Genomic DNA, 56497 nt, shown 5'->3' with positions numbered 1-56497 from the left:
CCGTTCCGGCGCGGGCCGTGATGGCTTCCACCACGATCCGGTCCATGTCACCCCGCAGCGTGCCCTGGATGTCGCGCAGCGCCAGCCCGTACTCCAGGTTCCGGAACAAACCACCGGACAGGCGCGCGCTGCCCGAGATCTGCGGTGCCTGCACGGTGCCGCCCGCACGCGCGTCGATGTTCACCGTGCCGGCCACGCGGTTCGCGCCGCCCAACAGGAAGGGTCCGGCCAGCACGGCGACATCCGTCGTCCCCCGCAGCGTGGCGGAAAGCGGTCCCTGGAAGTCGCTTGGGACACGTGCGTCCAGGTTGAGCGAGAGGGCGCGGCCCAGGCGGAACTCCGCGCGCGTCTCCACCTGCTCCCCCCGCATCCGGGCGGTGGCCGTCAGCGTGCCCTCGGGCAGGGTCCGGGCCCACGGCGCCCCGGCGCGCAGCCCGGTGCCCCGCAGTTCCCCGTCGATCCCGGGCTTCGAGACGGGCCCGGACAGCCGCACCTCGCCGGAGAGCGTGCCGGAGAGCGGCGGGTCCGGCGCGAAGAGGTTGGCGACCGAGAGGGGCAGCGCCGAGAGCGTGGCGCGCAGGTCGGCATTATCCGGCCCCCATCGCCCGGCCACCCGCAGCGCCCCGCCAGGCCGCCCCTGCAAGGCGAGGCCGGGCGTCGAGAACCCTCCATCCGCTCCGATCACGATCGTCGCGGGGGCGGAGAGCCGGATTCCCAGCGCCTGCCGCTGCACGTCGAGTGCCGAGAGCTCGATGCGCTTGTCCGGCTGGTCCAGCGCAAGCCGGGCGCGGAGGGTCGCGCGGCCGTCCAGGGCGCGCACATCGCCCCGCACATCCAGCGCCGCGTCCGTCCCGCTCGCCTGGACGGTGCCGTTCACCACCTGCCCACTGGCGCGCAGGTTGTTGGCCCGCAACTCGGCCTCGATCCCCTGGCGCTGCGCCCCTTCGGGGCCCTGCGGCGCCAGCTTGGCCGAGAGCCGCACCCCGCCGCCGAGCGGCATGCCCGCGACGGGGGTGAGGGGAGCGAGGTCGGCCGCTTCCAGCAGCAGCTCGGCCGTGCCGAGCATCCGGGCCGTGTCGAAATCGCCGCGCCCTTCGAGCCGGGCGGGCCCAAGGGCTGCCCTCAGCGTTTCCACGCGCAGCCGCTGACCCTCCTGGGCGGCCCGCGCCTCGGCTGTCAGGTTCAGGCCTTGCAGCCGTGCCGAGAGGTTCAGCGCGCCAGCCGGCACGGTGGCGTTCGGCAGGTTCGCTTCCAGCCGCAGCCCCTCGAACCGCCTGCCATAGGCTTCCAGCGACGGAGATGTCGCGTTCAGCACCACGGCCGGCGTCGCTGCCGGCCCCGTCACCCGTGCCTGCGCCTCCAGCTGCCCGCGCACCGGGACGTTCGGCACGTCCTGCGCTGCCAGGGCTGCGTTCAGCGTCAGGTCCACCGTCTCGCCGAAGGCACCCTCGGCCCGCAGCGTCACCGCGCGCCCGTTCACTGCCAGCTCGTGCACCCGCTGCTGGTTAGCGCGCAGCGCAATAGTGGGTGCCGGCCCCAGCAGCCCCGGCGCGGGCTCCGGCAGGCGTGGATCGCGCAGCGTAGCGTCCAACCTCAGTTCCGGCGCGGCTGTCGTGCCCGTCACGCTGCCCCGTGCCTCGATCGCGCTCCAGCCCACCGTTGCCGGCACCAGCCCCGCTAGGGTGTTGGCGTCGTTCACCCGCGTCTCGAAGGAGACATCCAGGTTCGAGCCGACGACGCCCTGTGCCTCGACCGTGGCCGCCGCCGTCTCGACCCGCGCACGCTCGATCCGCGTTGCGCCGCCCTCGGCCGGCTGGGTCCGCAGGTCGAAGCGCAGCGCCGCCACGGGCGCCGGCAGGAAGCCGCCCAGCGCCGCATCGCCGGCCGCCTCAAGCCCCACGCCGCCGCTCGCGGGCAGGCTGAGGGTGCCGCGCCCCTGCACCCGCGCCGTCTCGCCCATGTCAGCGGAAAGGGTGAACCCTGCTCCCGTCGCGGGGCCGTCCAGTGCCACCTGCACCCGCGTCGCCTGCTCAGGCTTGCCGAGGAGCCCGGCCACCAGCCCGCCGCGTGGCTCGTCATAGCGCAGGTCGATCTTCACCCGGTCTCCGGGCGCCAGGGCCAGGTCCAGGTCCAGCGCGCCTGGCGCGTCCAGCCGCCGCCCCTTGGCGCCGAGAAAGACGCCGTCCGCCCCCAGCCGTCCGCCCGCCTCCAGCGATAGGGTGGCGGGGATGCCGGCCACCGCCGCGCCCAGTTCAACCTGCGGCAGCGCCAGCCGCTCCAGCGCCACCTGCACCGGCAACTGCGGGATCTGCGGCAGCAGCGGTCCGGGTTCGGAGGCCGGGGCAGGGGCGGCGTTCGGGTCCGGCACGGGCAGGCGGCTGAAGGTCACCTTCCCCGCGGAGAGGTTCGCCACGCGGAACTCGCGCGAGGTCAGCCGCAGCAGGTCCAGGTCCAGCGCGATGTCCTCGATGACAAGGTACGGCCCTTGGCTGTCGGAGAGCACCACGCGCCCGATGCGCGGCGCGGCGGGCAGGCCGCCATGCAGGTTCTCGATCTGCAGCCCCGGCACGAACCCCATGGCGAGCCGCGCGATCGCGTCCTGCCCGGGCTTCACGTTCAGCGCCAGCCACCCGGCCAGCAGCAGGACGATCGGCAGCACCAGCAGCACGCCGAGGACGGCGAGCAGGATCTTCCCGGCGCGGCGCATCAGAAGGCCTGCCCGATGCCGACGTAGAGGCCGAAGCCGGAATTCCCGGGAACCTTGGTCAGCGGCAGGGCGATATCCGCCCGGATCGGCCCGATCGCGGTGGCGTAGCGGACGCCAGCCCCGACGCCCACGGCCAGGTCACCAAAGCCCGAGAGCGGATCCTGGCCCACGCTGCCCGCATCGGCGAAGACGGCGATGCCGTAGGGCCCGGTGATGCGCTGGCGCAGCTCCACGCTTCCTTCAAGCAGGGAAAGCCCGCCCCGCGGCGTACGGTCCGGCCGGCGCGGGCCGATGATCTGGTAGTCGTAGCCGCGCACTGAACCGCCGCCCCCCGCGTAGAAGCGCAGGTGCGGCGGGATGGTCCCCGCCTCCGCCCCGGCCACCGTGCCGAAGCCTGCCCTGAGCGCAAGGATGCTGCCCTTGTCCCCGGTCAGGTCGAAATAGGCGCTGCCCGAACCCCGGATCCGCGTGAAGAGCTCGGTGGAGTCCCCGAAGGAGACAGTCGGCGAGACAAGGAGGTTCGCCCGGTACCCGCGCGAGGGGTCCAGCACATTGTCCGTACCGTCGAAGCGCGCGCCCAGGGGTAGGGAGAGAAGGGTGTAGTTCAGCGTCTGGTCCGTTTCCACCGTGCGCCCGATCTCGCCCGCGATGCCGGCGGAGAGGGTCAGGCGCGGATCGATCTTCCGCTCCAGGGAGAAGCCCGCCGTTACGGCGTCCCGGTCATAGGCCAGCAGGCGCTCCCGCAGGATCGTCACGTCCGTTACGGCCGTGGCGTTCAGCCCGGCGAACCAGGGCTGGCGCAGATTGGCGCCCAGCCGGTAGCCCCAGTCGCTCACGCCGCGCTGGGTGGGGCGGGAGAGCTCGGCCTCCACCCGCAGCCGCTCCGCCGCGCCGAAGAGGTTCCGGTGCTCCCAGTAGGCGCGCACCGTCGGGCCATAGCGGGTCTCGTAGGCGCCCGTGATGCCAACCGCCCGGAACGGCCGCTCGGCGACGAGGAACGTGACGGGCAGCCGCCCATCCGGATCCAGCCTCTCCCCCGTGCGCGCCCGCACCGTGCCGAAAACACCGAGCGCGAGCACGTCCCGCCGCACCCGGTCCAGCTCCCGCGGGTCGTAGGTCTCGCCGGCCAGCACGCCGGAGGCACGGCGCAGCAGCTCCGGGTCCACGTTCTCCGACCCCTCCACCACCGGCTGGGCGAAGCGGGCGCGGGGCCCGGGCTGGACGAAGTAGACGACCTCCATCGTGTGGGCGTCGTGGTCCACCGTGATCTGCCGGCGCGGCACGCCGGCAAAGGGGTGCCCGGCCTCTCGCAGCCGGGTCAGCACCGTCTCCTGGGTGGAGTTCACCGCCTCCGCCCGTGCCGGGTCGCCCGGACCCAGCCCCGCCACCTCCCCGGCGCCGGTGATGTCGGCATCGGCCACGTCCGGCCTCAGCGTGGCGCTGGAGATGGTGTACTGCGTCCCCGCATCGGCGGTGACGACCACCGGCACCGGATCCGTCCCGCGCGCGGCCAGGCGGACGGCCAGCCCCTCGGCGTCCGGCGGCTCCCCGGCCAGGGTGATCTTCGCCGTGCCGCCGTAATATCCCTCGGACCGCAGAGCGAGGCGCATGTTGCCCTGGTCCTGCAGCGCCCGCGCAACCAACCCCTCCGCACTCGTCGGCACGCTCTCGCGCAGGCGGCGCAGGACGGAGACGCCCTCCATCGCGGTGTTCAGGCGCGCATCCCCGGTCGGGGTGAAGGTCACCTCGTAGCTGCGGACCGGGCCGTCCGAGTCATCCGGCTCCGGGGATGCGGCCGGGCGCGGATCCTCGCTCGCCCGCTCCGAGGTCGGCTGGGCGAGGGCCGTGCCGATCAGCAGAAGGGAGAGCAGCGCGAAACCGGGGTGGAGGGAACGCAATGGAAGGGCTAACTCCTCAAGCCATGGACCAGAACCTTACCGAAACCCTCACGCGCTGGCGCCGCCACCTTCACGCGAACCCGGGTGTCACGGGGGATGAAGGGCCCACGGCGGATTTTGTCGCCCAACGTCTGCGTGAACTCGGCATCACGGAGATCGAGACGGGGATCGGAGGCCACGGTCTGGTGGCCACCATCCGGCGCGGCGGCGGCAACCGCAGCGTCGGGCTGCGCGCCGACATGGACGCCCTGCCCATCCAGGAGGCCAGCACGGAGCTGCCCTATCGCAGCACGAAGCCCGGCGTGATGCATGCCTGCGGTCATGACGGGCACACCACCGCCCTTCTCGGCGCCGCTGCGCTGCTGATGGGAGATGAGAGCTGGTCCGGCACCGTCCGCCTCGTCTTCCAGCCCGCGGAGGAGGGCGGCGGCGGTGCCCGGGCCATGATCGAGGACGGGCTGTTCCGCCGCTTTCCCATGGACCGCATCTTCGGCTGGCACAACTGGCCCGGCCTGCCCGTGGGCACGGTGGCCGTGCATGACGGCCCGGTGATGGCCGCCGGCCGCCGCTTCCAGATCGAGATCGAGGGACATGCCGGCCACGCCGCCCTGCCGCACCTGACCCATGATCCCATCGTCGCCGCTGGCCACGCGGTCGTCGCCTGCCAGTCCATCGTCTCCCGCAACCTGGACCCGCTCGACTCGGCCGTGGTGTCGCTGACCACGATCGAGGGCGGCGAGGCCTGGAACCAGATCGCGGCGAAGGTGACCATCCGCGGCTCCATGAGGTTCCTGCGCCCGGAGACGGGGCGGATGATCGAGGACGGGCTGCACCGCATCGCCCGCGGCCTCTCCGAGACGTTCCAGGTGAAGGCGCGGGCCGAGGTGCTGGGCGGCGTGAACCCGACCACCAACCACCCGGCGGAGCGCGACCTGGCCGCGGAGGCGGCCTCGGCCGTGGCCCCGGTGCGCCGCGACCTGCCTGCCGCCATGACGGGTGAGGACTTCTCCGAGTTCCTGGGGGTGGTGCCGGGCGCCTTCGTCTGGATCGGCAACGGCCCGACCGACGGCGGGCGGGAACTTCACCACCCGAACTACGACTTCGACGACCGCGTGCTGCCCGTGGCCAGCGGCTTCCTGGCGGAGGCGGCGAAGCGCGCGCTGCTGGCCGGGTAGGGCGGGCGCCGGCCATGGCGCTGCCGGTCACCGTCTCCGGCCGCAACCTCGCGCCCGGCTTCCAGGACACGCACCTCTTCGCCCCGCGCCGGGTGGCGCTGATGGCGGATCCTTCCATTCCCGCCTCCGCGATCCTGGCGCGGAACCTGGCGGCGGGCGGCTTCCGGGGCGCGTTGCACGCGGTGGGCGCCCCCTGGCCGGGGATGGATCACGCCCCCGACCTCGGCGCCCTGGCCGAGGCGCCGCAACTCGCGGCGCTCTCCCTCTCGCCCGCTGCCCTCGGGCCGGCCATGGACGCGCTGGCCGCGCGCGGCTGCTTCGCCGCCGTGGTGCCCGGCCCCGCCCCGGACCTCGCCTCCCACTGCGCCCGTACCGGAGTGCGGGCCATGGGCGAGCACTCCTTCGGAATTTGCGTCCCCTCCCACGGGCTGAACGCCTCCCTCTCGCACATCGTGCCCCGGCCAGGGCGGCTGGCGTTGCTCTGCCAATCCTCGGCGCTCGCGCGTGCGGTAATCGACTGGGCTGAAGGAGAGGCGGTGGGCTTCTCCCTCATCGCGGGGATCGGGACAAACGCGGATTACGGCTTCGCCGGCGGGCTGGACTGGCTGGCGCGGGATGCCGCCACAGGCGCCGTGCTGCTCGACCTGCGCCGCATCAAGAACCGGCGCATGTTCATTTCCGCCGCCCGCGCCACGGCCCGCACCCGCCCGGTGGTGGCCCAGCGCCCCGGCCATGCCGGGCGCGGCGTGGCGGATGCCGTGATGGGCGCCGCCCTGCGCCGCGCGGGGGTTCTGCGCGTGCAAGGGCTGGAGGACCTGCTCTCCGCCGCCGAAACGCTGGCCCGCGTGAAGCCCTCGCTGCGCCCTGGCGCGGACGGCGCGCGGGGGGACCGGATCGCGATCGTCGCCAATGGGCTCGGCCCCGGGCAGATGGCGGCGGATGCGGCGCTGCGCGGCGGGGCGCGCCTTGCCACCATCCCCGCCGAGGCGCGGGCCATGCTGGACCTCGCCCTGCCTGGTGGATGGGCCGGCGAGAACCCGCTGGCTCTGCCGCCGGGGCAGGGGCACCGGCTGGCCGAGGCCGCGTCGCTCCTTTCCGCCCTCGCGGCCATCGATTCCGTTGTTGCCATCCACGCGCCCGCGCCGGAGGAGGACCCGCAGATTGCCGCCGCCGCCCTCGCCGCCGCGGCCGCCGCCACAGGCAAAGGCGGCCGCGCCGCGCCGGTGCTGGCCGCCTGGCTGGGTCAGGCCAGCGCCGGGGCGCAGCGTCGTGCCCTTGCCGAGCGCGGCGTCGCCGTCTTCGCGACCCCGGAGGCGGCGGTGCAGGGGGCGCTTCACCTCGCGCAGGATCGCCGCAACCGCACGGCCGCCGCGGAACTGCCCCCCGCCGAGGTGCTGGAGGTCATGCCGGATCGCGCCCGCGTCGCCGCCCTTTTCGCCGCCGCCCGCACGGAGGGGCGGCTGCGGCTGGACGAGGCCGAGTCGCTCGCCGTGCTCTCCGCCTACGGCCTACCCGCCGTCCCGCACCGGGCCGCGCCGACGGTCGAGGCCGCGGCGGCGGCAGCCGCCGGGATGGGATGGCCCGTGGTGCTGAAGGTGCTGAGCGACGACCTGCCCGCGAAGACGGAGGTCGGCGCGGTTGCCCTGGATCTTCGCGACGCGGACGCCCTGCGCGCCGCCGCCGCCACGATGGAGGCCCGGTTGGCCGAGGCGCGCCCCGGCCTGCGCCCACGCGGTTGGTTGGTGCAGCAGCAGGCGGGGCCGGGGCGGGAACTGCGCCTGCGGCTGGGCGACGATCCGATGTTCGGCCCTTGGATCGGCTTCGGCCGAGGCGGAACGGCAGCCCCCATCGAAGCGGACGAGTCCCACGATCTGCCGCCGCTGAATCGTGCCCTGGCCCTGGCCATGATCGGCCGCACCCGCGTTTCCCGCCTGCTGGACGGGTGGCGGGACCACCTTCCGGTTTCGCGCGAAGGCCTGGCGGAGGCGCTGGTGGGGCTTTCCCAGTTGGCGGTGGACTTCCCGGAACTGGAAGCGGTCGTCATAAACCCGCTCCGCGCCTGGCCGGACGGAATGGCGGTGCTGGACGCGAACATCACCCTCCGCCCGGCGGGGGAGGCGGGTTTCCTGGCCATCCCGCCATACCCGGCGGCGCTGGCTCGGCCTTTCACGACCAAGGACGGGCGCGAAGTGCTCGTTCGCCCCATCCGCCCGGAGGACGCGGAGGGGGTGGCCGCCTTCGTGCGCCGGGTACCGGCCGAGGATGTGCGCTACCGCTTCTTCAACCCCCTACGGGAACTGCCGCCGGCCCAGCTCGTCCGCCTTACCCAGATCGACTACGACCGGGAGATGGCCTTCGCCGCGATCGCCGGCGACCTCATTGCCGGCACGGCACGGCTGGTGCTGGACGGGCAGGGGGGCGGCGAGTTCGCGCTTCTCATCGATGCCGGCTGGAAGCGCGGCGGCCTCGCGCGGCACATGATGGGGCGGCTGTCGGAGTGGGCCGCGAACCGCGGACTGCGCCGCATCCACGGCCAGGTGCTGGCGGAGAACGCGGGGATGCTGCGCTTCGTGCGGGCCATCGGCTTCGCCACGCGGCGAACCGAGGACCCGGAGATCATGGAAGCCTCGCTGGAGCTCTGAGGGAGCTCCGAAGGTCCCCGCTTAGTGCATCCGGGTCTCCGCAAGGAGGAGCCGCACGCGCCCGGCTGCCTCGGCACCCTTCCGCGCCTCCCGCCACGCGTTCTCCGCCACGCGCTGGTGGATCGTCACCGCCTCATCCGCGGCCGTGATCGTGCCGACGCCGAGCGCGGCCATGGGCGGACTGTCCGGCAGGAAGGGATTGGCGCAGAGATGCGCCCGCTCCCGCGCGCGGAGGACGATGAAGCCGCCGGTCGGCTCCGATTCCGTCAGCAGCCCGATCTGCAGGCCCATCGGCACGCTCTCCATCAGCGCGGCGACGTTCTCCACCTCCGCCCGCGCCGCCATCCGTGCGCGGTTCCGCCCGGCCTCCGAGAGCTGCAAGGCGGGAGCGACCCCGTCCAGCAGGAAGCTGCGCAGTGCGCGCTCTGTCACCATCGCGATGATGGATGGCCGCCGGGTCTGGTAGAGCCGCTTGCGCGCGGAGAGGAGGCCGAGCGCCTGCTCGGCGGCCGCGTGGAAGGCCACGCGCTCCGGCGCCGCTTCCGCCGCCTCGGCCATCGCTTCCGCGAGGGAGGCGTCGTAGGCGTCGCTCGTCACCAGGGTACAAAGGGCGCCGCCGAGCTGGAGGATCTGCTCGGCATCCTCCTCCACCTGGCGAAGCCGCTCCTGGAGCGCCAGCGGGCGTGAGAAGTACTCCACCCCGATCCCGAGGAGGGACAGGGGGGAGATCTTCAGCAGCTCCGCAAGCCGCCGGATCGTGTCCAGCTTGATGACCTCGCCCTTCTCGTAGCGGTAGAGCGCCGCCCGCGACACGCCGAGGCGTGCCGCGATCTCCTCCGCACGAAGTCCAGACTCCAGCCGATAGGCGCGCAACTGCTGCCCGATGTCGGCGAAGCGCATGGCTCGTCCCTCGATCACGGTAGCGGTCCCCCCCTGGCCAAGTCCGGTTGAGCGTATCTCATCATAATGGACTCATTTTTTAAAATGCGCTTTGCCTTGCGACAGCGCAACAACCATAGCGCACCCCCCAGCTTTTCCTATCCCAGCTTATGAGAGGCCATGATTTCAAGCGCTTTCACGAGAGCCGAGTGATCCTCCTGCCCGCCGCCAGCCGCCGAGACGGTGGAGAAAAGTTGCTGGGCCGAAGCCGTATGGGGAAGTGCGACTCCGAGTTCCCGCGCGGATTGCAACGCGAGGTTGAGGTCCTTTTGGTGCAGCGCGATGCGGAATCCCGGGTCGAAGGTCCGCTTGATCATGCGCTCGGCATGCACCTCCAGTATGCGGGAGGAGGCGAAGCCGCCCATCAGCGCTTCCCGCACCCGGGCAGGATCCGCGCCGGCCTTGCTGGCGAAGACCAGGGCCTCGGCCACCGCCTCGATGTTCAGCGCCACGATGATCTGGTTGGCCACCTTCGTGACCTGCCCGGCGCCGTTCTTCTCGCCCACCAGGGTGATGTTCTTTCCCATGGCCTGGAACAGGGGCAGTGCCTTGTCGAAGGCAGCCTTCGGCCCGCCCACCATGATCGTCAGCGCCGCGTTGCGGGCACCCACCTCGCCGCCTGAGACGGGGGCGTCCAGGTAGTCGCAGCCGCGCTCGTTCACCCGTGCGGCGAAGTCCACCGTCGCGGTCGGGCTGATCGAGGACATGTCGATCACCAGCGTCCCCGGCTTCAGCGCGGCGGCCACCCCGCCCTCGCCGAACAGCACGGCCTCCACGTCGGGCGTGTCCGGCACGATCATGATCACCACCTCGGCCGCCGCCGCCACCTCCGCGGGGGAGGGAAGGACGGTCGCGGCACCGCGAACCTCGTCCGTCAGGCTCGCCCGCTCGGGCACGAACACCTCGTGCCCGGCCTTCTGAAGGTTCAGCGCCATGGGGCGGCCCATGATGCCCAGGCCGATGAATCCGATTTTCATGCGCGTCGCTTCCTTTCTCTCGTTCCGTCTCAGCCGCGGTACGGGGCGAACCAGCCCAGCCCCTCCGCCGTGGTGCCGGCGGGCCGGTACTCGCACCCGATCCAGCCGCGGTAGCCCATCGCGTCGATCCGATCGAACACGAAGGGCCAGTTCACCTCGCCTGTTCCCGGCTCGTGCCGGCCGGGCGTATCGGCCACCTGGGCATGGGCGATCAGGGGCAGCAGCGCCTCGAAGCGCCGCGTCACGTCCCCCTCCGTCACCTGCGCGTGGTAGAGGTCGAACTGCAAACCCAGCCTCTCCGGCCCGACCGACTCAATGACGGCGGCTGCCTGGGCCGTGGTGTTCAGCATGTAGCCTGGGATGTCCCGGTGGTTGATCGGCTCGATCAGCGGCTTCACGCCCTGCGCCGCGCAGCGCTCGGCAGCCCAGGCGAGGTTGGTGGCGTAGGTTCCGACCAGCGTCTCCCGCGCCACCCCCGCCGGCGCCAGCCCGGCCATCACGTGCAGCCGGGGGCAGCCGATCTCGCCGGCCATGTCCAGCGCGCGGAGGATCGCGTCGCGAAACGCGCCCTCTCGCCCGGGCAGGGCCGCCAGGCCGCGCTCCCCCGCCCCGGGATCCCCCTGGGCGGCATTGAACAGCACCGCGGAGAGGCCCGCATCCCCCAGCCTCGCGCGGATCTCCGCCGCCGGGTGCCCCTCAGCGTGGAGGAACTCCACGGCCCCGAATCCCGCGGAGCGCGCGAGGGCGAAGCGCTCCAGGAACGGCGCCTCCGTGAACAGCAGCGAGATGTTGGCGGCGAAGCGGGGCATGGCAGCATTCCCTGTCGGCGCCACTCCTTGCCGGCGGCCCAATCGCCCCCACACTAACGCGATTCGGCCGGGCCCTGAACCCGCCCCGGCCGCTTCGGCGTCGCTGGCGCCCCGCCGGCGTTGGACCCGGAAGCCGCGGCGGGCGAGGATGCGCGCCGCCATACCCGGGAGTGTGCATGACCGACGACAAGCAGTTCCTGATCCGCCTGATCGGCGTCGTCGCGTTGGCGGCGCTGCTGGCGGGCTGCTTCCTCGTGCTGCGGCCCTTTCTCTCGGCCCTGCTCTGGGCGGCCATCCTCGCCTTCACCACCTGGCCGCTCTACCGGCTGCTGACGGACCGGGCAGGCCTCGGCCCCTCCTGGGCGGCGGCAGTGATGGTCGTGGTGATGATGCTGGTCATCGGCCTGCCTCTGGCCCTTGCCGCCCCGACGAACCGCGAGGAGATCGATGGCCTGCGGCACGCCGTGGAAAACTTCACCACGGATGGCCTGCCCGCCCTGGTGGACTGGATCGGCCGCCTGCCGATGGTCGGGCCCTTCCTGAAGGAGCGGCTGGATGCGGTGGACCTGGGCGTCGGCAACCTGCTCAGCGTCCTGCGGCCCTATCTCGGGAACGTCGCCCAGACGGCCTTCGGATTGGTCCTCTCCATCGTCTCCGGCGTGGCAGAGCTTCTGATCGCCATCCTCCTCTCCTTCTTCTTCTTCCGGGACGGCCCACGCATGGCCCAGGCGCTTGACCGCATGGCGGAGCGGGTGGCCGGCGGGCGGGGGCGGCGGCTGGTGGCACTGACGGGGGCGGTGACGCAGGGCGTGATCTACGGGTTGCTTGGCACCGCGGTGGTGCAGGGGGCGATGACGGCCTTCGGCCTCTGGCTCTCCGGCGTGCCGCAGCCGGCGCTCCTGGGGGTGCTGGCCGGGCTGATCTCCATCCTGCCGATCGGCGCGCCCGTGGTCTGGATTCCCGCCACCATCTGGCTGCTGGCCAGCGGCAGCACGGGCTGGGGCATCTTCATGGGCCTCTACGGCGCCTTCGGCATCTCCTCGGTGGACAACTTCATCCGGCCCTGGCTGATCTCCCGCGGGGCGGACCTGCCGCTGCTGCTGACGCTTCTCGGCGCGCTGGGCGGGGCGGTGGCCTTCGGGCTGCTCGGGCTCTTCCTTGGGCCGGTGCTGCTGGCCATCGTCTTCACCATCATCAAGGACTGGACCCAGGAGGGCGGCGGCCGCAGCGGGCCGATGGCCATGTGAGGCAGGATTGCGCCGGCGCGGGATTTGCTCGCCCAGTCCGGCGCAATCTTGGGACGGGGATGATGGCCTCCTCTGCGTTGCTCCGGGTGGACGGCCCGGCGGCTCTCCGCTAGGCGGAACGGCGTGCCCGCCTTCATCCTGTCACGCATCCTCCAGGCGATCCCGGTCATGCTGGCCGTGGCCCTCATCGCCTTCGCCCTCTTCGCCTTCGTCGGCGATCCCATCGCGACCATGCTCGGGCAGGAATTCACCCCGGCGCAGCGGGACGCGCTGGTGGCGGCGCTCGGCCTGGACCAGCCCGTGCCCGTGCAGTTCCTGCGCTTCGTCGGCCGGGCCCTGCAGGGCGAGTTCGGCCTCTCCTACCGTCTCTCCCGCCCGGTCTCGGACCTGATCCTGGAGCGGGCGCCGGCAACCCTCGAGCTCGCCCTCTGCGCCTCTGTCCTGGCCCTCGCGATCGGGATGCCCATGGGTGTCTACACCGGCCTCTACCCGCGCTCCCCGCTCAGCCGCTTCTTCCTCACTTTCAGTCTTGTCGGCGTCTCGCTGCCCACCTTCCTCATCGGCAGCCTGCTCATCCTCGTCTTCGCGGTCTGGCTGGGCTGGCTGCCCTCCTTCGGGCGGGGCGACACGGTGCAGCTGGGCTGGTGGAGCACGGGCTTCCTCACCGCCTCCGGCTGGAAGGCGCTGGTCCTGCCCTCCATCACCCTCGGCCTGTTCCAGCTGACCCTCATCATGCGCCTGGTGCGGTCGGAGATGCTGGAGGTGCTGAGGTCCGACTACATCAAGTTCGCCCGGGCCCGGGGCATCCAGCAGCGCGCCATCAACTTCGGCCATGCCCTGCGCAACACGCTGGTGCCGGTGATCACCATCGTCGGGCTCCAGCTCGGCTCCATCATCGCCTTCTCCATCGTGACGGAGACGGTGTTCCAGTGGCCGGGCATGGGCCTCCTCTTCATCCAGTCCGTCTCCTCGGCCGACATCCCGGTGATGGCGGCCTATCTCCTCCTCATCTCGGCGGTCTTCGTGACGATCAACCTGGTGGTGGACCTGCTCTACTACGCCGTGGACCCGCGGCTGCGCGCCGGGCGGGGGCACTGAGCCATGGCCGCGCTCTCCCGCTTCCTGGACAGCGATCTTTTCTGGTCGTTCCGCCGCACCCCCACCGCCGTGATCTCGGCGATCGTCGCTCTCGTCATCGTCGTGGCCGCGGCCTTCGCCCCATGGCTGGCCCCCTACAACCCCTTCGACCTCGCCAGCCTTGACCTCATGGACGCCTTCAACCCGCCGGCCTTCATGCCGGAAGGGTCGCTCGCCCACTTCTTCGGCACCGACGACCAGGGGCGGGACGTGCTCTCCGCCATCATGTACGGCGCCCGCGTCTCGCTTCTCGTCGGCGTCTCCGCCACGGCCTTCGCCCTGACGCTCGGCGTGCTGCTGGGCTTGCTGGCCGGCTACGCGGGCGGGGCGGTGGACGCCGTGCTGATGCGGATCGCCGACGTCCAGCTCACCTTCCCCAACATCCTCATCGCCCTGCTGGTGGACGGCGTGGCCCGCGCCGCCCTGCCGCGGGAGGTGCACGACGAGATCGCGGTGTACGTCGTCATCGTCGCGATCGGCATCTCGGACTGGCCGCGCTTCGCCCGCACCGTGCGCGGCTCCGCCCTGGTGGAGCGGAACAAGGAGTACGTGCTGGCGGCCCGCGTTATCGGCATCACCCCCGCGCGCATCATGCTCACCCATGTCCTGCCGAACGTGCTCGGCCCGCTGCTGGTCCTTGCCACGCTGAACCTCGGCCTCGCCATCGTGTCGGAGGCGACGCTCTCCTTCCTCGGCGTCGGCGTGCCGCCCACCCAGCCCAGCCTCGGCACCCTCATCCGCATCGGGAATGACTTCCTGTTCAGCGGAGAGTGGTGGATCACCGTCTTCCCCGGGCTGGCGCTGGTGGCGATGGTCCTGTCCGTGAATCTCCTGGGCGACTGGCTGCGCGACGCCCTGAACCCGAGGCTGCGATGACCGAGCCCCTCCTTCAGGTCCGGGACCTCGTCGTCGAGTTCCCCACGCGGCGCGGCACCCTGCGCGCGCTGGACAAGGTTTCCTTCGACATCGCGCCCGGCGAGGTGCTGGGTGTGGTGGGCGAGTCCGGCGCGGGGAAATCCATGACGGGTGCCGCCATCATCGGCCTGCTGGAGCCCCCTGGCCGCATCGCCGGTGGCTCCATTCACCTGCGCGGCCATCGGATCGACAACCTGCCGGCGCGGGAGATGCGGAAAATCCGCGGCAAGCGGATCGGCGCGATCTTCCAGGACCCGCTGACGACGCTGAACCCGCTCTACACCGTCGGCCGCCAGCTGACCGAGACGATGCAGACCCACCTCGACATCGACGCCGCCGAGGCCCGCCGCCGCGCGGTGGGCTGGCTGGAGGCGGTGGGTATCCCCGCCGCTGCCGAGCGGGTGGACGCCTATCCTCACCAGTTCTCCGGCGGCATGCGACAGCGCGTGGTGATCGCGCTCGCCCTCTGCGCCGAGCCGGAAATGGTCGTGGCGGACGAGCCCACGACGGCGTTGGACGTCTCCATCCAGGCCCAGGTCATCGCCCTGCTGAAGCGCCTTACACGGGAGAAGGGCACCTCCGTCATGCTCATCACCCACGACATGGGCGTGATCGCCGAGACGGCTGACCGCGTGGCGGTGATGTATGCCGGCCGCGTCGCGGAGATTGGCCCGGTCCGCTCCGTGGTGAAGGCCGCGGCGCACCCCTATTCGGCGGGCCTGATGGCCTCCATCCCGCCGCTCTCCCACAAGGTGGACGTGCTGCCCCAGATCGATGGCGCGATGCCGCGCCTGAACGCCATCCCCCAGGGCTGCGCCTATAACCCGCGCTGCCCGCATGTCTTCGACCGCTGCAAGGTGGAGCGCCCGGAACTGATCCCGGCCACTGAGACGCGGGCGGCCTGCTGGCTCTTCGACAGCCACGCGCCCCGGGAGCGGGCCCATGTCTGAGGCGTCCCCGATCTTCGAGGCGCGCGACCTCAGCCGCCACTTCGATGTTTCGAAGCCGGCCCTCCAGCGCCTCCTCGCGCGTGAGGGCAGGCGAACCCTGAAGGCCGTGGACGGCGTCTCCTTCGCCGTGCCGCGCGGCACCACGATGTCGCTGGTGGGCGAGAGCGGCTGCGGGAAGTCTACCGTCGCGCGGCTGGCCGTCGGCCTCTACGAGCCGAGCGACGGGCAGGCCCTTTTTGAGGGGCAGGACCTCGCGGCGGCGCGGAAATCCGTCTCCCAGCGCCGGCGCATGGGGATGATCTTCCAGGACCCCTATGCCAGCCTCAATCCGCGCTGGAGAGTGGCCGACATCATCGGGGAGCCGATCCGCGCCTTCGGCCTCGCCACCGGCGCGGCCCTGAAGGAGAAGGTGGGGTCGCTGCTGCGCCAGGTTGGCCTCTCCCCCGCCGATGGCGGCCGCTTCCCGCACGAGTTCTCCGGCGGCCAGCGGCAGCGCATCTCCATCGCCCGCGCGCTGTCCTCAAACCCCGAGTTCCTCGTCTGCGACGAGCCAACCTCGGCGCTCGACGTCTCCGTCCAGGCGCAGATCCTGAACCTGATGAAGCAGCTCCAGCGCGAGCTGGGCCTCACCTACCTCTTCATCTCCCACAACCTCGCGGTCGTGCGGCAGGTCAGCGACCGGGTAGGCGTGATGTATCTCGGCCGGATCGTGGAGGACGCGCCGGCGGAGACCCTCTTCACCGCGCCCCGCCACCCCTATACCCGCGCCCTGATGGAGGCGATCCCGGACCTGGACATGGCCGGGCGGGAGCGCCAGCCCGTGGGCGGCGAGGTGCCCAGCCCCATTTCCCCGCCTTCTGGCTGCACCTTCAACCCGCGCTGCCCCCTGGCCAATGACCGGTGCCGCGCGGAGCGCCCGGCCCTGATCGCAGCCCGCGGCACGCCGGAGACCCGCGTGGCCTGCCACGCCGTGGAGGAGGGGCGGGACGGGTTCGAGGCGCGGGCCGCCGCGTGAGGCCGGGGCATCGGCGCGCGGCCGAGAGCCGGACGCCCGGCCGTCAGGCCGTCGCCCGGGCCTGGCGCTCCAAGCGCCGCATCTCCTTGTAGTCGCCGATCACCACCCGCAGTGCCGCGACAAGCCCGTCCCGCTCCGTCGGCGCATCGCGCACCAGGGCCGGGTCGGGCGGTGCGACCCCGAGCGCCCGGGCCACGGCCGGCAGCAGCAGGGCGGAGGGTGCCGGCTCGACCGCGCTGCCGCCCCGGGTAGTGCGGAACCCCGCCACGAGCCGCTCCAGCGCCGGCAGTACCGCCTCGGGCCCGCCGGCGGCGGCGGCCGTTTCCGTCTCGTCCGGCACGGGGACGCCGAGCGCGAGGGCAAGGTTGGGCAGCAACAGGGGAAAGGCCTCAGCCCGCCCACCGCTCGTCTGGAGGGAGCGCCCGACATGCACGGCCATCCGACGCACCCGGTGGTCGAAGTCGCTCTCGTGCGCACGCAGGATCTGGTGAAGGAAGCTCGCCGTCGGCGAGTTGATCAGCTCCGGATCCTCCTCGAACAGCGCCCGGGTCAGGTCCGGGTTATCGCGCAACAGCGCGTGCAGCAGGGTCTGGTCGCAGGGCAGCGCCCCCCAATCGCTGGCCGCCCGCAGCTGGTCAGGGGTGATGGCGTCCAGCCGCTCCTGCCAGAGCCGCGCGATCCGCTGCGTGTCGGGATGCGCAAGGTTGGCGAAGAAGACCCCGTCATTGACGTCCCAGGGCTCCTCGCTGCCACCGGTGACGAGGATCATCGAGTGCTCCGCGTGGCCCGCCAGGTAGCCCGCGATGTCGAAGGACGGGTCGTGCACGAAGGCGTCTGCGTCCAGATGCAGGAACCAGCCCCGGTAGCCGAGATCGATCAGGTCGTTGAGGAAGAAGATGCGGTTGTAGCAGGCGTGCCAGGGATGGAAGCCGCGCAGCACCGCCTGCACGCTGGCGTAGCGGATGCCGTGCCGCAGGCAGAAGTCGCGGTTCGGCCGCGCGACGATGCGGAGCATGTCGAAGTACCGCTCAGGATCCGCCGACTGGATCATCACCATCGGCTCTTCCGGAATCTGCCTGAACATCGCGGGCCTCCCCGGGTGGGAGAATGCCTGCTCGTCCCGTCCTGGGCTACCCGCCAGCGTCCATCAGCGCACCACGAGCGACCTTGTTCAGCGCACCACGGGCACGACCGCCACGGCGCTGAAAGGCGAGCCCTCGACCAGCTTCGTGGACCAGGCCAGGTAGACGACGGCGTTCCGTCCCTCGTCGATGAAGCGGTGCACCCGGGTCTCCTTGAAGAAGAAGCTAGTGGAGCTCTCGTGGACCACCTCGCCCCGCTCCCCCCGCGCCGCGCCGGGCTGGATCTCAACCGGGCCGGTCGCGGCGCAGGAAAGGGCGAAGCGCGCCGGGTCCTCCGCCACCCCCACCATGCCGGAGATGCCGCCGGTGCGGGCCTGGCTGATGTAGCAGGCGACGTTCCGCACCTCCGGGTCCTCGAAGCGCTCCACCACAATCCTGTGGCTGCGCGTGAGGCCGAGATTCGTCAGCGCGGTGTTCACGTACCCGATCTGGGCCGTCTCGTCGGCGGCCGAGGCCGGGCCGGCGAGGGCAACGGACGCAAGCAGGGCGAGGGCGGTGCGGCGCATGGGTTTCTCTCCTGTCCCGGCCGCATAGCGCGCCGCCCCGCGCCGGGTTCCCCTTAGTCGCCGATCGCGACGCCTTCCCGCCGCGGGTCCGCACCGCCCTGCAGCCCCTCCGGGGTCACCCGGATCGCCTGCAGGCCGGATACCATCGGCCGCACCTCCACCCGGTGCCCCCGGGCCTGGAGATTGGGCGCCATCTCCGCCGCCGGCGTGCCCGCCTCCAGCTCCACCGCCGCGCCCACGGTCCCGACATGCGGCAGGGACACCGCCTCCTGCGCCGGAAGCCCCCAGTCCAGCATGCCCACGAGAGCCTGGGCGACGTAGCCGATGATGCGCGACCCGCCGGGGGAGCCGACCACGGCGAAGAGCCTGCCATCCCCGTCGAAGACCAGGCTGGGCGACATCGAGGAGCGCGGCCGCTTCCCGCCCTGCACCCGGTTGGCGATCGGCCTTCCCTCCAGGTCCGGGCGGAAGGAGAAGTCGGTCAGCTCGTTGTTCAGCACGAAGCCGCCCACCATCAGGCGCGCGCCGAAGGCGTCCTCCACCGTGGTGGTCATGGAGACCGCGTTCCCCGCGGCATCCACGATGGAGATATGGCTGGTGCCGTTCTCGACCGCTTCCGGCATGGGCGCCTGCCGAGTGGCCTCCCGCCAGCGCGGGTTGCCCGGGCGCGGCTCCGCGATGGCCCGGCCGGGGGTGACGAGCTGGGCGCGAAGGGTCAGATAGGCCGGGTCCAGCATCCCGCGCACGGGCGCCGGCACGAAATCCGTGTCGGCGAGGTACTGCGCCCTGTCCGCGAAGGCGAGGCGCCCGGCCTCCGCCAGCAGGTGCGCCGCCTCCGTGCCGCGGGGGTCCAGCCGCGGCACGTCGAAGTGTTCGAGCACGCCGAGGATCTGCCCCACGGTCACCCCGCCGGAGGAGGGCGGCGGAAAGCCGCAGACCCGGTAGCTGCGATAGGGCAGGCAGACGGGTTCCCTTTCCTTCGCAGCATAGGCGGCCAGGTCGTCCACCGTCATCAGCCCACCCTCGCCATGGCCGCGCACAGCGGTTGCGATCGAGGCGGCGATAGGCCCCCGGAGGAGCGCCGCCGCGCCCTGGCGGGCGATCTGGCGGAAGGTCTCGGCCAGCTCCGCGTTCCGCAACCGCTCCCCGGCGGCCAGCGGGCGGTTGCCGCCGTGCAGGAAGTAGTCGCGAGTCGAGGGATGCCGGGTCAGCCGCGGCGCGTCTTCCGCCACCGCCTCCGCCAGCCGGGCGGAGATGGGGAAGCCCTCATCCGCCAAGTCGATGGCCCGTTGCCAGAGCGACTCCCAGGGCAGCTTCCCGTGGCGGCGATGCGCCATCTCCAGCATCGCCACCGTGCCGGGCACGCCGACGCTGCGGCCCGAGAGCACGGCGTCGTAGAAGGGAAGGGGCGTTCCGTCCGGGCGCAGGAAGATGTCCGGACGGGCGGCGGCTGGGGCGGTCTCCCGCCCGTCGAAAGCTGAGGTGGTGCCGGTGGCAGCGTCCCAGTGCAGCATCAGTGCGCCGCCGCCGATCCCGCTGGATTGGGGCTCCACGAGGGTGAGGACGGCCTGTACGGCCACAGCGGCGTCCACGGCGCTCCCGCCGCGCCGCAGGGTCTCCAGCCCCGCCTCGGCCGCGAGCGGGTGGGCCGCGGCCACCATCTGCCGCTTGGGCGGGGCCTGCGCGAGGACCGGACCGGCGAGCACGACAAGGAAGGCGGCGATGATAGGGCGCATGGCCGACTCCGTAGCGAAGCGGGCTATCCTGCCCAGATGAACCCGCATGCCAAGGAGAATGCCCGCCGCGCCGCGGAGCGCCGGGGGCTGGACGCTGAGGCCCGCGCCGCCGGGGCTCTCGCGGCACGCGGCTGGACGGTGCTGGCCCGCCGCGCCCGCACGCCGGCCGGCGAGCTGGACCTCGTCGCGGAGCGCGAGGGCCTGCTGGCCTTCGTCGAGGTAAAGGCGCGGCCGAGCCTGGCGGAGGCGGCCGCCGCCCTCTCGATCAGGCAAAGGGTGCGGATCGTCGCGGCAGCGGAGGCATGGCTCGCCGCCAATCCGGGCCACGGCGCAGCCGGGATGCGCTTCGACGTGGTGCTGGTCGCGCCCGAGGGGCTGCGCCGCATCGCCGACGCCTTCCGCGCCGACGATTGAGTCAGCGGCTGTTTCAGGGCGCGGCGAGCACGCCGGCGCAGGCCGCGGGCAGCCGGGGCGGCGGGCCGGGCGGGCCACCGCGCGACGGATGGCGGGCCTCCGGCGTCAGCCACCAGGCTAGGCCGGCGTCGCACCCATCGCCGGGCGGCACCGGCGCCTGATCCCGGCATTCCGGGCTGCCGGCCGGGCAGCGCAGGCGGATGTGCAAATGGCTGTCATGGCCGCGCCAGGGCCGGACGAGCCGCAGCCAGGGCTCGCCCGCATGGGCGGCGCAGAGGCTGCGCTTGATCGCGTGGTTCACGAAGATCCGGTCCACCCCGGGCAGTTCCGCCGCCATGCGGATCAGCCGCGAATGCGCCTCGGTGAACAGGCGCGGATCGGCCATCGACTCATCGGGCAGGACGAGGGAGCGCTCCGGGATACTCTCCCGCGCTCTCGCGGGAACCAGCGGCTTCGGCGAGAGGTCCAGCCAGATGTCGGCATCCAGCCCGATCTGGTGGCTGGCATGGCCGAAGGGCAGCGGCCCGCCGCGCGGCTGGCCCATGTCGCCGATCCACAGGTCTGGCAGCCCGGCCGCGCGCGCCCGCCCGGCGAGCTGACGGAGAGCGGCGAGGAGGACGGGATGCCCCCAGTTCCGATTGCGGGAGAGCCGGACCACCTGCCACCCCGGCCCCTCCGGCGGCAGGGCCTCGGCCCCCGCGATGCAGCCAAGCGAGGTGCCGCCGATGCTGCGGGCGGGCCCGGGCAAGGATCCGTTCGCCGCGGCCCAGCGCGAGGCCGGCTGGGCCGCGGCCGGGGCGGCCGAAAGGAGGATGAGTGCGAGGGCGAGAAGGCGCGGTGGCATGCGCCATCCTGCGACGGCGACGGCGCCGCGGCCAGCCCGGCATCAGCCCTGGAAGCGGAAGGCCTCCGGCTGCGGCTCCTCGATCGGTGCCGCCGGGGCGGCGGGCGCTTGCGGCGCGGGCGCGCCGGCCTCTCGCGCCTTGGCCTCCACCTCGCGCAGCAGCCGGGTCATGGCCCCGACCACCGCGGGAAGCTGCGTCAGCGGTACGACGAGGATGCCGGTCCCGGCGGGCTGCCCCTTGCCGTCCTGCACGGCCATGGTGAGGCGGGCCACGCCGTAGCGCACCGTCGCTTCGGTCACGCCGTCGGCGAAGAGAGTCGGAAGTTCGGGCATCTCGGTCCTACTGCTCGCGGAAGGCACGGTGGAAGCTGTCGAGGAGAGGCTGGATCATGTAGCGCAGGAAGGATCGCTCGCCGACCTGGATCTGCGCCTCCACCGGCATGCCGGCGCGCAGCTCCACGTTCTCCAGCCGCGCGAGCTGGTCCTCGTCGATGGCGACGCGGGCGCGGTAGTACTCCTGGCCCGTCCGCTCCTCGATCGTCACGTCGCCCGCCACCATGGTGACGGAACCGTTGAGGAAGGGCACCAGGCGCTGCTTGAAGGCGGGCAGCCGGATCTCGGTCGTCAGCCCGGGATGCACCACGTCGATGTCGGTCGGGGCTACGCGCACCTCGGCGATCAGCTTGTCCCGCGCGGGCACCAGGTCCATCACCGGCTCGCCCGGGCGCACCACCGCGCCGTTGTTGAAGAAGCGGGCGTTCAGCACGGTGCCGTCCTCCGGCGCCAGGATCTCGCGCCGGGCGGAGACGTCCCGGGCCGCCCGCAGCTTCTCGTCCACGTCGTTGAGCTTGCCGCGCACGTCGCGCGCCTCGGTCGTCGTCTCCTGCATGCGCTGGTTCAGCGCCTGCCGGATCTGCGCCTCGGCCTCGGACACCTGGGCCGCCGCCCGATCCATCTGGGACCGGAGGTCGGCGATGGTGCCGTCCGCGGCGGCCAGCTGGCGCTGTAGGGCCAACAGGCGCGGGAAGCGCTCCAGGCCCTGTCGCACCAGGCCCTGCACGTCATTCTCCTCGCGCTGGAGAAGCTCGCGCTGCCGGCGCTGGCTGGCGATCTGCGCCTCGGCCGAGGCGCTGGCGGACTGGAACTGCAGGATCCGCTGCTCCAGCACCTGCAGCTGGCTGCGCAGGCTGGCCTGACGGGAGGCGAAGAGGATCCGCTGGCCCGCCATGGCCTCCCGCGCCCGCGGCTCGTCGGAGCCGACGAGTTCGGGCGGAAAGGCCACGTCGGAGGCGCCGGCAATCTCGGCGGCAACGCGGCTGTCCTGCGCCAGCAGGGCCCAGCGCTGCGCCAGAAGGGAGTCCTGCCCTGCCGTGGCCTGCACGTCGTCCAGCCGCAGCAGGGGCTGGCCGGCCTTCACCGTCTCGCCGTCGCGCACGAGGATCTCGCGGACGATGCCGCCCTCCAGGTGTGCGATGGTGCGGCGGTTGCCCTCCGCCTTGATCAGGCCGGGCGCGATCGCGGCCTCGCTGAGCGGCACGAGGACCGTGAAGGCGGTGAAGGCGCCGACGAAGGTGGCGAGCGCGGCGAAGCCGAGCAGCAGCGGCCCCCTGGTCCGCGGCCGGGGCATGTCCAGCACGAGGGGCGGGCGGGCCGCCGGGGCGGTGGAGATGCGGGCCGGCGGGAGGGCGCCGGGGGAGGTGGTCGCGATGCTCATGCGGCGACTCCGGGCTGTCCAGGGTTGGGGCCGGGTGCCCCGCCTTCAACCGGCGCCGCGACCTGCGCGGCGGGGGCGGGTTGGCCGGGTAGGCGCTCCGGGGCGTTCGGCTTGGGGGGAGCGACAGCGCGGGCGGAGAGGCGGGCCAGCACCTCGGCGCGGGGCCCGAAGAGCTCGGCCGCGCCGTCCCGCATCACCAGCACCTTGTCCACGCCGCGGATCAGGGAGGGGCGGTGGCTCACCAGTACCACCGTGGCGCCGATCGCCTTCAGCCCGGCCAGCCCTTCCAGCAGCCGCGCCTCCGCATCGCCGTCCAGACTGGAATCGGGCTCGTCCAGGATCACCAGCCGGGGGTCGCCGAACAGGGCGCGGGCGAGACCAACCATCTGCCGCTGCCCGCCGGAAAGCGCGCCCTCCACCACCTCCGTCTCGTAGCCCTGGGACAGGCGCAGGATCGCATCGTGGCAGCCCGCGAGCTTGGCGGCGCGGTACACGGCCTCCGGATCCGCATCCGGCAGCAGGCGGGCGATGTTGCGGAACACCGTGCCCTCGAACAGCTCGACGTCCTGCGGAAGGTAGCCGATGTGGCGACCCAGGTCCTCGCGCGGCCAGGTAGAAAGATCCGCGCCGTCCAGCCGCGCGGTGCCGTTCACCGGCGCCAGCGTACCCACCAGCAGCCGCAGCAGCGTGGTCTTGCCGGAGCCGGAGGGGCCGATGATGCCGAGGCTCTCGCCCGGCTCAAGGGCGAAGGTCACGCCCTTGATCACCGCCGTGTTCTGCCCGGGCGGGGCCCAGGTCAGACGCTCGGCGCTCAGCCGGCCGGTCGGGGCGGGCAGGGGCTCCGCCTCCGGCCGCAGCCGGGGCTGGGACAGGAAGGCGCGCAGGCGGCGATAGGACTGGCGCGCCTGCACCAGCCCCTTCCAGCCGCCGATCAGCTGCTCCACCGGCGCCAGCGCGCGGCCCATGATGATGGAGCCGGCGATGGCCGCACCGGAGGTCATCTGCTGGTGCAGGGTCAGGTAGGCGCCCACCCCCAGCACCGCGATCTGCACGGCCAGGCGGACGAACTTGGTGAGGCCGGAGAGGAAGGCCGAGCGGTCCGTGGCCTTCTGCTGCAGCGGCAGCGCCTCCGACACCCCGCCCTGCCAGAGCCGCAGCAGGGCCGGCAGCATGCCCATGGCGTCGGCCGCCTCCGCGTTGCGGGCGATGGCGTCCGCGCGCTTCTGGGAGGCCATGGCGGCCACGTTCGCCTTGCGCAGCGGGCCGGCGGTGGACAGCTCGGTGGCCAGCGCCAGGCCGAAGAGGATCACCGCGCCGGCGGTCGCGATGATGCAGAGGATGGGGTTCAGCAGGTAGATGACGAAGAGGTACACGGGCACCCACGGCACGTCGTAGACGGCCAGCGCCCCCGGCCCGGCGAGCCAGGCGCGGCAGGTGCCGAGGTCGCGCAGCACTTCCATCCGATAGGGCCGGTTGCGGAGCGTCGCCTCCAGCGCGCGCGCGAAGCCCTCCGGCGCCGTGCGGGCCTCCAGCCAGAGCGCCAGGCGCTGCATGGTCATGGACCGCACGCCCTCCAGCAGGGCCATGAGGCCGATGGCCGCCACCGCCACCACGGTAAGCCAGAGCAGCGTGTCCAGGCTGCGCGTGGCCAGCACCCGGTCGAAGACCTGCATCATATAGAGAGAGACGGTGAGCTGCAGCAGGTTCACGACGAGGCTGAACACCCCGACCGCCCCGAACTGGGCCCGGCAGGCTGAGAGAGCCCTGGTCAGTGCATCGGGCCGTGGCGGTTGAAGCATCCATTCCTCCTACCAGCGCCGGGCCCCTGCCGCGATGACAGGCGTGCGACGCCGAGGGTGGGTTAGCACGGGTTAGCGGGCCGAAAGTAAACTTTTCGTTTCAACTTTGCGTTGCAAATGTGTCACCGGTCCTCACCTTGGGAGAGGGGGCCGGCGACGCGAGAAAGGTCACTCGTTACGCCTCGATCCGTCCTCGGGTCGCGGCGTCCAGTATCAAGCCACAGGCGAGCGCCAGGAAGGAGAGCATCGTCAGCATGGCTGAGGCCACGAAGGTCGTCAGGGGCAGCATGAGGCCCGTCTCGAAATAGGTGGTCGCCACCGGGACGAACAGGGCGGCCGATACCAGGGCCAGCACCAAGGCCGCTAGCCCAAAGAACGGGAGGGGCCTCTCCCGCTGCACCAGGGCGAGGATGGTCCGCAGGATCCGGAACCCGTCCCTGTAGGTACGAAGCTTTGGGGCGGACCCGGCTGACCGCTCGCAAGAGGCCGTGCGAACCTCCCCGACGGGCAGGCAAAGCTTCAGCGTGTGAACTCCGTCTCGGATCCGGACCACGCGCCCCTTGCCCTGCCGCGCCTCCCACTGCGCCGGCCACGGCGACAGCCTCCGGCGTGTCGTCCGAGAAGTTGTTGTCCTAGACGTTGACCGTCGCGCCCGGCAGTGCCCCGCGGAGGCCGGCCACGACGCCCCCGATCGCCACCGCCACATTGCAGCAGGGGATCAGCACGGCCACCGCCCCATGCGCCCGCTCGCCCATGCCGGTTCCCTCCACACTCAGGCCTTGAATACGAAGCGACGGGAAAGGATGAAATTCCCCCCCATCCCCGCGAGCGAGCCCGCCGCCACGGCCAGGACGGGATGGGCCGCCGCCAGGGGCAGGTTGGCCACCATCAGGGCGTAGGTGCCGTAGTTCGCGGCGAAGCCCACGAGGTTCACGGCCAGGAACAGGGCCCATTGCCGCCCGAGCGCGCCCCGGCCGGCCGGCCGGCCCGCCTCCCGGAAGGTCCAGGCCCGGTTGAGCGCCCAGTTCCCCGTAGCTGCCGCCACGTAGGAGAGCGCCCGCCCGGCATAGAGGTCCAGGCCGGCGGCGAGCGACGCGTAGAGCACGGCCGTGTCCACCACGAAGCCGACCGTCCCCACGACGCCGAAGCGAAGGAATTGCGCGGCCAGGGCACGCCGCGGCGGCGGCAGGAACCGGTCCCAGAGGAGGGCAGGGGGCATCGGACGCCCCCTTAGCGGCTGGAAGTCCCGGCGTGAAGGCGGCTGCCCCACGCGGGGCTTGCGCCCGCCGCCCGGCTGCGCTTGCCTTCCCGCGATCCCCCTCTCCCCCAGCCCATCCCTCAACCATTCCGCAAGGACAGTCCGCCGCATGCCCACGGATCGTCGTCGCTTCCTCGCCGGCGCCATGGCCGGTTCCGGCCTCGTCACGGGGGGGCTGACCGCCGGAAGCCTCGCCACGGGCGGGTTCGCGCGGCCGGCCCTGGCCCAGGCCGCGGGCAGCCGCGTGCTGAAGTTCATCCCGCAGTCCGACGTGGCCGTGACGGACCCGATCATCACCACCGCCTACGTCTCGCGCCACCACGGTTATCTGCTGTGGGATACTCTCTACGGCTTCGACGAGGACTTCAGCCCGCAGCCCCAGATGGCCGCCGGTCACAAGGTTGAGGAGGACGGGAAGCGCGTCACCATCACGCTCCGCCCGGGGATGAAGTGGCACGATGGCGGCGCGGTGACGGCGAAGGACTGCGTCGCCTCCATCCGCCGCTGGGCCGCGCGCGATGCGCTGGGCCAGGTGCTGATGGCCCGCACGGACGCGCTGGAGGCGGCTGACGACCTGAACATCGTTTTCCGGCTGAAGCAGCCCTTCCCCATGCTCTTCTCCGCGCTGGGCAAGCCGAGCACGCCGGTCTGCTTCATGATGCCGGAGCGGATCGCGCAGACCGATCCTGCCCAGCCGATCAAGGAGCTGATCGGCAGCGGCCCGTTCCGCTGGAAGGCCGATGAGCGCGTGCCCGGCTCGCGCGTGGTGTATGAGCGCTTCGCCGACTACGTGCCGCGTGCGGACGGCAACGTGAGCTGGACCGCGGGGCCGAAGCGCGTGAACCTCGATCGCGTGGAGTGGCACGTCATCCCCGACGCCTCCACGGCCTCCAACGCGCTGACCAATGGTGAGATGGACTGGTGGGAGCAGCCCACCGCCGACCTGCAGCCCACGCTGCGCCGCAACCGCAACGTGGTGATGGAGATCCCCGATCCTACGGGCCTCTGTGCCGTGGCCCGGTTCAACTTCCTCCACCCGCCCTTCAACAACCCGGCCATCCGCCGCGCGCTCCTCGGCGGCGTCGTGCAGGGCGACTTCATGACGGCCGTCATCGGCACGGACCGCTCGCTCTGGAAGGACGGGAACGGCTATTTCCCGCCCGGCACGCCGCTGGCGAACGACGTGGGGATGGAGGCGCTGACCAGCCCGCGCGACTACGAGAAGGTGAAGCGGGACCTCGCCGCGGCCGGCTACAAGGGCGAGAAGGTCGTGCTGCTGGCGGCCTCGGACTTCCCCTCGCTCAACGCGCTGGCGCAGGTCGGCCACGACATGCTGACCAAGTGCGGGATGAACGTGGAGTTCGTCTCCACCGACTGGGGCAGCGTGGTGCAGCGCCGCGCCAGCAAGGAGGCCGCGGACAAGGGCGGCTGGAGCATGTTCTTCACCTTCTGGGCGGGGCTGGACATGATCAACCCCGGCGTCAGCCAATCCCTCCGCGGCAACGGCCAGTCCGCCTGGTTCGGCTGGCCCACCATGCCCCGGCTGGAGGAACTGCGGACCTCCTGGTTCGACGCGCCGGACCTCGATGGCCAGAAGAAGGTGGCCGAGGAGATCCAGAAGGTCGCTTTCGAGGAGGTGCCCTACCTGCCGCTGGGCCAGTACTTCCAGGCCACGGCCTACCGGCGGAACATCTCCTCCGTCCCGAAGGGCTTCCCAATGTTCTGGAGCGTGCAGAAGACCGCCTAAGGCGTCGCCGGGCTTGCCCCGGCGCCTCCCATCCTGCTCACATGGACGTCAGGACATGGAGCGGGATGGATGATCGGACGTCGCCACCTTCTGGGGGCCGCCGGCACGGCCGGCATCGCGCCCTTCGCGGGCAGCCGGCCCGCCCTGGCCCAGCCGGCCGGCGCCCGCGTGCTGAAGATGGTGCCCCAGGCCAACCTGACCAGCCTGGACCCGGTCTGGACCACCGCGAACATCACCCGCAACCACGGGTACATGGTCTACGACAACCTCTACGGCATGGATGCGGGCTTCCGGCCTCAGCCCCAGCTCGCCGAAGGCCATGTGGTGGAGGATGACGGCAAGCGGGTGGTCATCACCCTGCGCCAGGGACCGAAGTTCCACGACGGCGAGCCGGTGCGCGCCGCCGATTGCGTGGCCAGCCTGAACCGCTGGATGAAGCGGTCGCCCGTGGCGCAGAAGCTGGCGGAGTTCGTGGACGAGCTTTCCGCTCCGGACGACCGGCGGATCCAGTTCCGGCTGAACCGACCCTTTCCCTTCCTCTTCTCCGCGCTCGCCCAGGTCAGCAACAGCCCGGCCTTCGTCATGCCGGAGCGGGTGGCGAAGACGGATCCCTTCCAGCAGATCCGCGAGACGGTCGGAAGCGGCCCGTTCCGCTTCAAGCGGGACGAGTTCAATTCGGGCAGCCTCGTCGTCTACGAGCGCAACCCTGACTACAGCCCCACCCCCGCCGGGACGCCGAGCCTGACGGCAGGCCCGAAGATCGTCCATTTCGACCGGGTGGAGTGGCAGATCATCACCGATGCCTCCACCGCTGCCGCCGCGCTGCAGGCCGGGGAGATCGACTGGTTTGAGCAGCCACCTCCGGAAATCCAGCAGCTCCTCCGCCGTAACCGCGCCCTGTCCGTGGAGCCGGTGGACCCGCTCCCGCTCCTCGGCATCCTTCGGTTCAACCACCTCTTCGAGCCGTTTAAGGACAAGAGGATGCGCCAATCCATCCTGCCGGCGGTGGATCAGGCCGACTTCATGCAGGCCATCGTCGGCACGGATCCCGGGCTGTGGGAGCGCAGCGGCATCTTCACCCCCGGCACGCCGTTGGCGAGCGACGTAGGGATGGAGCCGCTCTACGGCCCCCGCAGCCTGGACCGGGCGAAGGCGCTGATGAAGGAGGCGGGCTACACGAACCAGCCGATGCGGCTGCTAGGGCCCACCGACATCCTCGCCCCCTCCGCCATGACGCAAGTGGGGGCCGATCTCGTCCGGCGCCTGGGCTACAACGCCGACATCGTGCTGACGGACTGGGGCACGACCGTGCAGCGCCGCACGAGCAAGGAGACCTTGGACAAGGGCGGGTGGAGCATGACCTTCACCTCTTTCTCCTCATTCGATTTCGTCGATCCCTCCGCTCATTTTCCGCTGCGCGGCAACGGGGCGAATGCATGGCCGGGCTGGCCCGACATCCCCGAGCTGGAGCGGCTGCGGAACGAGTGGTTCGTGGCGCCGAATCCGGAGGAGGCGAAGCGCATCGCCGGCCAGATGCAGCGCGTGGCCATGGAGGAGGTCCCCTATGTCCCCGTTGGTGCCTACAAATCCCTGACCGGCATCCGCCGCGACCTGCGGGACCGCGTGCCGGGCTTCGCGATCTTCTGGAACCTGAAGCGCGGCTGAGGAAGGGGGCTGGCACGGGGCGTGCAAGGTCCGCGCCCAGATACCCGGCCGGATGAGGCGGGTCTTTGTGGCGGGGCCGCCGCTTTTGGGGCAGGCTCCTCCACCAGGGATGCAACGGGCACGGCAAAGGCCGGCCACTTGGGGGCTTTTCGATGGATCGTCGTTCGTTCCTGAAGACCGGCAGCGGCCTAGCCGCCCTAACCCTGCCGGCCGGGCTCTCCGCCCCGGCGCTCTCGCAGGGGGCTGCCGCCCGCACGCTGCGCTTCGTACCCCAGGCCAACCTGGCGAACTTCGACCCGATCTGGGGCACGCAGTACGTCGTCCGCAACGCCGCCGCGATGGTCTGGGACACGCTTTACGGCCTGGACGACAAGCTCCAGCCGCAGCGCCAGATGGTGGAGAGCGAGCAAGTCTCGCCGGACGGGTTGACCTGGACCTTCCAGCTGCGTTCGGGCCTGAAGTTCCACGACGGCACGCCCGTGCTCTCGAAGGATGTCGTCGCCAGCCTCGCGCGCTGGTCCGCGCGCGACCCAATGGGCCAGATGATCAAGGCCCTTCAGAATGAGCTCGTGACGGTGGACGACAGCACCTTCCGCTGGTCGCTCAAGGCGCCCTACCCGAAGATGCTCTACGCCCTGGGGAAGGTGAACAGCCCCTGCTCCTTCATCATGCCGGAGCGAATCGCGAAGACCGATCCCTTCCAGCAGATCACGGAGTTCGTTGGCTCCGGCCCCTACCGCTTCGTCCGGAACGAGTGGGTGCCGGGCGCCAAGGCGGTGTTTGAGAAGTTCGCGGACTACCAGCCCCGGAGCGAGCCCGCCTCATGGACCGCCGGCGGCAAGCGCGTGATGGTGGACCGCGTGGAATGGGTGGTGATGCCGGACGCCGCCACCGCCGCCGCCGCGCTGCAGAATGGCGAGGTGGACTGGTGGGAGCAGCCCATCAGCGACCTGATGCCGCTGCTGAAGCGCAACCGGAACATCGCCTCCGACATCGGCGATCCCTTCGGCAACATCGGCACGCTGCGAATGAACCACCTGCTGCCGCCCTTCAACGACGTGCGCGCGCGCCGCGCCGTGCTGATGGCGGTGGACCAGGCCGACGTCATGCGCGCAGTGGCGGGCGACGACGACACGCTGTGGAGGCGCCTGCCGAGCTTCTTCACCCCGGGCACGCCGATCTACCCCGAGGAGGGCGGCGACATCATGAAGGGGCCGCGCAACATCGAGGCGGCGAAGAAGCTCCTCGCCGAGAGCGGCTACAAGGGCGAGCCCGTGGTGATGCTCGTCGCGCAGGACCAGCCGATCACCAAGGGGCAGGGCGACGTGACGAGCGAGCAGCTCCGTAAGATCGGCCTCAACATCGACTATGTCGCGACAGACTGGGGCACGGTCGGCAGCCGCCGCGCAGTGAAGAGCCCGACGAGCCAGGGCGGCTGGAACATCTTCTTCTCGTGGCATGCCGGCGTGGACTGCATCAATCCCGCCGCCTACACCGCGATACGCACCAACGGCGAGGGCGCCTGGTTCGGCTGGCCGAAGAGTGACACGGTGGAGGCCAAGCGCGACGCCTGGTTCGCCGCCGCGACCTTGGAGCAGGAGAAGGCAGCCATGGCAGAGCTGAACAAGGCCGCCTTCGACGACGTGGTCTTCTGCCCCACCGGTTTCTTCTCCTCCTACACCGCCTGGCGCCGCAACGTGTCCGGCGTGGTGAAGGGGCCGCTGCCCTTCTTCTGGGGCGTGAGCAAGAGCTAAGGGATACCGATGTTCGCTTATGCCCTCCGCCGGGTCGTCGCCACCATCCCGGTGATGGCGATCGTGGCGCTGTTCGTTTTCAGTCTGCTCTATATCTCGCCCGGCGATCCGGCGGCGGTGATCGCGGGCGACCAGGCCACGCCGGCGGATGTGGAGCGCATCCGCCAGAGCCTCGGCCTGGACCGGCCCTACCTCGTCCGCTTCGGCGACTGGGCCTGGCACATCATCCAGGGTGACCTTGGCGTGTCGATCTTCACCAACCTGCCGGTCAGCACAATGATCGCGCAGCGGATCGAGCCGACGCTCTCGCTCATGGTCATCACCCTCATCCTCGCGGTCAGCATCGCCGTGCCGATGGGCGTGGTTGCGGCCTGGAAGCAGGGCACCTGGATCGACCGCGCCGTGATGGGCTTCGCCGTGCTTGGCTTCTCGGTGCCAGTCTTCGTGGTGGGTTACCTGCTCGCTTATATCTTTGCGCTGGAACTGGATTGGCTGCCGGTGCAGGGCTACACGCCCTTCGCCCGCGGGGTCTGGCCCTGGTTCCAGAACCTCATCCTGCCCGCGATCGCGCTGGGCGGCGTCTATATCGCCCTCATCGCCCGCATCACCCGCGCGACGATGCTGGAGGTCCTGCAGCAGGACTACATCCGCACCGCGCGGGCCAAGGGCGTGGGCCAGAAAGGCATCCTCTTCCTGCACGCCCTCAAGAACGCGGCGGTGCCCATCGTCACAGTGGTCGGCATTGGCGTCGCGCTGCTGATCGGCGGCGCGGTGGTGACGGAGAGCGTCTTTGCCATTCCCGGCCTCGGCCGGCTGACGGTCGATGCGATCCTTCGCCGCGATTATCCGGTGATCCAGGGCGTGATCCTGCTCTTCTCCTTCGTCTACGTCCTGGTGAATCTGCTGATCGACCTTCTCTACACCCTCTTCGACCCGAGGATCCGGTATTGAGCACCACCATGCTTCAGCCGGCAGACGTCGCGGTTGCGGCGCCCCTGCCGGACATCATGCCACCCGTGAAGGCACGGCGCGGCTTCCTCGGCTTCCTGCGCCGCAACCCGACCATCGCGATCGGCGGCGGGCTGCTGGTGCTGATCATCGCCATGGCCATCTTAGCCCCGCTGCTCTGGACGGTGGATCCGACAGCCCTGGCGCCGGCCCGCCGCACGCGGGAGCCCTCGGCCATGTACTGGTTCGGCACGGACATGCTGGGCCGCGATGTTTATTCCCGCGTCGTCTACGGCGCCCGCGTCTCGCTCATCGTCGGTTTCGCCGTGGCCTTCTTCTCCTCCGTCATCGGCCTGACCATCGGCCTCTTCTCCGGCTTCATCCGCTGGGCCGACGCCATCATCATGCGGATCATGGACGGGCTGATGTCCATCCCCGCCATCCTGCTCGCCATCGCGCTCATGGCGCTGACCCGCGGCAGCGTCGGCAACGTGATCCTCGCCATCACGGTCGCCGAGGTCCCGCGCGTCTCCCGCCTCGTCCGCGGCGTCGTGCTCTCCCTGCGAGAGCAGCCCTACGTGGACGCGGCGGTCGCCTCCGGCACCAGCACCTTCCGCATCGTCATCCGCCACATCCTGCCCAACACCCTGGCCCCGATCATCGTGCAGGCCACCTATATCTGCGCCAGCGCAATGATCGCCGAGAGCATCCTCTCCTTCATCGGCGCGGGCACGCCCCCAATCATCCCGTCCTGGGGGAACATCATGGCGGAGGGCAGGGCGCTCTGGCAGGTGAAGCCCTACATCGTCTTCTTCCCCGCCATCTTCCTCTCCCTCACCGTCCTCGCCGTGAACCTGCTCGGCGACGGCTTGCGCGACTGGCTCGACCCGCGCATGGCGAAGAAGGTCTGACCCGGATGCCCGAAGCACCCCTCCTCGAGGTCAGGAACCTCCAGACCCACTTCCGTACGCCCGACGGCATCAACCGCGCCGTCGATGGCCTGAGCTTCCATGTCAACGCCGGCGAGACGGTGGCGATCGTGGGGGAGTCGGGCTGCGGCAAGTCCGTCACCTCCATGTCCATCCTCCGCCTCCTGCCCGAACCCCCGGGCAAGATCGCGGGGGAGGTCCGCTTCCAGGGCCGCGACCTGCTGAAGCTCTCGGACAAGGAGATGCGCGGCATCCGCGGCAATGACATCTCCATGATCTTCCAGGAGCCGATGACCTCGCTGAACCCCGTGCTGACGGTCGGCCGCCAGATCGGCGAGACGCTCCGCCTGCACCAGGGCCTGAACAAGGCACAGGCCGAGGCGAAGGCAGTGGAGATGCTGAAGCTCGTCGGCATCCCCGCGCCCGAGCGGCGCGTGAAGGAGTATCCGCACCAGCTCTCCGGCGGCATGCGCCAGCGCGTGATGATCGCCATGGCGCTCGCCTGTAACCCCAAGCTCCTGATCGCGGACGAGCCGACGACGGCGCTGGACGTGACCATCCAAGCGCAGATCCTGGACCTGATGCGGGACCTCAAGCACCGCGTGGGCGCCGCCATCGTCCTCATCACCCACGACCTGGGCGTGGTGGCGGAAGTCGCGGAGCGCGTCATCGTCATGTATGCCGGCCGCAAGGTGGAGGAGGCGCCGGTACGCGAGCTGTTCGCCGATCCCAAGCACCCCTACACGCAAGGGCTGCTCGGTGCCGTGCCGAAGCTCGGCTCATCGCTTACCGGCGAGGAGACGCGCCTGGCCGAGATTCCCGGCCTCGTGCCCAGCCTGAAGCAACGGATCGACTACTGCGTCTTCGCCGGGCGCTGCCCCAAGGCGACGGACCTCTGCCGCAACGTCGCCCCCGCGCTGGAGGCCAAGGCCCCGCGCCACACCGCCGCCTGCCACTATGCCGAGAAGGAGCTGATGGCCGCATGAGCGCCACGCTCTCCACCACCCCCGTCACCGACAGCGCCGTCTCGCACGGATCCTCGGGCGCCCGGCCGCTGCTGCAGGTGGACGACCTCAAGAAGCACTTCCCGCTCCGCGGCGGGCTTCTGGGCGGCGTCACCGGCCACGTCTATGCCGTGGACGGCGTCTCCTTCGAAATCGCCAAGGGCGAGACCCTGTCGTTGGTCGGCGAATCCGGCTGCGGCAAGTCCACGGTCGGCAAGGCCGTGCTGCGCCTCTTCGACATCACCTCCGGCCAGGTGGTGCTGGACGGGACGCGGATCGACACCCTCCCGAACTCCTCCCTCAAGCCCATGCGCCGCCGCGTGCAGGTCGTGTTCCAGGACCCGTTCTCCTCTCTCAACCCGCGCATGCGCGTCAGGGACATCCTGGCCGAGCCCATCCGTAACTTCGGGCTCGCTAAGGACAAGGCTGACCTCGACCGGCGGCTCAACGAGGTGATGGACACGGTTCGCCTGCCACGCGACGCCATTACCCGCTGGCCGCACGAGTTCTCTGGCGGCCAGCGGCAGCGCATCGGCATCGCGCGCGCACTCGCCGCGGAGCCCGACCTGATCATCTGCGACGAGGCCGTCTCGGCGCTGGACGTCTCGGTGAAGGCGCAGATCGTCAACCTGCTGCAGGACCTGCAGAGGAAGCTCGGCCTCGCGCTGCTCTTCATCAGCCACGACCTCGCGGTGGTGGAGCACATGACGCACCGGGTGGCGGTCATGTATCTCGGCAAGATCGTGGAGGTGGCGCCGCGCCGCTCCCTCTTCGCCGCGCCCCGCCACCCCTACACCCAGGCGCTGCTCTCCGCCGTGCCTGTGCCCCAGCCCGGCGCCGCCCGCCAGCGCATCATCCTGCGCGGCGACGTGCCGAGCCCCATCAACCCGCCCTCCGGCTGCCGCTTCCACACGCGCTGCCCCTATGTCTTCGACCGCTGTCGGGTGGAGGAACCGCTCCTCAAGGCCACCAGCCCCGCCCATACCGCTGCCTGCCACCTCAACGACCTTCCGCCCGAGCAGAACCCCCTGGTCCGGGACGGCACGCCCTTTCACTGAGGGGCTTGCCTTGACGCATCCGGGGCAGCGCGCGACGTTCTGCACCGTGAATGGCCGGACAAGGGCCGTTATGGGAAACGCGGGGAACCGAGCATGCCGAGTGTCAGCCTCACGGTGAACGGCACCTCCCACACGGTCGAGGTGGAAGGGCGCACGCTTCTGGTAGAGCTTCTGCGCGAGAAGCTGCGCCTCACGGGCACGCATGTCGGCTGCGATACCAGCCAGTGCGGTGCCTGCGTGGTCCATGTGAACGGCGAGAGCGTGAAGTCCTGCACCATCCTCGCCGTGCAGGCGGATGGCGGATCGGTGACGACGATCGAGGGCCTGGCCGGCCCGGACGGCGCGCTGCACCCGATGCAGGAGGCCTTCCGAGAGTACCACGCCCTGCAATGCGGCTTCTGCACCCCGGGCATGGTCATGTCCGCCATCGACTTGGTGAAGAAGCACCCGGATGGGATGAGCGAGCACGAGATCCGCGAGGGTCTGGAGGGCAATCTCTGCCGCTGCACGGGCTACCACAACATCGTCCGCGCCATCGCCGCCGCGCAGGAGGTGATGCACGGCCGGGCCGCGGCCCTGGCACCGGCGGAGGCCTGACGCAATGTATGATTTTGCCTACCACAAGCCCGCGACCCTGGCTGAGGCCGTCGGCCTGCTCGCCGACCCGGAGGCGCGGCCCATCTCCGGCGGCCAGACCATTCTGCCCGCGCTGAAGCACCGGCTGGACCGGCCCGCCGCCCTGGTGGACCTCTCCGGCATCGCGGAGCTGCGCGGCATCCGGAAAGACCGTGACCGGCTGGTCATCGGCGCCATGTCCCGCCACTTCGAGATCCAGACCAGCCCCGTGGTGCAGGCAGCGATCCCGGCCCTGGCCCGGATGGCCGGAATGCTCGGCGACACGCAGGTCCGCAATCGCGGCACCATGGGCGGATCGCTGGCCAACAATGACCCGGCGGCGGACTATCCCGCGGCCGCGCTCGGCCTGGGCGCCACCCTGGTCACCAGCGGTGGCCGCAGGATCGGGGCGGATGATTTCTTCCAGGGCATGTTCGCGACCGCGCTGGAGCCTGGCGAGCTGCTCGTCTCCATCGAGTTCCCGGTCCCCGAGAAGGCCGGCTACGCCAAGATGCGGAACCCGGCTTCCCGCTACGTTATGACGGGCGTCTTCGTCTCGCGCGGCCCGATGGGGGTCCGGGTAGCCGTGAACGGCGCCGGACCCGGCGTGTTCCGCCAGCCGGATATGGAAGCGGCGCTGGAGGCGAACTGGTCCGCCGATGCGGTGGCCGCGATCCGGCAGGATCCGGACGGGTTGAACGGCGACATCCACGGCAGCGCCGAGTACCGCGCGCACCTCGTCACCGTCATGGCCAAGCGCGCCGTCCTGGATGCCGGCTGAGCCCGGCCCGGCCCCCGCCACGGAAGGCGGGGGCGGGGAGGGGAGGCACCTCGTCGTCATCGGTGCTGGCATCCTCGGTGCCTGCACGGCGCTGCACGCCCTGGACAGGGGTTTCCGCGTCACGCTCATCGACCCCGGCGAGCCGGGCGGGGAGCAGGCGGCCTCCTACGGCAACGGCTGCTGGCTTTCCGTCATGTCCGTTCTGCCGCCGGCCGGGCCGGGGCTGTGGAAGAAGGTGCCGGGCTTCCTGGCGGACCCGCTCGGCCCGCTCGCCATTCGGTGGCGCTACCTCCCCCGCGTCCTGCCCTGGCTGCTGTCCTATCTCCGCTCCGGCTGGACCGAGGCCCGCGTGTTCAGGACCGCCGGCGCCCTCCATGCCCTGCTGAAGGGGGCCCCGGCACTCCACAAGGCGCTCGCGGAGCGGGCCGGGGTGGGCGACCTGATCCGGCAGGACGGGCTGATGTACGTCTATCCCTCCCGCGAGGAGTTCGAGGCCGAGGCCATGGGCTTCCGCATCCGGCGCGCGCTCGGCCTCTCCTGGCGGGAGATCGGGCCGGAGGAGATGCGCCGGCTCCAGCCGGAGCTTTCCCCCCGCTACGGCTTCGGCGCCCTCTTCGAGGCCGGCGGCCACTGCACCGATCCTGGCGCCTACGTCGCCGCACTAGTCCGGCAGGCCCTGGCGGAAGGCGCATCCCTCCGCCGCGCCGCCGCCAAGGGCTTCCGCATCGAGGGCGGCCGGCTCAGGGCCGTGCTGACGGAAGATGGGGAGGTGGCCGCCGAGCGCGCCGTAATCTGCGCCGGCGCCCGGTCCCGCCCCCTGGCCGCTGCCGCGGGATCCCGCGTTCCGCTGGAGACGGAGCGCGGGTACCACGCCGTGGTGCTGGGGGCCGAGGCGGGGCCCCGGGTCCCCGTTATGCCGTCCGACGGCAAGATGGGCATTACCATGACGGCCGCTGGCCTCCGCGCCTCGGGTCAGGTCGAGATCGCCGGCCTGGAAGCCACCCCCAACTGGAAGCGTGCGGAGATCCTGCGCGACCATCTTCTGCGCGCCTTCCCCGGCCTGCCGCAGGGTCTCGGCACCGAGCGCGTGCGCTTCTGGATGGGCCACCGCCCCTCCATGCCGGACGGCCTGCCCTGCCTCGGGCCCTCCGCCGCTACGCCGGACGTGGTCCTGGCCTTCGGCCACGGCCATGTCGGGCTGGTGGCCGCGGCCCGGAGCGGCGAGGCGGCGGCGGCCATGGCCGCCGGGGCAAGCCCAAGTTTCGCAATCGAACCTTACGACCCCCGACGATTCGGCTAGCATTCCTCGCTTGCACATGCCAGCATGACGATACCGGTCCTGCATCCCGTCGGGCCGATCTATGCGGATAATGAGATACAGTGTTCCCCGAGAATGAATCCCAGGGTGGCACCGGGCCCGTAGAGGCTGAGGTGAAGTGGTACAACGGCCGCAAGGGTTTCGGCTTCGTGCTCGGGCCCGACGGACAGGACGTGTTCTTCCACGCATCGGCGATGGCCGAGGCCGGCATTCAGTCGGCTGACACGGGCGACAAGCTCGTCTGCGAGATCGGCACGGATCGTCAGGGGCGCCGCCTGGTGACCCGCATCGTGGAGCTGAAGCCCGGCCCGGGCGGCGGCGCTGGCGGTGGCGGTGGCTTCGGGGATCGTCCGCCGCGCCGTGACTTCGGTGGTGGTGGCTTCGGGGATCGTCCGCCGCGCCGTGACTTCGGTGGTGGCGGCTTCGGGGATCGCCCGCCGCGTCGCGAGTTCGGCGGCGGTGGTGGCGGCTTCGGGGATCGCCCGCCGCGCCGTGAGTTCGGCGGTGGCGGCGGCTTCGGCGGCGGCGGTGGTGGCTTCGGTGCCCCGCGCCGTGAGTTCGGCGGTGGCGACCGTCCCCCGCGCCGCGATTTCGGCCGCGACGAGGGTGGCCCGACCTACGCCGTGAACGGCACGGTGAAGTGGTTCGACCAGGTGCGCGGCTTCGGCTTCGTGACCCCGGACGATGGTGGCCAGGACGTGTTCCTGCACTCCTCCGTCCTTCAGCGCGCCGGCGTGCAGGACGTTCAGCAGGGCCAGAAGGTGGCGCTGGACGTGCGCGACGGCCAGCGCGGCCGCCAGGCCGTGCAGTACAAGGGCGACTGATTTCGGCAGCCCTGCCGATTCTTGGAAGGCCCCGGCCCCGCGCCGGGGCCTTCTGATTCGAACGGCACGTGATCCCAACGAATCGCGATGCCTTCAGCTTTCCTTCACGCCTCGGAGTCACTCTCCCCCCGAGGGCGGATGACCCGCCAACGCGAAGGGAAGACCCCGATGGCGATGAACTCGGTCAATACGAACCTCGGCGCGCAGGTCGCGCTGCAGTCGATGAACCGCACCAATGATGCGCTGAACGCGACACAGAAGCGGATCTCGACCGGCTACCGCGTCTCCGACGCAAAGGACGACGGCGCAGCCTTCGCCGTGGCTCAGACGGTGCGGGCCGATATCGCTGGCCTCACCTCCGCGAACGAGCAGATGGGAAGCGTACAGGGTATCCTGGACACGACGCTCGCCGGCCTGAACAAGGTCTCGGACACCATGACCGAGCTACGCGGCGTGCTGGTGAAGCTGGCGGACGGCACCCTCTCGGACAGCCAGCGCTCGCAGTACCAATCGCAGTACGACTCCCTCCGCACCCAGGTGCAGAACTTCATTTCCGACGCGACCTATAACGGCCGCACCCTGCTCACCACCTCGACCGGCGCCGGCGGCGGCAACATTGCCACGACCCGAAACGAGCAGGCAACGCTCTACACCCTCACGGCTGTGGAGGGCGCCGGCACCCTCGTCGTTGCCGCAGCGCCCACCGATGCCGCTGCTGCCGCCTCGGCCCTGGCCTCCGGCGGTAATTTCACCACCACCATGACGGCGGTGAACACGGCGCTGAACACCTTCGGCAACGCCTCGAACTACCTCGAGAACCAGATGAGCTACAACAAGGAGAAACTCGACTCCCTGAACACCGGCCTCGGCTCGCTCATCGACGCCGACCTGGCGAAGGAGAGCGCGCAGCTCCAGGCCCTGCAGATCAAGCAGCAGCTCGGCACTCAGGCGCTGGGCATCGCCAACCAGTCACCCCAGGGCCTGCTCAGCCTCTTCAAGGGCTGAGGCCGATGGAACCGGCCGGGTCGAGTGCTTATCCTCTTCTCTGAAAAGGGAGGACGGGCGCCATGGCCGGAATGGACGAGAACGGAACCTGCATTGTCGGCTGGGCACACACGCCCTTCGGCCGGCTGGAGGACGCGCCGGACGCCGAGGCGTTGATCGGGCGCGTGGCCCGCGCCGCCATCGAGGACGCGGGCATCGCCCCCGTCGAGGTGGATGCGATCTATGTTGGCCACTTCAATGGCGGCTTCCAGAAGCAGGACTTCCCCTCGTCGCTGGTGATGCAATCGCTGCCGGAGCTGCGCTTCAAGCCGGCCACGAGACTGGAGAACGCCTGCGCAACCGGTTCCGCCGCCATTCACGGCGCGAGGGACTTCCTGGCCGCCGGCCGCGGCCGTTTCGCCCTGGTGATCGGGGTGGAGAAGATGACGGCCATCCCCGGCGCACAGGTCGGGGACGTGCTGCTGGGCTGCGCGTACCGGCAGGAGGAGGGCGACATCCCCGCAGGCTTCGCCGGCGTCTTCGCCCGTATTGCCGAGGCCTATTTCCAGCGCCACGGCGACCAGTCCGATGCCCTGGCGGCCATCGCTGCGAAGAACCACCGCAACGGGGTGGACAACCCCTATGCTCAAATGCGCAAGGACCTGGGTTACGACTTCTGCCGCCGGGAGAGCGACCGCAACCCTGTCGTCGCCGGCCCACTGAAGCGCACGGACTGCAGCCTCGTCTCCGACGGTGCCGCGGCAATGGTGCTGACCGACGCTGAAACCGCGGCGACCCTGGGCAAGGCGATCCGCTTCCGCGCGGCGGTGCAGGTGAACGACCTGATGCCGATTTCCGCCCGCGACATCACCCGCTTTGAGGGCGCGCGGGAGGCATGGCGCCGCGCCTATGAATCGGCCGGGATCGCCGTCTCCGACCTCTCCTTCGCCGAGGTGCACGACTGCTTCACCATCGCCGAGCTGATCGACTACGAGGCCATGGGGCTGGTGCCGGAAGGGCAGGGGGCGCGTGCGGTGCTGGATGGCATGGTGCAGAAGGACGGCCGCCTTCCCGTGAACGCCTCCGGCGGCCTGAAGTCGAAGGGCCACCCGATCGGCGCCACGGGCGTCTCCATGCACGTCCTCTCCGCCATGCAGCTGGCGGGGGAGGCGGGGGCGATGCAGGTCCCCGGGGCCACGCTCGGCGGCGTCTTCAACATGGGCGGCGCCGCCGTGGCGAACTACGTGTCCATTCTGGAGAGGCTGCGCTGAGCGAATCAGCCCTCGGTATGCGCGCGCTGCTCCCCGTCGCGGAACAGCGCCTCGATCTCCTCGAGGCTGAGCTGCGACGTGACCTTGTCGTCATCGATGGAGGAGATCTCGGCCAGCGGAATGTAATGGTGCTGGCCGTCGGCGCTGCCGCTCCGGGTCAGCTTGATGCGTCCGGCATCCAGATCATCAACCGTGCCCACATGGCGGCCCCGGCAGTCCACCACCGGCATGTGCTCGCGGATCAGCGTCGTATCGACCATCGGGGCCTCCTATCCGTTCCCGTGCGGGCCCATAACGGCGGCGCGGGTCAGGGGATGCGCGAATGAGCGGCGGCCGCCTGCCGCTCCTCGTCGGGTCGGAGGTCTATCGCGGCTCCACTTATGGCCCGAAGCACCCCCTGGCCATCCAGCGTGTGCCCGCGACGCTGGACCTGATCCGCGCCCTCGGCTGGCTGGACCCGCGCCGCTACCTCGACAGTCCCCGCGCCACCCCGACCCAGCTCGCCCGCTTCCACACGCCGGACTACGTCGCTGCCCTGCAGCGGGCGGAGGAGGAGCGGTCCGTCCCGCCGGAGGTGCGGGAGCGCCACCATCTCGGCGCCCACGGCAACCCCGTGTACAGGGAGGTGTTCCGCCGCCCCGCCACCGGCGCGGGCGGCGCGATCCTCGCTGCGCGGCTCACCCTGAGCGGCGGCATCGTCCACGTTCCCGGTGCCGGTACGCATCACGCCATGCCGGACCGCGCCTCGGGCTTCTGCTACATCAACGATCCCGTCATCGGGCTGTTGGAGTGGCTCGATCTCGGCCTGACCAACACTCTCTACATCGACATCGATGCTCACCACGGAGACGGGGTGGAGCTTGCCTTCCACGACGACCCGCGTGTTTTCACCCTCTCCGTCCACGAGGCCGGCCGCTGGCCCTTCACGGGCCGGCTGACGGACCGGGCCGGCGGCCACGCCCGCAACATCCCCGTTCCCCAGGGCTTCAACGACACGGAGATGGCGCATGTCCTGCACCACGCCATCCTCCCCATCCTCCGCCACCTGCGCCCGCAGGCGGTGATGTTGCAGTGCGGCGCCGACGCGCTGGAGGAGGATCCGCTGGCCCGGCTCTCGCTCTCCAACAACAGCCATCTGGCGGTCGTGCGCGCCGTGATGGCCGAGGTGCCGCGGCTTATCGTCACGGGCGGTGGCGGGTACAATCCCTGGACCGTCTCGCGCTGTTGGGCTGCGGTCTGGGGCGCGCTGAACGCTTATCCCGTGCCGGATCGCCTGCCGCCCGCGGCCGAGGCGGTGCTGCGCGCGCTGGAGTGGGACCGTGCCGCCGGGCGCAACCCGCCGGAGCACTGGTTCACCACGCTCGTCGACGCCCAACGCCCTGGCCCGCTGCGCGCGGAGGTGGTCCAGGCCTGCGAGGCGGTGCTGGAAGGCATGCCCCAACCCGCCCTTGCCGGATGACGCCCCGATGGATGACCCCGAGCTCCCGCTTTTCGTCTACGTCACCGCTGCCGACGCCGCGGAGGCCCGGCGGATCGGCCGCGCCCTGGTGGACGAGCGTCTGGCCGCCTGCGTGAACATCCTGCCTGGCCACGCTTCGATTTACCGCTGGGAAGGCGCGATCGAGGAGGCGGAGGAGGGCGCCTTCATCGCCAAGACCACCCGTTCCCGCTTCGAGGCGTTGCGGGCGCGGGTTCGGGCGCTCCACTCCTACACGACGCCCTGCATCGTCGCCCTCCCGATCTCGGAGGGCGACGCGGACTACCTCTCCTGGCTGAAGGGGGAAGTCTCCTAGGCCGGCACCAGGATGCTCACCGCTGCCTGCGCCGCGATCCCCTCTTCGCGGCCCGGGAAGCCCAGCCGCTCGGTCGTGGTCGCCTTCACGGAGACCCGGTCCTCCGGCACCCCGAGCAGCTCCGCGACCTTCGCGATCATCGCCGCCGCGTGCGGGGTGATCTTCGGACGCTCGCAGATCAGGGTCACGTCCGCATTCGCCAGCACGCCGCCGCGGGCGGCTATCCGCCCGGCGGCGTGGATCAGGAACTGCGTGCTGTCCGCGTCCTTCCACTGCATCTGGCTCGGCGGAAAGTGCCGGCCGATGTCGCCCTCCGCCAGCGCGCCGTAGATGGCATCGCAGAGCGCGTGCAGCCCCACATCGGCGTCGGAATGCCCGTCCAGCCCCATGCTGTGGGGCACCTCCACCCCGCAGAGGAAGAGCTTGCGACCTTCCACCAGCCGGTGGACGTCGAAGCCGGTGCCGACCCGCGGCAGGAAGCGCGGCAGCATCGCCGCCTCAACCCGCTCCAGGTCACCGGGATAGGTAATCTTCACATTGTCCTCCGATCCGGGAACGAGGCGGACGGCGTGTCCCGCCGCCTCCAGCAGGGATGCGTCGTCGGTGGCCCCTTCCGGCGCCGCGCGGTGGAGCGCGAGAAGAAGGGGGAAGCGAAAGCCCTGCGGCGTCTGCGCCCGGTGCAACCCCTCCCTCGGCACGGTGCGAGCGATGGCGCCGCCCTCCGCCAGCTTCAACGTGTCGGCCACGGGCTGGGCGGGAATGGCGCCTTCGGCCTCGGCCAGGGCCGCCACCACGGCGGCCACTGTTCCCGCCGGCACCACGGGCCGGGCGGCGTCGTGCACCAGCACCAGCCCTGGTGCCTCTTCCGCCAACGCCTCAAGCCCGGCGTGCACGCTCGCCTGCCGCGTGGCGCCGCCCGCCACGGCGGGCCTGGCGGGCAGCCCGGCCAGGATCGAATCCACCCGGCCGCGCTCGGCCTCGGCGCAGACAGGCTGGATTACATCCACCGCCCCGTCCCGCAGCAGCGCCTCCGCGGCGTGGCGCAGCACGGGCCGGCCCAGCAGCGGCAGGAACTGCTTGGAATCCGTGGCCCCCAGCCGCTCGCCCCGCCCGGCGGCCATCAGCAGCGCCGCAACCCGCATCCCGTGAATTCCCACCTTGGCCCCCATCATGGCCGCGGAAACTAGTGCGGCGGAGCGCCCGGGGAAATCGCTGGACCATCATTTCCCGCACTGCATCAGGACCATCATGCGATGGTGCTTGACCGGGCGCCTGCCCGGTTGATAGGCAGATGCCCATGCCGACAACATCACGCATTGGAGAGGTTGCCCATACCAGCGGCAGCCCGCAGCTGCGCCCGATCGTCCTAGGGGATGTCCGGATCGAGCGTCCGGTCATCCTCGCCCCCATGTCGGGTGTGACGGACCTGCCCTTCCGCCAGCTCTCGCGGCGCCATGGCACGCCCATGGTGGTCAGCGAGATGATCGCCAGCCAGGCGATGGTGCGGGAGAACCGCCAGACCCTGAAGATGGCGGAGGTGGACGGCTTCGGCGGCCCCGCCAGCGTGCAGCTTGCCGGCTGCGAGCCGGAGGTGATGGCCGAGGCCGCGCGCCTCGCCGTGGACCACGGCGCCGCGCTGGTGGACATCAACTTCGGCTGCCCCGTGAAGAAGGTGGCGATCGGCCAGCAGGCCGGCAGCGCCCTGATGCGGGACGAGGTGAAGGCCGCCCGGATCCTGGAGGCGACGGTGAAGGCCGTGCGCGTTCCCGTCACGCTGAAGATGCGGATGGGCTGGGACCACAGCAGCCTCAACGCCCCGAACCTCGCCCGCATCGCGCAGGAATGTGGGATCCGGATGGTCACGGTGCATGGCCGCACCCGGCAGATGCTCTACACCGGCACGGCGGACTGGGCCTTCGTGGCGAAGGTGAAGGCCGCCGTCTCCATCCCCGTAATCGTCAACGGCGACATCCTTGGCCCGCAGGACGCCGAGGAGGCGCTGCGCCAGTCCGGCGCCGACGGCGTGATGATCGGCCGCGGCGCCTATGGCCGCCCATGGTTGGCGGGCATGGTCGCGGAGTACCTGGCGACCGGCAGCATGCCGGAGCTGCCCTCGCTGGAAGCCCAGCACGCCATGCTGATGGAGCACTACGCCGCGATGCTCCAGCACCACGGCACGGATCCCGGCCTGCGGCTCGCCCGCAAGCACATCGCCTGGTACTCGCGCGGCCTGCCCGGCAGCGCCGAGTTCCGGGTCCGCATCAATGCCGCCGACACGGTAGAGGCCGCCCTGGCCGCGATCGAATCTTTCTACCGCCCGCTGATCGAGGCCGGGGTGGAGGGCGTGCGCGACATGTTCCGGGACGCTGGCCGCGAGGCCGGGCAAGACGCCGCCCTGGCGGCCTGAGGAGGCGCGGCATGCCTGACAGCTTGAACTCCCTCGCGGCCACCGACCTTCCCGGCACCGCGCAGCTCCTCTCCGCCCTGCCAGTGCCCGTGGTGCTGCTGGACGAGCGGGAGCGCTTCCGCTTCGCCAACCCGGCGGCGGAGCTCTTCCTTGGCCTCTCCACGGCAAGCCTCGCCCAGATGCACCTGACGGACCTGCTGCCGGAGGATTCCCGGCTCCCGGCCCTGGTCCGGCAGGTTCGCGCCGCGGACGCACCGATTTCCGACCACGACCTGATCCTCCATTCCCCCCGCATCCACCGGGAGGGCGTGGCTGCCCACGGCGCGCCACTGCCGGAGATGCCGGGCGCGGTGGTGCTGACGCTGCAGGACGGCTCCACCGCCCAGAAGCTGGACCGGCAAATGAACTTCCGCGGCGCCGCCCGGGGCGCCAGCGCCATGGCCGCGATGCTGGCGCACGAGGTGAAGAACCCGCTCTCCGGCATTCGCGGCGCCGCCCAACTGCTGGAACAGGCGGCCTCCGAGGATGACCGGGAGCTCTGCGTCCTCATCCAGGACGAGGCGGACCGCATCCGCGACCTGGTGGAGCGCATGGACATGTTCTCCGAGCGCCCGCTGGAGCGGGAGGCGGTGAACATCCACGAGGTGCTGGACCATGTCCGCCGCATCGCCGGCACGGGCTTCGCCGCGCACCTCCGTATCCTGCAGGAGTACGACCCCTCCCTCCCGCCCGTCTGGGGCAACCGGGACCAGCTCGTGCAGGTGCTGCTGAACCTCGTGAAGAACGCCGCCGAGGCGGTGGACCCGCGCGAGGGCGAGATCGTGCTCACCACCGCCTACCGCCACGGGGTGCGCCTCGCCATTCCCGGCTCGCGGGAGCGGGTGCACCTGCCGCTGGAGGTGACGGTGCGCGACAACGGCCCGGGGATCGACGAGGAGGTGCGCGCCAGCCTCTTCGATCCCTTCATCACGACCAAGAGGGGCGGGCAGGGGCTCGGCCTCGCGCTCGTCGCCAAGCTGGTGGCCGACCATGGCGGGCTGATCGAGTGCGAGAGCCGCCCCGGCCGCACCGTCTTCCGCCTCTCCCTCGCCAAGCCGCCCGCCAGCGCCCCTCAGCCCCAGGGCCGCGCCCGGGCCCGCCAGACTGCCTGACCCCTCTTCCCAAGAAGAAGAATGACCGAACGCACCATCCTTATCGCGGATGACGACCGCGCCATCCGCACCGTTCTTGCCCAGGCCCTCGGCCGGGCCGGCTACAACGTGCGCGCCACCTCCTCCGCCGCCACGCTCTGGCGCTGGGTGGAGGACGGGGAGGGCGACCTCGTCATCACTGACGTGGTGATGCCGGACGAGAACGGGCTGGACCTGGTGCCCCGCATCCGCCGCGTGCGCCCGGAGCTGCGCGTGGTGGTGATGAGCGCGCAGTCCACCTTCGCCACCGCGCTGAAGGCCGCCCAGCGCGGCGCCTTCGACTACCTGCCCAAGCCCTTCGACCTGAAGGACCTGATCTCCCTCGTCCAGCGCGCCCTGGCCGCGCCGGCTGCCGCGCCCGAGCAGGAGGAGGAGGGCGCGGAGGAGGAGCGCCTGCCCCTCGTCGGCCGCTCCGCCGCCATGCAGGAGATCTACCGCACCGTTGCCCGACTCACGACGACCGACCTGACGGTGATGATCACGGGCGAGAGCGGCACGGGGAAGGAGCTCGTCGCCCGCGCCCTGCACGACTATTCCCGCCGCCGTTCCGGCAGCTTCGTCGCCGTGAACATGGCGGCCATCCCGCGCGACCTGATCGAGGCGGAGCTGTTCGGGCATGAGCGCGGCGCCTTCACCGGCGCCATGGCCCGCGGGGTTGGGCGCTTCGAGCAGGCGGCTGGCGGCACCCTTTTCCTCGACGAGATCGGTGACATGCCGCCGGAGGCGCAGACCCGCCTGTTGCGCGTGCTGCAGGAGGGCGAGTTCACCACCGTCGGCGGCCGGACCCCGATCAAGGCGAATGTCCGCATCGTCGCCGCTACCCACCGTGACCTGCGACAGGCCATCCGCGCCGGCGTGTTCCGCGAGGACCTGTTCTACCGCCTGAACGTCGTCCCCATCCGCCTGCCGCCCCTGCGGGAGCGCGCGGAGGACATTCCCCTGCTCGCCCGCCACTTCCTGGACCGCGCGAAGGCGGCCGGCCTGCCCGCCAAATCGCTGGACAACGACGCGGTGGAGCGGCTTAAGGCCCATCCCTGGCCCGGCAACGCGCGGGAGCTGGAGAACCTGATGCGGCGCCTCGCTGCCCTCTACCCGCAGGAGGTGATCGGCGAGGATGCGGTGGCGGCCGAGCTGTCCGAGGCCGAGCCCGCCCCCGGCACCCCCGCCGCCCCCTCCACGCCCGAGACGCTGGAGCAGGCGGTGGAACGTCACCTCGCGACCTTCATGAGCGCCCATCGCGACGGCATGCCCGTGCGCGACCTCTACGAGCGGGTGCTGGCGGAGGTGGAGCGCCCGCTGCTGCGCCTGGCCCTGGCCAATACCCGGGGTAACCAGATCAAGGCCGCCGCCATGCTCGGCCTGAACCGCAATACGCTGCGCAAGAAGATCCGGGAGCTGGAGCTGCCCGTGGTGCGCGGCCTCTCGTGATGCCGCACCCGTGAGAAGGGATCCGCGCCCGTCGAAGAGCCTTCCCCGCCGGCTGGCGGACCTGCTCCTCGGCCGGGGGATGACGCTCGCCCTGGCCATCGGCGCGCTGGCTGTCGGCATCGCCTCCTTCGCCGTCCTGGCCGGTGGCAGCCCCTTCGGCGACATCACCCCGGGCCAGACCGCCGGCCTCGTCCTCGTCAATGCCGGCTTCGTGCTGCTCCTGGCGGCCAGCCTCGCCGGCCGCCTCGTCCGCGTCTGGGTTGAGCGGCGGCGGGGCAGTGCGGGGTCGCGCCTGCATGTCCGCCTCGTCCTCCTCCTCGGCGGGGTCGCCGTCGTGCCGGCCATGCTGGTGGCGGTCTTCGCCACCGTCTTCTTCCAGCTCGGCATCCAGGCCTGGTTCTCGGACAAGGTGCGGGACACGCTGGAGGCGAGCCTCGTCGCGTCCCGCGCCTACTTGGACGAGAACCGGAACACCATCCGCGCCGACGCCCTGGCCATGGCCGCCGACCTGAACCGCGCCGCGCCCCTTCTGCCGGACAACACGGTCGGGTTCAGCCGGGTCCTCGCCACCCACACCGCGCTGCGCGGGCTGACCGAAGCCTCGGTCTTCGAGCCGGTTCTCGGCCGGGTCATCGCCAATGCCGGCCTCGGTAGCACCCTGGTGGTGGAGCCGCCTCCGGCCTGGGCGATGGAGATCGCCCGCCAGGGCGATGTCGCCGTGCTCCAGCCGGAGGGGGAGGAGGGGCGCGTCCGCGGCCTCGTCGCGCTCGATATCGAGCCGGGGCTGATGCTCATCATCGGCCGCCCGCTCGATCCCTCGATCATCGAGCACATGCAGCGCACCGAGCTGGCCTTCCAGGAATACGACCAGCTCGATCGCAATCGCTCCGGCCTGCAGATCACCTTCGTGATGATCTTCGCGATCGCCACCCTGCTGGTGCTGCTGGCAGCCGTCCTGATCGGGCTCGTCATGGCGAACCAGATCGCCCGGCCCATCTCCCGCCTCATCAACGCGGCGGAGCGGGTGAGGGGAGGCGACCTCTCCGTCCGGGTGGAGGAGGGGCGGCCGGACGACGAGGTCGGCTCCCTCTCCCGCGCCTTCAACCGCATGACGAACCAGCTGGCCGCCCAGCGCAGCGAGCTGCTGGAGGCCTATCGCCAGCTGGACGACCGCCGCCGCTTCACCGAGAGCGTGCTGGCCGGCGTCTCGGCGGGCGTGATCGGCCTGGACGCGGCGGGCCGCATCAACCTGCCGAACCGCCCGGCCAGCGAGCTGCTGGGCCAGGACCTGGAAGCCGCCGTCGGCCAGCCCCTGTCCGAAGTGGCGCCGGAGTTCCGCGGCATCCTCGCTGCCGCCGCGGCCATGCCGGAGAAGCCGCGGACGGAGGAGATCCCGATCATGGGCCCTTCCGGCCGCCGCACCCTGCTGGCCCGGATCGGCGCGGAGTTCGATGCAGGCGGCCTGTCCGGCTACGTCCTGACCTTCGATGACATCACCGCCCTTCTCTCCGCCCAGCGCATGGCCGCCTGGGCGGACGTGGCGCGCCGCATCGCGCACGAGATCAAGAACCCGCTCACCCCTATCCAGCTCTCGGCGGAGCGGCTGAAGCGGCGCTACCTCAAGCAGATCAGCGACGACCCCGATACCTTCCGCGCCTGCACGGACACGATCGTGCGCCAGGTCGGCGACATCGGCCGCATGGTGGACGAGTTCTCGGCCTTCGCCCGGATGCCCCAGCCCGTGATCCGCCCGGAGAACCCCTGCCAGCTGGTCCGGGAGGCGCTGGTCCTGCAGCGGGACGCCCATCCCGCCATCACCTACGCCCTGAACGCGCCGGACGAGCCCCTTTCCGTCCGCTGCGACCGCCGCCTGATGAACCAGGCGCTGACCAACTTGCTCCAGAACGCCGCCGACGCGATCGCCATGCGGCCGGAGGGCGAGGTGGGCGGCCGCGTGACGGTGGATCTGGTCGCCGTCCCGGGCTGGCTTCACGTCTCCGTGGAGGACAACGGCATCGGCCTGCCCGGGGATGGCGAGAGGGAGCGGCTCACGGAACCGTATGTGACTCACAAGGCCAAGGGCACCGGCCTTGGGCTTGCCATCGTGAAGAAGATCATGGAGGACCATGGCGGCGGGCTGGCGCTCGCGGACGGGACGGATGGGGGAGCCCGGGCCACCCTCACTCTGCCCCTGGACGAGGCGCCCCCGAGAGAAACGGCGGAGCGGGACGGATTGCCCCAGGGTATGCAGGAACAGGGAACGGAGATGCTGCGCCATGGCGCATGACATCCTCATCGTTGACGACGAGCCGGACATCCGCGCCCTGATCGACGGCGTGCTGGCCGATGAGGGCTACGAGGTGCGCCAGGCCGCGAACAGCGACCAGGCCCTGGCCGCGTTCCGGCAGAAGCGCCCGAGCATGGTCATCCTCGACATCTGGCTGCAGAACTCCCGGCTGGACGGCCTGGGCATCCTGGAGGCGCTGCACCGCGAGGAGCCGCGCGTGCCCGTTGTCATGATCTCCGGCCACGGCACGATCGAGACGGCCGTGCAGGCCATCCAGCAGGGCGCCTACGACTTCATCGAGAAGCCTTTCAAGTCGGACCGGCTGCTGCTGATCGTCGCCCGCGCGCTTGAGGCGGCCCGCCTCAAGCGGGAGAACAGCGAGCTGAAGCTCCGCAGCGGCTCGGAGACCGAGCTGGTCGGCACCTCCTCCCTCATCGCGGGCATCCGCAGCGCGATCGAGAAGGTGGCGCCCACCGGCTCGCGCGTGCTGATCACCGGTCCTGCCGGCTCGGGTAAGGAAGTGGCGGCGCGGATGATCCATGCCCGGTCCCGCCGCGCCGACGAACCCTTCGTTGCCCTCAACTGCGCCACCCTGAACCCCGCCCGCTTCGAGGAGGAGCTGTTCGGGGTGGAGGGCGGGGCCGATCCCGTCGCCCAGCCCCGCCGGCAGGGCGTGCTGGAGCGCGCCCATGGGGGCACGCTGCTGCTGGACGAGGTGGCGGACATGCCGCTGGAGACCCAGGGCAAGATCGTCCGCGCCCTGCAGGAGCAGGGCTTCGAACGTATCGGTGGCGCGACCCGGGTGAAGGTGGACGTGCGCGTCACCGCCACCACCAACCGCGACCTCTCTGCCGAGATCGCCGGCGGCCGCTTCCGCGAGGACCTGTACTACCGCCTCGCCGTGGTCCCCATCCGCATGCCCGCGCTGCGGGAGCGGCGCGAGGACGTGCCCTCCCTTGCGCGCCATTTCATGGCCCGGTCGGCCGAGAATTCCGGAGTGCCCGCGCGCGAGATCAGCGAGGACGCGATGGCGGCGATGCAGGCCTATGACTGGCCGGGCAACGTGCGCCAGCTCCGCAACCTCGTGGATTGGCTGCTCATCATGGCCCCGGGCGGCCCCGCCGACCCGATCCGGCCGGAGATGCTGCCCCCGGAGGTCGGCTCCTCCGCCCCCGCCATGCTGAAGCTGGACCGGTCCAGCGAGATCATGACCCTGCCGCTCCGCGACGCGCGCGAGCTGTTCGAGCGGCAGTACCTGGAGGCCCAGCTCCTGCGCTTCGGCGGCAACATCAGCCGCACGGCGAACTTCGTGGGGATGGAGCGCTCGGCCCTGCACCGGAAGCTGAAGTTCCTGGGCGTGCAGGCGGAGGACCGGGCGAACGCCTGACGCCCTCTCCTGGCCCCTGGCCAGGGCTCCCGGCGGGGAGTAGGGACGGAGCCCTGTTTCCCCGGCTCGAAAGGTAGTCCGTGTCCCGCATCGCCTACGTGAACGGGTGCTATGTCGCCCAGCGCGACGCCTGCGTGAACATCGAGGACCGCGGCTACCAGTTCGGCGACGGCATCTACGAGGTGGTGCAGATCCACGCGGGCCGCTTCCTCGACGAGGACCTTCACCTCGCCCGGCTGGAGCGGTCCTTGCGCGAAATCCGCATTGCCATGCCCATGCCCCTGGCCACGCTGCGGCTGGTGCTGCGCGAGGTGGTGCGCCGGAACCGGATCACCGGGGACGGCCTCGTCTACATGCAGGTCGGCCGCGGCGTCGCGCGGCGGGACCACGCCTTTCCGAAGGTCGCACCGCCGGTCAGCCTCGTGATCACCGCCCGCCGCGCGCCGGCCTATCCCGAGACGATCGAGGGCTGGAACATCGCTGCCATCACCCACCCCGACCACCGCTGGGCCCGGCGCGACATCAAGAGCGTGAACCTCCTGCCCAACGTCCTGGCCCGCCAGGCGGCGAAGGAGGCCGGGGCAGGGGAGGCGATCCTCTACGACCCCGCCACGCGGGTGGTGACCGAGGGCGCGGCAACGAGCTTCTGGGCCGTGGACGAGAACGGCGTGATCCGCATCCCGCCCCTGAGCCACGAGATCCTGCCGGGCTGCACCCGCGCCGCCCTCCTGGCCGAGATGGCGGAGAACGGCCTGCGCGCGGAGGAACGCTCCGTCTCGCTCGACGAGCTGTCCCGCGCGAGGGAGGCCTTCATCACCTCCGCCGGCTCCTTCGTGAAGCCCGTCCTCTCCATCGACGGGAAGCCGGTGGGCGATGGCAAGCCCGGCCCGGTCTCCCGCCGCCTCTTCGACATCTTCGCCCGCCACGCGAAGGGCGCGCCGCGCAACGCCGCATGAGCGGCCCTACCTTGCTCAGGCCGGCCGCTATCGTCTGGGACTGGGACAACACCCTCGCCGACGGCTGGCCCGCCATCCGCGCCGGCCTCAACGCCGCCTTCCGCGACGCCGGCCTGCCGGAATGGACGCTGGAGGAGGTGAAGGGGCGCGTGCGGAAGTCCCTGCGCGACAGCTTCCCCGCCATTTTCGGGGACCGCTGGGAGCACGCGCGGGACGTTTTCTACGCCGCTGTCCGCGCCACCCACCTGGAGGTGCTGCGCCCCATGCCCGGCGTGGAACTCGCGCTGCGCCGGGCCGCTCGGTTCGCCCCAATGGCCGTCCTCTCCAACAAGGGCGGCTCCCTCCTGCGCGCCGAGGCCGACCATCTTGGCTGGACACCCCTGTTCCGCGCCCTGGTCGGTGCCGGAGACTGCGCGGCCGACAAGCCGGATCCCATGCCCATGCGCGTGGCCTGCGCCGCCTGCGGCGTCTCGCCCGGCGCGGCGGTATGGTACGTCGGCGACAACGCCCTGGACATGGATGCCGCCCGCCGTGCCGGCTGCGTGCCCGTGCTGCTGGGCGATGCAGCGCATGATGGCGGCCCGGCGCAGGCCAGCCCCGCGTTGCACTTCATCACGCCCGCGCAGATGACGGATGCTTTATCCGCGCTGGACAAGCTGCCCACGGCCGGGTGAGTTTGGCCCTCCCCAGGGGCGAGGACGCGCGCCCCGGCGGGGCGGGCAGGCGCAGGCCGGCCCGCGAACAAAAGCCGCGCCCGTGAGGCCACGGCCCCCCATCGAAGGGGGCCGGGCGACTTCAAAGAAGAAGGACATCAGCCAATGGCTGCCGAGAAGTCCCAGAACGTGCAGGACGTGTTCCTGAACCATGTTCGCAAGAGCAAAACTCCCGTCACCGTTTTCCTGGTGAACGGCGTGAAGCTGCAGGGCATCATCACCTGGTTCGACAACTTCTCGGTGCTGCTGCGCCGCGACGGGCACACCCAGCTCGTCTACAAGCACGCGATCAGCACCGTGATGCCGGGCGCACCCATCATGCTCTTCGATGCCGCATCCGCCGGCGCCGGGGCAGCTGCCCCGCAGCCCACCCAGGCTGGCCAGCCCATCCGAGAGACCACCATGACCCTCACACCTCGCGAGCCAAGCCCTGTCGGAAGCCACGACTGAACCGGGGGCAGGGGGACCAACTCCTGCCGCCGTCATCCTGCCCTGGGAACGACCCCCGAGCCTTGTGGAGCGGGGGATCACCGATGGCCGGGGCGCCACCCGTGCCGCCGATGCCCGCCTGGGCGAGGCGGTCGGGCTGACCGCCTCCATCGGCGTCGCCATCGTCCACACCGCGATATTCCCCCTCCGGGCCCGCCGCCCCAGCACCCTGCTGGGCGAGGGCCAGGTCGAGGCTGCCCGCGCCGCCATGGCCGAGCGGGGGGTGCAAGTGGCCGTCGTGGACGCCGCCCTGAGCCCCGTGCAGCAGCGCAACCTGGAGCGCGCCTGGGGCTGCAAGGTCATCGACCGCACCGGCCTCATTCTCGAGATCTTCGGGGAGCGCGCCCGCACGAAGGAGGGCTCGCTGCAGGTCGAGCTCGCCCACCTTTCCTACCAGCGCACCCGTCTCGTCCGCTCCTGGACCCACCTGGAGCGGCAGCGCGGCGGCTTCGGCTTCCTCGGCGGCCCCGGTGAGTCGCAGATCGAGATCGACCGCCGCTTGATCGACGAGCGGATCGTGAAGCTGAAGAAGGAGCTGGAGCAGGTGCGCCGCACCCGCGGCCTGCACCGCAAGGCCCGCACAAAGGTGCCGTACCCCGTCGTGGCGCTGGTCGGCTACACCAACGCCGGCAAGTCCACCCTGTTCAACGCCCTGACCGGCGCCGGCGTCTACGCCCAGGACCAGCTCTTCGCGACCCTGGACCCGACCATGCGGGCGATTCGCCTGCCGTCGGGCCGCACCGTCATCCTCTCGGACACGGTGGGCTTCATCTCCGAACTGCCGACCCAGCTCGTGGAGGCCTTCCGCGCCACGCTGGAGGAGGTGGCGGCCGCCGACATCATCCTGCACGTCCGCGACGTGGCGCACCCCGACAGCGCCGCCCAGCGCGCCGACGTGCTGGAGGTGCTGAACGACCTCGCCTCCGGCCCCGACGCCGCGCTCGACGAGGCCTGGGAAGGCCGGGTGATCGAGGTGCTGAACAAGACCGACCTGCTGGAGGAGCCGCCCCCGCCTCTGCCGGGCACCGTTGCCGTCTCCGCCCTCACGGGCGAGGGACTGGAGACTCTGCGCCTGCTGCTGGACGAGCGCCTCGCCGCGGGCATGGTCACGGAGCACTTCACCCTGGCCCCGGAAGACGGCGCCGGCCTGGCATGGCTGTACGAGCACGGCGAGGTGGTCGAGCGGGAGGATGCGGAGGACGGCATCCGCCTCTCCGTCCGCCTCTCCCCCGCCAACCGCGACCGCTTCGCCGGCATGTCCGGGCATGGATCGGGCCAGGAAACAGGACAGCGCGCCAAGTGACTCACTTCGATGCCGCCGCCCTGGCGGAGGTGGACGGAATTCTCCGCGCCGCATCCCGGGCCGAGATTCTGCCGCGCTATCGCCGCCTTGCTGCCGCCGACATCCGCACCAAGTCCGGGCCGCTGGACATGGTGACGGACGCCGACGAGGGCGCCGAGCGCGTCATCACCGCCGCCCTGGCGGAGCGCTTTCCCGGCTGCCTCGTGGTGGGGGAAGAGGCCTGCACCGCAGACCCCGCCCTGTCCTCACGCTTGTCCGACGCGCCACTCGCCTTCGTCGTGGATCCGGTGGACGGCACCGCCAACTTCGCCGCGGGGATGGCAATCTTCGGCTGCATGGCGGCCGCCTTCGTCGAGGGCCGCGTGGTCGCCGCCTGGGTCCATGATCCGGTCGGAGCGGACACGCTGACCGCGGCAGAGGGCGAGGGGGCCTGGCTCACCGGCGAGGACGGGTGCCGCGGCCCTGCCCTGCGCGTGGCGTCTGCCGTGCCCGTGAGTCGGATGACTGGCTGCGTCTCCTATGGCTACCTGCAGGAGCCGCTGAAGAGCCATGTCGCCGCCCGTCTGCCCCGACTCGCCAAGACCTGGCAGCTCGGCTGCGCCGCCCACGAGTATCGGTTACTGGCGACCGGCCACATCCATCTCTCGCTCTACAACCGGCTCATGCCCTGGGACCACGCGCCCGGTTGGCTGATCCACCGGGAAACCGGAGGCTACGCCGCCCATTTCGACGGCACTCCCTACGTCCCGGCGACGGATCGCGCCGGCGGCCTGATCTGCACCCCGGACCGCGCGAGCTGGGAGGAGGCGAGGGCGGTCCTGCTGGGCGACTAGCCCCGCTCGGCCCGCTTCGCCGCTCCCCAGAGCGCCTCCATCTCCTCCAGGGAAGCATCGGCCGGCCCACGGCCTTCCGCCGCGAGCCCGGCTTCCACTGCGCCGAAGCGCCGCTCGAACTTCGCATTCGCCCCGCGCAGGCAGGTCTCCGGGTCAAGGTCCAACTTGCGGGCCAAGTTGGCCACCACGAAGAGCAGGTCGCCCACCTCGTCCGCCAGCCGCGCCGGATCGGCCCCGGCCAGTTCCGCCCGCAACTCGCCGGCCTCCTCGTCCAGCTTCTCCAGCACTGCCTGGGCGTCCAGCCAATCGAATCCTACCCGTGCCGCCCGGCGCGTCAGCTTCAGCGCGCGGGTGAGGGCAGGGAGGTTCACCGCCACCCCGGCCAGCGTGCCCGTTTCGGCCCGAGCCGCGCGCTCGGCCGCCTTCTGCACCTCCCAGGCCTCGGTCTGGGCCTCCGCATCCCGGGCAGCTTCCTCTCCGAAAACATGAGGATGCCGGCGTATCATCTTGTCTTTTATTGATTTTGCCACATCGGCGAAGCCGAAGCGGCCTTCCTCCTCGGCCATCTGCGCGTGATAGACCACCTGGAACAGTAGGTCGCCCAATTCGTCCTTCAGCGCTGCCCGATCACCCCGGCCGATGGCCTCAGCCACCTCATAGCCTTCCTCAACGGTGTAGGGCGCAATCGACGCGAAGTCCTGTACCCGGTCCCAGGGGCAGCCGTCCGGTGCGCGAAGGCGCACCATGATCTCGAGTAACTGCTCTAGCTCCTTCGCAGCGACGCTCATGCCGAGATCCCCATTGTTGCAACCAAGATGAAGTGTCAGCTCTCCTGGCAAAGCAGAAACGTCTTCAGCGGGACGATGTGGTGGCGCGGGCCGTTGGCTCAGCCCGCCTGTAGGACGATCCCGCTGGCCGACCTCTTTTCCGTCCGGTCTTCTGGTACCCGTTCTTCTCGCTGTTGCTCTTCACCCTGAGAGACGGTGGTA

51 protein-coding genes (1 of these 51 cut by a window edge) are annotated in these 56497 nt (G+C 71.1%); 33 read left to right on the top strand and 18 right to left on the bottom strand.

Annotated features, from left to right (window positions below):
- A protein-coding gene (locus NRP21_RS26020) for a translocation/assembly module TamB domain-containing protein (RefSeq protein ID WP_257719159.1) crosses the window boundary here: on the bottom strand, positions 1-2707 show its 5' portion. 1061 nt of this gene lie to the left of the window's left edge; the window shows 2707 of its 3768 coding nt (coding positions 1-2707); its start codon is at positions 2705-2707; the stop codon falls past the left edge of the window.
- Complete coding sequence (locus NRP21_RS26015) at positions 2707-4605, bottom strand: autotransporter assembly complex protein TamA (RefSeq protein WP_257719158.1); 1899 nt, start codon at positions 4603-4605, stop codon at positions 2707-2709. The genes NRP21_RS26020 and NRP21_RS26015 overlap by 1 nt, the downstream gene beginning before the upstream one ends.
- A gap of 23 nt (positions 4606-4628) precedes the next feature.
- On the opposite strand from NRP21_RS26015, the gene NRP21_RS26010 reads away from it, so the two are divergent.
- Together NRP21_RS26010 and NRP21_RS26005 are read left to right on the top strand one after the other, a co-directional pair.
- Positions 4629-5780 (top strand): amidohydrolase, encoded by a 1152-nt coding sequence (locus NRP21_RS26010; protein WP_257719157.1) that lies wholly within the window; start codon positions 4629-4631, stop codon positions 5778-5780.
- Positions 5781-5794: 14 nt separating this feature from the next.
- Positions 5795-8422 carry a bifunctional acetate--CoA ligase family protein/GNAT family N-acetyltransferase gene (locus tag NRP21_RS26005; protein ID WP_257719156.1) on the top strand — a complete coding sequence of 876 codons (2628 nt, stop codon included), beginning with the start codon at positions 5795-5797 and terminating at the stop codon, positions 8420-8422.
- 21 nt (positions 8423-8443) lie between these two features.
- Here the strand turns inward: NRP21_RS26005 and NRP21_RS26000 are convergent, their stop codons facing one another.
- The 3 genes from NRP21_RS26000 to otnI all read right to left on the bottom strand — a co-directional run bounded on the left by NRP21_RS26000 (position 8444) and on the right by otnI (position 11147).
- On the bottom strand, positions 8444-9322 hold the full coding sequence (locus tag NRP21_RS26000) for a helix-turn-helix domain-containing protein (RefSeq protein WP_257719165.1): 879 nt from the start codon (positions 9320-9322) through the stop codon (positions 8444-8446).
- A 137-nt stretch (positions 9323-9459) separates the two neighbouring features.
- Positions 9460-10338 carry a 2-hydroxy-3-oxopropionate reductase gene (locus NRP21_RS25995; protein WP_408639667.1) on the bottom strand — a complete coding sequence of 293 codons (879 nt, stop codon included), beginning with the start codon at positions 10336-10338 and terminating at the stop codon, positions 9460-9462.
- A gap of 29 nt (positions 10339-10367) precedes the next feature.
- Complete coding sequence (gene otnI, locus NRP21_RS25990) at positions 10368-11147, bottom strand: 2-oxo-tetronate isomerase (protein WP_257719155.1); 780 nt, start codon at positions 11145-11147, stop codon at positions 10368-10370.
- Positions 11148-11323: 176 nt separating this feature from the next.
- Between otnI and NRP21_RS25985 the strand changes: the two genes are divergently transcribed.
- The 5 genes from NRP21_RS25985 (at position 11324) to NRP21_RS25965 (ending at position 16411) form a co-directional block, all read left to right on the top strand.
- Positions 11324-12394, top strand: a complete 1071-nt coding sequence (locus NRP21_RS25985; RefSeq protein ID WP_257719154.1) for an AI-2E family transporter — start codon at positions 11324-11326, stop codon at positions 12392-12394.
- 123 nt (positions 12395-12517) lie between these two features.
- Positions 12518-13492, top strand: a complete 975-nt coding sequence (locus NRP21_RS25980) for an ABC transporter permease (RefSeq protein WP_257719153.1) — start codon at positions 12518-12520, stop codon at positions 13490-13492.
- A gap of 3 nt (positions 13493-13495) precedes the next feature.
- Complete coding sequence (locus NRP21_RS25975) at positions 13496-14407, top strand: ABC transporter permease (protein WP_257719152.1); 912 nt, start codon at positions 13496-13498, stop codon at positions 14405-14407.
- Complete coding sequence (locus NRP21_RS25970; RefSeq protein WP_257719151.1) at positions 14404-15396, top strand: ABC transporter ATP-binding protein; 993 nt, start codon at positions 14404-14406, stop codon at positions 15394-15396. The genes NRP21_RS25975 and NRP21_RS25970 overlap by 4 nt, the downstream gene beginning before the upstream one ends.
- Complete coding sequence (locus tag NRP21_RS25965; RefSeq protein ID WP_257719150.1) at positions 15389-16411, top strand: ABC transporter ATP-binding protein; 1023 nt, start codon at positions 15389-15391, stop codon at positions 16409-16411. Before NRP21_RS25970 ends, NRP21_RS25965 begins: the two co-directional genes overlap by 8 nt.
- Before the next feature lie 43 nt (positions 16412-16454).
- Here the strand turns inward: NRP21_RS25965 and NRP21_RS25960 are convergent, their stop codons facing one another.
- The 3 genes from NRP21_RS25960 to ggt form a co-directional block, all read right to left on the bottom strand.
- Positions 16455-17495, bottom strand: coding sequence for a hypothetical protein (locus NRP21_RS25960; protein WP_257719149.1), 1041 nt, complete (start codon positions 17493-17495; stop codon positions 16455-16457).
- An 87-nt stretch (positions 17496-17582) separates the two neighbouring features.
- A complete protein-coding gene (locus tag NRP21_RS25955) occupies positions 17583-18059 on the bottom strand; it encodes a CreA family protein (protein WP_257719148.1) in 477 nt (158 codons plus the stop codon).
- A 53-nt stretch (positions 18060-18112) separates the two neighbouring features.
- Positions 18113-19795 carry a gamma-glutamyltransferase gene (gene ggt, locus NRP21_RS25950; RefSeq protein WP_257719147.1) on the bottom strand — a complete coding sequence of 561 codons (1683 nt, stop codon included), beginning with the start codon at positions 19793-19795 and terminating at the stop codon, positions 18113-18115.
- Positions 19796-19831: 36 nt separating this feature from the next.
- Here ggt and NRP21_RS25945 point away from each other — a divergent pair, with 36 nt between their 5' ends.
- Entirely contained in the window at positions 19832-20209 is a 378-nt protein-coding gene (locus NRP21_RS25945) for a YraN family protein (protein ID WP_257719146.1), read from the top strand.
- Between the two features lie 13 nt (positions 20210-20222).
- Here the strand turns inward: NRP21_RS25945 and mepA are convergent, their stop codons facing one another.
- The 7 genes from mepA to NRP21_RS25910 form a co-directional block, all read right to left on the bottom strand.
- The gene (gene mepA / locus NRP21_RS25940) at positions 20223-21053 is read right to left on the bottom strand and encodes a penicillin-insensitive murein endopeptidase (RefSeq protein ID WP_257719145.1); all 831 of its coding nucleotides are present in this window, start codon (positions 21051-21053) and stop codon (positions 20223-20225) included.
- Between the two features lie 42 nt (positions 21054-21095).
- On the bottom strand, positions 21096-21386 hold the full coding sequence (locus tag NRP21_RS25935) for a hypothetical protein (protein ID WP_257719144.1): 291 nt from the start codon (positions 21384-21386) through the stop codon (positions 21096-21098).
- A 7-nt stretch (positions 21387-21393) separates the two neighbouring features.
- Entirely contained in the window at positions 21394-22767 is a 1374-nt protein-coding gene (locus NRP21_RS25930) for an HlyD family type I secretion periplasmic adaptor subunit (RefSeq protein WP_257719143.1), read from the bottom strand.
- On the bottom strand, positions 22764-24566 hold the full coding sequence (locus NRP21_RS25925) for a type I secretion system permease/ATPase (protein ID WP_257719142.1): 1803 nt from the start codon (positions 24564-24566) through the stop codon (positions 22764-22766). The genes NRP21_RS25930 and NRP21_RS25925 overlap by 4 nt, the downstream gene beginning before the upstream one ends.
- Positions 24567-24741: 175 nt before the next feature.
- A complete protein-coding gene (locus NRP21_RS25920) occupies positions 24742-24924 on the bottom strand; it encodes a hypothetical protein (RefSeq protein ID WP_257719141.1) in 183 nt (60 codons plus the stop codon).
- Positions 24925-25198: 274 nt separating this feature from the next.
- Entirely contained in the window at positions 25199-25321 is a 123-nt protein-coding gene (locus NRP21_RS25915; RefSeq protein ID WP_257719140.1) for a hypothetical protein, read from the bottom strand.
- Positions 25322-25338: 17 nt separating this feature from the next.
- Positions 25339-25785: a GtrA family protein gene (locus NRP21_RS25910; RefSeq protein WP_257719139.1), complete on the bottom strand. Its 447-nt coding sequence runs from the start codon at positions 25783-25785 to the stop codon at positions 25339-25341.
- Between the two features lie 184 nt (positions 25786-25969).
- Between NRP21_RS25910 and NRP21_RS25905 the strand changes: the two genes are divergently transcribed.
- The 13 genes from NRP21_RS25905 to NRP21_RS25845 all read left to right on the top strand — a co-directional run bounded on the left by NRP21_RS25905 (position 25970) and on the right by NRP21_RS25845 (position 40722).
- A complete protein-coding gene (locus tag NRP21_RS25905; protein ID WP_408639670.1) occupies positions 25970-27571 on the top strand; it encodes an ABC transporter substrate-binding protein in 1602 nt (533 codons plus the stop codon).
- A 69-nt stretch (positions 27572-27640) separates the two neighbouring features.
- Complete coding sequence (locus tag NRP21_RS25900; RefSeq protein ID WP_257719137.1) at positions 27641-29236, top strand: ABC transporter substrate-binding protein; 1596 nt, start codon at positions 27641-27643, stop codon at positions 29234-29236.
- Between the two features lie 152 nt (positions 29237-29388).
- The gene (locus NRP21_RS25895; protein ID WP_257719136.1) at positions 29389-30990 is read left to right on the top strand and encodes an ABC transporter substrate-binding protein; all 1602 of its coding nucleotides are present in this window, start codon (positions 29389-29391) and stop codon (positions 30988-30990) included.
- Positions 30991-30999: 9 nt separating this feature from the next.
- Positions 31000-31941 carry an ABC transporter permease gene (locus NRP21_RS25890; protein WP_257719135.1) on the top strand — a complete coding sequence of 314 codons (942 nt, stop codon included), beginning with the start codon at positions 31000-31002 and terminating at the stop codon, positions 31939-31941.
- Positions 31938-32849 carry an ABC transporter permease gene (locus NRP21_RS25885; RefSeq protein WP_257719134.1) on the top strand — a complete coding sequence of 304 codons (912 nt, stop codon included), beginning with the start codon at positions 31938-31940 and terminating at the stop codon, positions 32847-32849. Before NRP21_RS25890 ends, NRP21_RS25885 begins: the two co-directional genes overlap by 4 nt.
- Before the next feature lie 5 nt (positions 32850-32854).
- Positions 32855-33853 (top strand): ABC transporter ATP-binding protein, encoded by a 999-nt coding sequence (locus tag NRP21_RS25880; RefSeq protein WP_257719133.1) that lies wholly within the window; start codon positions 32855-32857, stop codon positions 33851-33853.
- Positions 33850-34929 carry an ABC transporter ATP-binding protein gene (locus NRP21_RS25875; RefSeq protein ID WP_257719132.1) on the top strand — a complete coding sequence of 360 codons (1080 nt, stop codon included), beginning with the start codon at positions 33850-33852 and terminating at the stop codon, positions 34927-34929. The genes NRP21_RS25880 and NRP21_RS25875 overlap by 4 nt, the downstream gene beginning before the upstream one ends.
- Positions 34930-35022: 93 nt before the next feature.
- Positions 35023-35526, top strand: a complete 504-nt coding sequence (locus NRP21_RS25870) for a (2Fe-2S)-binding protein (RefSeq protein WP_257719131.1) — start codon at positions 35023-35025, stop codon at positions 35524-35526.
- A gap of 4 nt (positions 35527-35530) precedes the next feature.
- A complete protein-coding gene (locus NRP21_RS25865) occupies positions 35531-36325 on the top strand; it encodes an FAD binding domain-containing protein (RefSeq protein WP_257719130.1) in 795 nt (264 codons plus the stop codon).
- Entirely contained in the window at positions 36315-37625 is a 1311-nt protein-coding gene (locus NRP21_RS25860; RefSeq protein ID WP_257719129.1) for an NAD(P)/FAD-dependent oxidoreductase, read from the top strand. Before NRP21_RS25865 ends, NRP21_RS25860 begins: the two co-directional genes overlap by 11 nt.
- Positions 37626-37705: 80 nt before the next feature.
- Complete coding sequence (locus NRP21_RS25855) at positions 37706-38467, top strand: cold-shock protein (RefSeq protein ID WP_257719128.1); 762 nt, start codon at positions 37706-37708, stop codon at positions 38465-38467.
- A gap of 168 nt (positions 38468-38635) precedes the next feature.
- On the top strand, positions 38636-39472 hold the full coding sequence (locus NRP21_RS25850) for a flagellin (protein WP_257719127.1): 837 nt from the start codon (positions 38636-38638) through the stop codon (positions 39470-39472).
- A gap of 62 nt (positions 39473-39534) precedes the next feature.
- Entirely contained in the window at positions 39535-40722 is a 1188-nt protein-coding gene (locus tag NRP21_RS25845) for an acetyl-CoA acetyltransferase (protein WP_257719126.1), read from the top strand.
- A gap of 5 nt (positions 40723-40727) precedes the next feature.
- On the opposite strand, the gene NRP21_RS25840 is transcribed toward NRP21_RS25845, so the two are convergent.
- A complete protein-coding gene (locus tag NRP21_RS25840) occupies positions 40728-40982 on the bottom strand; it encodes a DUF2171 domain-containing protein (RefSeq protein WP_257719125.1) in 255 nt (84 codons plus the stop codon).
- Positions 40983-41044: 62 nt separating this feature from the next.
- Here NRP21_RS25840 and NRP21_RS25835 point away from each other — a divergent pair, with 62 nt between their 5' ends.
- On the top strand, positions 41045-42181 hold the full coding sequence (locus NRP21_RS25835) for an acetoin utilization protein AcuC (protein ID WP_257719124.1): 1137 nt from the start codon (positions 41045-41047) through the stop codon (positions 42179-42181).
- Positions 42182-42188: 7 nt separating this feature from the next.
- On the top strand, positions 42189-42515 hold the full coding sequence (gene cutA / locus NRP21_RS25830; RefSeq protein WP_257719123.1) for a divalent-cation tolerance protein CutA: 327 nt from the start codon (positions 42189-42191) through the stop codon (positions 42513-42515).
- On the opposite strand, the gene NRP21_RS25825 is transcribed toward cutA, so the two are convergent.
- The gene (locus NRP21_RS25825; protein ID WP_257719122.1) at positions 42512-43657 is read right to left on the bottom strand and encodes a bifunctional 2-C-methyl-D-erythritol 4-phosphate cytidylyltransferase/2-C-methyl-D-erythritol 2,4-cyclodiphosphate synthase; all 1146 of its coding nucleotides are present in this window, start codon (positions 43655-43657) and stop codon (positions 42512-42514) included. The genes cutA and NRP21_RS25825 overlap by 4 nt on opposite strands.
- A 155-nt stretch (positions 43658-43812) precedes the next feature.
- On the opposite strand from NRP21_RS25825, the gene dusB reads away from it, so the two are divergent.
- The 10 genes from dusB (at position 43813) to NRP21_RS25775 (ending at position 55508) form a co-directional block, all read left to right on the top strand.
- The gene (gene dusB, locus NRP21_RS25820) at positions 43813-44922 is read left to right on the top strand and encodes a tRNA dihydrouridine synthase DusB (protein ID WP_257719121.1); all 1110 of its coding nucleotides are present in this window, start codon (positions 43813-43815) and stop codon (positions 44920-44922) included.
- An 11-nt stretch (positions 44923-44933) separates the two neighbouring features.
- Positions 44934-46073: a two-component system sensor histidine kinase NtrB gene (locus tag NRP21_RS25815; protein WP_257719120.1), complete on the top strand. Its 1140-nt coding sequence runs from the start codon at positions 44934-44936 to the stop codon at positions 46071-46073.
- Positions 46074-46094: 21 nt separating this feature from the next.
- Positions 46095-47540 (top strand): nitrogen regulation protein NR(I), encoded by a 1446-nt coding sequence (ntrC, locus tag NRP21_RS25810; protein WP_257719119.1) that lies wholly within the window; start codon positions 46095-46097, stop codon positions 47538-47540.
- A gap of 79 nt (positions 47541-47619) precedes the next feature.
- The gene (locus NRP21_RS25805) at positions 47620-49827 is read left to right on the top strand and encodes a sensor histidine kinase NtrY-like (protein WP_257719163.1); all 2208 of its coding nucleotides are present in this window, start codon (positions 47620-47622) and stop codon (positions 49825-49827) included.
- Entirely contained in the window at positions 49817-51214 is a 1398-nt protein-coding gene (gene ntrX, locus NRP21_RS25800) for a nitrogen assimilation response regulator NtrX (protein WP_257719118.1), read from the top strand. Before NRP21_RS25805 ends, ntrX begins: the two co-directional genes overlap by 11 nt.
- Positions 51215-51294: 80 nt before the next feature.
- Positions 51295-52170 (top strand): D-amino-acid transaminase, encoded by an 876-nt coding sequence (locus NRP21_RS25795; RefSeq protein ID WP_257719117.1) that lies wholly within the window; start codon positions 51295-51297, stop codon positions 52168-52170.
- Entirely contained in the window at positions 52167-52844 is a 678-nt protein-coding gene (locus NRP21_RS25790; protein ID WP_257719116.1) for an HAD family hydrolase, read from the top strand. Before NRP21_RS25795 ends, NRP21_RS25790 begins: the two co-directional genes overlap by 4 nt.
- 144 nt (positions 52845-52988) lie before the next feature.
- Positions 52989-53333, top strand: coding sequence for an RNA chaperone Hfq (gene hfq / locus NRP21_RS25785; RefSeq protein ID WP_257719115.1), 345 nt, complete (start codon positions 52989-52991; stop codon positions 53331-53333).
- Positions 53314-54675: a GTPase HflX gene (gene hflX, locus NRP21_RS25780; RefSeq protein WP_408639668.1), complete on the top strand. Its 1362-nt coding sequence runs from the start codon at positions 53314-53316 to the stop codon at positions 54673-54675. Before hfq ends, hflX begins: the two co-directional genes overlap by 20 nt.
- Positions 54672-55508: an inositol monophosphatase family protein gene (locus tag NRP21_RS25775; RefSeq protein WP_257719113.1), complete on the top strand. Its 837-nt coding sequence runs from the start codon at positions 54672-54674 to the stop codon at positions 55506-55508. Before hflX ends, NRP21_RS25775 begins: the two co-directional genes overlap by 4 nt.
- Here the strand turns inward: NRP21_RS25775 and mazG are convergent.
- Positions 55505-56296 (bottom strand): nucleoside triphosphate pyrophosphohydrolase, encoded by a 792-nt coding sequence (gene mazG, locus NRP21_RS25770; RefSeq protein ID WP_257719112.1) that lies wholly within the window; start codon positions 56294-56296, stop codon positions 55505-55507. The two genes, NRP21_RS25775 and mazG, sit on opposite strands and share 4 nt — an antisense overlap.
- Between the last annotated feature and the right edge of the window lie 201 nt (positions 56297-56497).

The sequence above is a fragment of the Roseomonas populi genome (genome assembly GCF_024594815.1).
In the GTDB taxonomy this organism is placed as follows: domain Bacteria; phylum Pseudomonadota; class Alphaproteobacteria; order Acetobacterales; family Acetobacteraceae; genus Roseomonas; species Roseomonas populi.
Note: the sequence above shows the minus strand (reverse complement) of the source record. Positions and strands in the feature narration are given on the sequence as shown.

What these genes read in the sequence shown, in the direction of transcription:
- NRP21_RS26010 (WP_257719157.1), top strand. Translation starts at nt 4,629, where the DNA reads ATGGACCAGAACCTTACCGAAACCCTCACGCGCTGGCGCCGCCACCTT.
- NRP21_RS26005 (WP_257719156.1), top strand. Translation starts at nt 5,795, where the DNA reads ATGGCGCTGCCGGTCACCGTCTCCGGCCGCAACCTCGCGCCCGGCTTC.
- NRP21_RS26000 (WP_257719165.1), bottom strand. Translation starts at nt 9,322, where the DNA reads ATGCGCTTCGCCGACATCGGGCAGCAGTTGCGCGCCTATCGGCTGGAG.
- NRP21_RS25995 (WP_408639667.1), bottom strand. Translation starts at nt 10,338, where the DNA reads ATGAAAATCGGATTCATCGGCCTGGGCATCATGGGCCGCCCCATGGCG.
- otnI (WP_257719155.1), bottom strand. Translation starts at nt 11,147, where the DNA reads ATGCCCCGCTTCGCCGCCAACATCTCGCTGCTGTTCACGGAGGCGCCG.
- NRP21_RS25985 (WP_257719154.1), top strand. Translation starts at nt 11,324, where the DNA reads ATGACCGACGACAAGCAGTTCCTGATCCGCCTGATCGGCGTCGTCGCG.
- NRP21_RS25975 (WP_257719152.1), top strand. Translation starts at nt 13,496, where the DNA reads ATGGCCGCGCTCTCCCGCTTCCTGGACAGCGATCTTTTCTGGTCGTTC.
- NRP21_RS25970 (WP_257719151.1), top strand. Translation starts at nt 14,404, where the DNA reads ATGACCGAGCCCCTCCTTCAGGTCCGGGACCTCGTCGTCGAGTTCCCC.
- NRP21_RS25965 (WP_257719150.1), top strand. Translation starts at nt 15,389, where the DNA reads ATGTCTGAGGCGTCCCCGATCTTCGAGGCGCGCGACCTCAGCCGCCAC.
- NRP21_RS25960 (WP_257719149.1), bottom strand. Translation starts at nt 17,495, where the DNA reads ATGTTCAGGCAGATTCCGGAAGAGCCGATGGTGATGATCCAGTCGGCG.
- NRP21_RS25955 (WP_257719148.1), bottom strand. Translation starts at nt 18,059, where the DNA reads ATGCGCCGCACCGCCCTCGCCCTGCTTGCGTCCGTTGCCCTCGCCGGC.
- ggt (WP_257719147.1), bottom strand. Translation starts at nt 19,795, where the DNA reads ATGCGCCCTATCATCGCCGCCTTCCTTGTCGTGCTCGCCGGTCCGGTC.
- NRP21_RS25945 (WP_257719146.1), top strand. Translation starts at nt 19,832, where the DNA reads ATGAACCCGCATGCCAAGGAGAATGCCCGCCGCGCCGCGGAGCGCCGG.
- mepA (WP_257719145.1), bottom strand. Translation starts at nt 21,053, where the DNA reads ATGCCACCGCGCCTTCTCGCCCTCGCACTCATCCTCCTTTCGGCCGCC.
- NRP21_RS25935 (WP_257719144.1), bottom strand. Translation starts at nt 21,386, where the DNA reads ATGCCCGAACTTCCGACTCTCTTCGCCGACGGCGTGACCGAAGCGACG.
- NRP21_RS25930 (WP_257719143.1), bottom strand. Translation starts at nt 22,767, where the DNA reads ATGAGCATCGCGACCACCTCCCCCGGCGCCCTCCCGCCGGCCCGCATC.
- NRP21_RS25925 (WP_257719142.1), bottom strand. Translation starts at nt 24,566, where the DNA reads ATGCTTCAACCGCCACGGCCCGATGCACTGACCAGGGCTCTCTCAGCC.
- NRP21_RS25915 (WP_257719140.1), bottom strand. Translation starts at nt 25,321, where the DNA reads ATGGGCGAGCGGGCGCATGGGGCGGTGGCCGTGCTGATCCCCTGCTGC.
- NRP21_RS25910 (WP_257719139.1), bottom strand. Translation starts at nt 25,785, where the DNA reads ATGCCCCCTGCCCTCCTCTGGGACCGGTTCCTGCCGCCGCCGCGGCGT.
- NRP21_RS25905 (WP_408639670.1), top strand. Translation starts at nt 25,970, where the DNA reads ATGGCCGGTTCCGGCCTCGTCACGGGGGGGCTGACCGCCGGAAGCCTC.
- NRP21_RS25900 (WP_257719137.1), top strand. Translation starts at nt 27,641, where the DNA reads ATGATCGGACGTCGCCACCTTCTGGGGGCCGCCGGCACGGCCGGCATC.
- NRP21_RS25895 (WP_257719136.1), top strand. Translation starts at nt 29,389, where the DNA reads ATGGATCGTCGTTCGTTCCTGAAGACCGGCAGCGGCCTAGCCGCCCTA.
- NRP21_RS25890 (WP_257719135.1), top strand. Translation starts at nt 31,000, where the DNA reads ATGTTCGCTTATGCCCTCCGCCGGGTCGTCGCCACCATCCCGGTGATG.
- NRP21_RS25880 (WP_257719133.1), top strand. Translation starts at nt 32,855, where the DNA reads ATGCCCGAAGCACCCCTCCTCGAGGTCAGGAACCTCCAGACCCACTTC.
- NRP21_RS25875 (WP_257719132.1), top strand. Translation starts at nt 33,850, where the DNA reads ATGAGCGCCACGCTCTCCACCACCCCCGTCACCGACAGCGCCGTCTCG.
- NRP21_RS25870 (WP_257719131.1), top strand. Translation starts at nt 35,023, where the DNA reads ATGCCGAGTGTCAGCCTCACGGTGAACGGCACCTCCCACACGGTCGAG.
- NRP21_RS25865 (WP_257719130.1), top strand. Translation starts at nt 35,531, where the DNA reads ATGTATGATTTTGCCTACCACAAGCCCGCGACCCTGGCTGAGGCCGTC.
- NRP21_RS25860 (WP_257719129.1), top strand. Translation starts at nt 36,315, where the DNA reads ATGCCGGCTGAGCCCGGCCCGGCCCCCGCCACGGAAGGCGGGGGCGGG.
- NRP21_RS25850 (WP_257719127.1), top strand. Translation starts at nt 38,636, where the DNA reads ATGGCGATGAACTCGGTCAATACGAACCTCGGCGCGCAGGTCGCGCTG.
- NRP21_RS25845 (WP_257719126.1), top strand. Translation starts at nt 39,535, where the DNA reads ATGGCCGGAATGGACGAGAACGGAACCTGCATTGTCGGCTGGGCACAC.
- NRP21_RS25840 (WP_257719125.1), bottom strand. Translation starts at nt 40,982, where the DNA reads ATGGTCGATACGACGCTGATCCGCGAGCACATGCCGGTGGTGGACTGC.
- NRP21_RS25835 (WP_257719124.1), top strand. Translation starts at nt 41,045, where the DNA reads ATGAGCGGCGGCCGCCTGCCGCTCCTCGTCGGGTCGGAGGTCTATCGC.
- cutA (WP_257719123.1), top strand. Translation starts at nt 42,189, where the DNA reads ATGGATGACCCCGAGCTCCCGCTTTTCGTCTACGTCACCGCTGCCGAC.
- NRP21_RS25825 (WP_257719122.1), bottom strand. Translation starts at nt 43,657, where the DNA reads ATGCGGGTTGCGGCGCTGCTGATGGCCGCCGGGCGGGGCGAGCGGCTG.
- dusB (WP_257719121.1), top strand. Translation starts at nt 43,813, where the DNA reads ATGCCGACAACATCACGCATTGGAGAGGTTGCCCATACCAGCGGCAGC.
- NRP21_RS25815 (WP_257719120.1), top strand. Translation starts at nt 44,934, where the DNA reads ATGCCTGACAGCTTGAACTCCCTCGCGGCCACCGACCTTCCCGGCACC.
- ntrC (WP_257719119.1), top strand. Translation starts at nt 46,095, where the DNA reads ATGACCGAACGCACCATCCTTATCGCGGATGACGACCGCGCCATCCGC.
- NRP21_RS25805 (WP_257719163.1), top strand. Translation starts at nt 47,620, where the DNA reads ATGACGCTCGCCCTGGCCATCGGCGCGCTGGCTGTCGGCATCGCCTCC.
- ntrX (WP_257719118.1), top strand. Translation starts at nt 49,817, where the DNA reads ATGGCGCATGACATCCTCATCGTTGACGACGAGCCGGACATCCGCGCC.
- NRP21_RS25790 (WP_257719116.1), top strand. Translation starts at nt 52,167, where the DNA reads ATGAGCGGCCCTACCTTGCTCAGGCCGGCCGCTATCGTCTGGGACTGG.
- hfq (WP_257719115.1), top strand. Translation starts at nt 52,989, where the DNA reads ATGGCTGCCGAGAAGTCCCAGAACGTGCAGGACGTGTTCCTGAACCAT.
- mazG (WP_257719112.1), bottom strand. Translation starts at nt 56,296, where the DNA reads ATGAGCGTCGCTGCGAAGGAGCTAGAGCAGTTACTCGAGATCATGGTG.